Below are 54,061 nucleotides of genomic sequence, written 5' to 3' on the forward strand. Positions count from 1 at the left end.
GCCGCTCCCACAGCGCAAAACCAACCTGTAGTGCCGAGCCATGCTCGGCAAGGGCATTACCGGTAGAGCCCCTGCCGAGCATGGCTCGGCACTACAGGCATCCCTGCATCTGCGCGAGCACGTGCATCGCTCCCTCCCTTTGCCGCAGGCAAGGGGAGGGCTGGGGAGGGGTGCTTTGCGCTGCAGATCTATCGGATTCGCGGCTTACGCCGCTCCCACAGCGCAAAACCAACCTGTAGTGCCGAGCCATGCTCGGCAAGGGCATTACCGGTAGAGCCCCATGCCGAGCATGGCTCGGCACTACCGGGCCATGCTGCTGCATACGCGCCAGTACAGACGGGCGGGCGCTTTCGCGCTTATTATTCCCCGCTTCGATTGATGCAGCAGAAGACCGCGTGACTGACTCCCGACTCGCTTTCGTATTCCCCGGCCAGGGCTCGCAATCCATTGGGATGCTGGCCGAACTGGCTGAACTGCATCCGCAGATCCGTGACACCTTTGCCGAGGCCTCCGAAGGCGCGGGCGTCGATCTGTGGGCGCTGTCGCAAGGCGGCCCGGAAGAGCAGCTCAATCGCACCGAATTCACCCAGCCGGCGCTGCTGGCCGCCAGCATCGCGGTATGGCGCCTGTGGAATGCACAGGGCGGCGCACAGCCTGCCGTACTGGCCGGTCACAGCCTCGGCGAATACACCGCATTGGTCGCTGCCGGCGCCCTGACGCTGCACGACGGCGCACATCTGGTGCGCCTGCGCGGCCAGCTGATGCAGGACGCCGCCCCGACCGGCGTTGGTGCAATGGCCGCCGTGCTCGGCGCCGAGGATGCGCTGGTGCTGGACGTCTGCGCCGAGGCTGCTGGTAGCCAGGTGGTGGTGCCGGCCAATTTCAATTCGCCCGGCCAGATTGTGATCGGCGGCGACGCTGCGGCAGTTGACCGCGCCTTGGCGCTGTTGGCCGAGAAGGGCGTGCGCAAGGCAGTGAAGCTGGCTGTCAGCGTGCCCTCGCACACGCCGCTGATGCGCGAAGCCGCCAATCGTCTGGAAGCCGTGATGAACGGCTTGGCGTGGCAGTCGCCGGCGTTGCCGGTGGTGCAGAACGTCGACGCGCAGGTGCACGACGGTGTGGACGCCATCCGTCAGGCGCTGGTGCAGCAGCTGTACCAGCCGGTGCAGTGGACCGGCTGCGTGCAGGCGCTGGCCGCGCGCGGCGTAAGCCGCGTGGCCGAATGCGGCCCGGGCAAGGTGCTGACCGGCCTGATCAAGCGCATCGACAAGAACATCGAAGGGCGTTCGCTCGCCACCCCGGCAGATTTTGCCGGTGCGCTGGAAGAGTGGGCCAACTAATCCAGCGGGAAGCAGCTGCGGGCGCGTTGCTGCGCCTGTCTCGAACCGGCTGCCGCCATTGCGGCAACGACTGAAAGGAAGACGAATGAGCAAGCCATTGCAGGGTGAAATCGCGCTGGTAACCGGCGCAAGCCGCGGTATCGGTGCCGCCATTGCCGACGAACTGGCCGCGCTGGGCGCGACCGTCATCGGCACCGCGACCACCGAATCCGGCGCTGCCGCCATCGGTAGCCGCCTGGCTGCACAGGGCGGCCACGGCCGCGCACTGAACGTGACCGAGCCGGGCGCGGTTGACGCGTTGATCGACGCGGTGAGCAAGGAATTCGGCGCCATCAGCATCCTGGTCAACAATGCCGGCATCACCCGCGACAACCTGCTGATGCGCATGAAGGACGAGGATTGGCAGGCCATCCTCGACACCAACCTGACCAGCGTCTACCGCACCTCCAAGGCGGTGATGCGCGGCATGATGAAGGCGCGCAAGGGCCGCATCATCAACATCGCCTCGGTCATCGGTGTCACCGGCAATGCCGGCCAGGCCAATTATGCCGCCGCCAAGGCTGGCATCATTGCCTTCTCCAAGTCACTGGCCAAGGAAATCGGCAGCCGCGGCGTGACCGTCAACGTGGTCGCACCGGGCTTCATCGACACCGACATGACCAAGGATCTGCCCGAGGACGCCAAGGCGGCGATGCTCGGCCAGGTCGCGCTGGGTCGCCTCGGCGAGCCGGCAGACATCGCCAAGGCGGTGGCGTTCCTGGCCGGTCCGTCGGCCAGTTACATCACCGGCGAAACCCTTCACGTGAACGGTGGCTTGTACATGCCGTAAGCGTGGCGTGCAGGGAATGCACCCAAGTGGTTGATTGTCGCGGCTTTTTTGTTCAGAAACACCGCCGCGACGGTTTCCACTACACTATCCCACGGCCAGCCCTGGGGGCTGGCGTCTTTTGAACCACTACTCCATCTGGAGCGATATCCTAATGAGCACCATCGAAGAACGCGTCAAGAAGATTGTTGTTGAGCAGCTTGGCGTCAAGGAAGAAGAAGTCACCACCAGCGCATCGTTCGTCGATGACCTGGGTGCAGACTCGCTGGACACCGTCGAGCTGGTGATGGCGCTGGAAGAAGAGTTCGAGTGCGAAATCCCGGACGAAGAAGCCGAGAAGATCGGTACCGTCCAGGCCGCCATCGACTACGTCAAGGCACACGTCAAGGCCTGATCCAGGCCTGACAAGGCGCGGTCGGCAAGCCTGTCTGCCGCGTTGCAAACCCATGGGGCCGCTGATGCGGCCCTGTGCTTTTAAGCTTGAATCTCCCCGCGTGCGGGGCCAGGAGAATCCGCAATGAGTCGTCGCGTAGTTGTTACCGGCATGGGCATGGTGTCGCCGCTGGGCAATGATCTGGCCAGCAGCTGGGAAGGCATCATCAATGGCCGCTCGGGCATTGGCCCGCTGACGAATGTTGCAGATAACTATCTGGAACGTTTCACCACCAAGATTGCAGGTGAGGTCAAGGATTTCGACATCACCGCCGACAACCCCCTGTTCGGCAAGTACCGGGTCAGTGGCAAGGATGCCAAGAAGATGGACCCGTTCATCCATTACGGCCTGGGTGCCGCCTTCATGGCGCTGCACGACTCCGGCCTGGAAATCACCGACGCCAACGCTGAGCGCATTGGCGCCATCGTCGGTGCCGGCATCGGCGGCCTGCTTGGCATCGAAGAGCAGACCATCGAGTTCCACGAAGGCAAGAAGATCTCGCCGTTCTACGTGCCCAAGACCATCATCAACATGTTGCCGGGCCAGCTGAGCATCATCGCCGGGCTGAAGGGCCCGTCGTTCTCGGCAGTGTCGGCCTGCGCCACGTCCAACCATTCCATCGGTACGGCGATGCGCATGATCCAGTACGGCGATGCCGACGTGATGGTTGCCGGCGGTGCCGAGCGTGGCTCCTCGCCGACCGCACTGGGCGGCTTCTGTGCGATGAAGGCCATGTCCACCCGCAACGACGAGCCGACCAAGGCCTCGCGTCCGTGGGACCAGGGCCGTGACGGCTTCGTGCTGGGCGACGGTGCCGGCATCCTGATCCTGGAAGAGTACGAGCACGCCAAGGCGCGCGGCGCCAAGATCTACTGCGAGCTGGCCGGCTTTGGCGCGAGCTCCGACGCATACCACATGACCGCACCGAGCGAGAACGGCGAAGGCGCCGCCCGCTGCATGGTCGCGGCGATGAAGGACGCAGGCGTCACCCCGGAGCAGGTGGGCTACCTCAACGCACACGGCACCTCCACGCCGCTGGGCGACCTGGGCGAGACCATGGCGATGAAGACCGCCTTCGGCGAGCACGCCTACAAGATGCTGGTCAGCTCGACCAAGTCGATGACCGGCCACCTACTGGGTGCAGCGGGCGGCGTGGAAGCGATCTTCTCGGTGATGGCGCTGAACACCGGCATCATCCCGCCGACGATCAACCTGGAAAACCCGAGCGAAGGCTGCGACCTGGACTACGTGCCGAACGTGGCCCGCAAGGCCGACGTCGACGTGGTGATGTCGAACGGCTTCGGCTTCGGTGGCACCAACGGCACGCTGGTGTTCAAGCGGATTTAACGCGGCTTTGGAGCGATGCTTGAAGCTCCTGCCCGTTCTTTTGCTTGAAGCTCCTGTTCGCCGCTTTGCTCGAAGCTGTTGCTTGAAGCTTGTGCTTGTAGCTTGGCTTGAAGCTCCCGCTCGCCGCATTGCTTGAAGCTGCTGCTTGTTGCTTTGCTTGAAGCTTTTGGCTGTAGCTTTGCTCAACGCTTTGCTCAAAGCCCCTCTCCCGCAAGCGGGAGAGGGGTTGGGGTGAGGGCAGCTTTAAAGCTCCAAAGGCTTTAATAGCGTTAAAAGCTCCCCTCATCCGCCCTTCGGGCACCTTCTCCCGCAGACGGGAGAAGGGAACAGCCTGCATTTCTGACATTTCGGGCCCACGATGCACATCCTCCCCCTGCACGCCGATACCGACCTGCTGGCGCTGCATCGGCTCGCACCGCATCGCTATCCGGTCCTGCTTGAATCCACCGCCGCCGGCAAGCTCGGCCAGTGGGACATGCTGCTGATAGCCAACGGCAGCCAACTCCTGCTCAACCCCGATGGCAGCCTGCAGCGCGAAGACGGCAGCCCAGCCGAAGGCGACTTCCTCTCCGCACTCGACCGCGACTGGCAGTCCCTGCGCCAAGCCCGCAACCCGATGGAAGCGGACATCCCGTTCCGTGGCGGCTGGGCATTGCTGCTCGATTACGAACTCGCCCAACAGATCGAACCCATCCTGCAGCTGCCACAGCGCAGTGACGGCCTGCCAACCGCGATCGCACTGCGCTGCCCAGCAGCGGTCCTGCGCGAACGCGACAGCGGCCGCTGCATCGCCATCGCCGAAGACGACGCAGCAGACCTGCTCAGCCAGCTCCAGTACGATCAAAGCGAAGCCGCACAGCTGCCAGCCTTGCCGCAGTGGAACGGCCCAACAACCATCAACGAAGACGCAGGCGAGCGCTTCACCGATGGCGTGCACAAAGTCATCGACTACCTGCATGCCGGCGACGTCTTCCAGGTAAACCTGTCACGCCGCTGGCAGGCCCAGTTCGACGCGCAACTCGCGCCCGAAGCGCTGTACGCGCGCCTGCGCACCGCCAACCCCGCACCCTTCGCTGGCCTGTTCACGGCCGCCGGCCGCGCCGTGGTCAGCTCCTCGCCGGAGCGCTTGGTGTCGGTCAGCGGCGATGTGGTGCAGACCCGTCCGATTGCCGGCACGCGCCCGCGCTTCGCAGGCGACGACGATGCCGCCCGCATCCAGGAGCTGGTCGGCCACCCCAAGGAACGCGCCGAGCACGTGATGCTGATCGACCTGGAGCGCAACGACCTGGGCCGTATCGCTGCGCCAGGCAGTGTCGAGGTCGATGAACTGATGATCGTGGAGAGCTACGCCCACGTGCACCACATCGTCAGCAACGTGCGTGCGCGTCTGCGCCCGGACGTGACCCCGGGCGAAGTGATCGCCGCCACGTTCCCCGGCGGCACCATCACCGGCTGCCCCAAGGTGCGTTGCATGGAAATCATCGCCGAGCTGGAACAGACTGCCCGCGGTGCCTATACCGGTGCCTTCGGCTGGCTGAACCGCGACGGCGACATGGACCTGAACATCCTGATCCGCACCGCGGAAGTGCAGGGCAGCACCGCCAGCTTCCGCACCGGCGCCGGCATCGTGGTGGATTCGCTGGCCGACAAGGAGCTGGACGAAACCCGGGCCAAGGCGCGCGGGCTGTTGCGTGCGCTCGATCCACAATGATGAACGCCGTTTTGGCTGGCGTTGCCGCCAGCGCGGTATCCTGCGCATCCACTATTTGAAGACGGGGTGACCATGGCGGGTGCCAAGCGCGGATGTCTGTTGGTGCTGGCGGTGTTGTTGCTGCTGGTCGCCTTGGCAGGCGCAGGTGCGGCCTGGTTGTGGCAGCGGCAGGGCAGCTTTGCCGATGCGCCGCTGACCCCGTCCGAGCAGAGCGTCAGCATCGCCTCCGGTGATTCGCTCAACAGCGTGCTGCGCAAGCTGCGCGCGGCCGGCGTCGACGAAGGCGACGACCTGCAATGGCAGCTGCTGGCCCGCCAGCTCGACGCCGCCGGCAAGCTGAAGATCGGCGAATACGCCCTCGACCCGACACTCACGCCGCGCCAGCTGCTGTTGAACATGCGCCAGGGCAAGGTGTTGCAATACCGCGTCACCATCGTCGAAGGCTGGAACATCCGCCAGCTGCGTGCCGCCCTGGCGCGCGCACAGCCGCTGCAGCACGAAACCACCGACCTGTCCGACACCGAGCTGATGGCCAAGCTTGGTTTTGCCGACCAGCACCCGGAAGGCCGCTTCCTGCCGGAAACCTATATCTACCAGCGCGGCGACAGCGACGTGGACGTGCTCAAGCGCGCCCATGCCGCGATGGAGAAGGAACTGGCCGCCGCCTGGGCCGAGCGCAGCGACGACCTGCCGCTGAAGTCGCCTTACGAACTGCTGATCCTGGCCTCGATCATCGAGAAGGAAACCGGCCTGGCCAGCGAGCGCCCACAGATTGCCGGGGTGTTCGCACGCCGCCTGAAGATGGGCATGCGCCTGCAGACCGACCCGACCGTGATCTACGGCATCGGTAGCGCCTACGACGGCAATATCCGCAAGGTGCACCTGACCACCGACACGCCGTACAACACCTATACCCGCGCCGGCCTCACGCCGACGCCGATCGCCATGCCTGGCCGCGACGCGCTGCATGCCGCCGCCAAGCCGGCCCCGGGCGATGCGCTGTACTTCGTCGCCGTCGGCGATGGCAGTGGTGCGCATGTGTTCTCCGCCTCCTACACCGATCACAACAGCGCTGTGGCCGAGTACTTGAAGCGGCTGCGTGCGAAGCGCAGCGAGGCCGCGGCGCAATGAGCGGCATGACCCGAATGATGTACAGGATGTCCCGATGAGCGAAGCACTCGCCCCTTGGCAGCAGCGCGTCTATGACCAGACCGTGGCTGCGCTGGACGTGGGCCGGCTCGGCCACGGCCTGTTGCTGTGCGGCCCGGCCGGCATGGGCAAACGCGCAGTGGCGATGCGGCTGGCGGCGCATGTGCTCAACCACGGTGAGGACGCTGCGGCACGCCAGCGCAACGCCCAGTTAATCGCCGCCGGCACCCACCCGGACCTGCAGTTCACCAGCTTCATTCCCAACAAGACCGGCGACAAGCTGCGCACCGAGATCGTCATCGAGCAGGTGCGCGAGATCTCGCAGAAGCTGGCACTGACCCCGCATTACGGTGTGGCCCAGGTGGTCATCGTCGATCCGGCCGACGCCATCAACCGCGCTGCCTGCAATGCCTTGCTGAAGACGCTGGAAGAGCCGTCGCCGGGCCGCTACCTGTGGCTGCTCAGCGCCGACCCGGCGCGCCTGCCGCAGACCATCCGCAGCCGTTGCCAGCGGCTGGAGTTCCGCATGCCGCCGCGTGAAGAAGCCATGGCCTGGCTGCAGTCGCGTGGCTATACCGAAGGCGTGGCGCGTGAAGCACTGGACGCTACCCGCGGCCACCCGGCATTGGCCGACCAGTGGCTGCAAGGCGAGGGCATGGCCCTGCGCCGGCAGGTCGCCAGCGAGCTGGAGCAGCTGCTGGCCGGCAAGCTGGGCAGCGTCGAGCTGGCCCAGCGCTGGACCGGCGACGACAACGCCGACCTGCGCCTGCGCCATGCCGCCGACCTGGCACTGAAGAAAGCGGCCGACGGCTTGACCGATCCGGCCCGATTGAACAAGCTGGCCGCCTGGTTTGATGCCGCCAATCGCACCCGCGACCTGCTGCGCACCACCATCCGCGCCGACCTGGCCGTGGTGGAGTTGCTGCTGGCATGGGGCGCGGCCAACCAAGTGCAATCCAAGGGGACTATTCGATGAGTGCGATGAACGCCCGCCAGGGCATCCTTTCGCTGGCGGTCAAGGACAAGGCAGCGCTGTACGGCGCCTACATGCCGTTCGTGAAGAACGGTGGCGTCTTCGTACCCACGCCCAAGCGCTACTTCCTCGGCGACGAGGTGTTCCTGCTGCTGACCCTGCCGGACTCCAGCGAGCGTCTGCCGGTAGCTGGCAAGGTGGTCTGGGTCACCCCGCTGGGCGCGCAAGGCAACCGCCAGGCCGGCATCGGCGTGCAGCTCGCCGACGGCGTCGACGGCGAAGCAATCCGCAACAAGATCGAGACCCTGCTGGCCGGCACATCCAGCTCGGACAAGCCGACGCAGACGATGTGAAATCGTGTGAAGAAAGATGTTGACGTGCTCGCTCAGCCCCCTATAATAAGCGGCTCGCAACACGGGCGGTTAGCTCAGCGGTAGAGCATTGCCTTCACACGGCAAGGGTCACAGGTTCGATCCCTGTACCGCCCACCATATAAATCAAAGTGTTGCAGAAGAACCGGCGAAAGCCGGTTTTTTCGTGGGTGTAAGGCTGCAAGTGCACGCGGTATGGCAAGCGGGTGGAGCATTCCCCGCCGCGAGATGCAGTGGGGTGAGTCACTTGGCCATGTGCTGGTACACGTCGGCCAAACGCATTGCGCAGCTGCACCACTGGGGCCAATGAGTACTCTTGGGCTTCGAAGTAACAGCCGCTACCGGGAGACGATGGGCGTTTCCAAGTTCTAGACCAAAAGCCGCAAAAAGGCGGTAGTGAAAGATACTAATTCAGCGCTTTTTCTCGAGCAGCAATCCGTTCCACCAAGGTGTCGATCGCTGCTTCCATGGCGTGCGCCGTTTGGTCGCCGCTTTGGTTGGTGATCACGAAAATGCCCAGGTCGTACTTCGGCAGAATGTAGATGTAGCACTGCGAGCGAGGAACGCCGCCATGATGGGCGTAGTAAGTGCCTTTCGAGCGGTCGCCCGCGATGATGTTCCAGAAATAGCCAATGCTGAACTCGGAGTCGAATTCGACAAGCGTGCGATGCGATTCCTGGACCACGGAATCATCCGCCAACTGGAATTCGAGGTATTTCACCATTTCCGGGACGGTCGCCTTCACATTTCCGGATGCGCCCCAAGGTAACTGCGGCATCGGTGTGGTCGGTACCGGGTTGTTGCTGTGATAGCCGATCGCAAGCTGAGGCGCCTCGGCGTCGCTCAGCTTGATTTTCAAGTCCGCCATCGCCGCGGAATCGCGAAAAAATCCCCGTAGCAGAGACTCGTAGTCGCTCTTGTAGACGGTTTCCAGTATGTGCGCCACCAGCTCGGTTCCGGTACTGGAGTAGGCGTAGTCTTTTCCGGGCGCCTGATGAATCTCGACAGCGTGCAGGTCCTTGAAGAAATCAGCCTTGCCGTAGCCCGCGTAGATGCCATTGAGCTCGCCAGGCGTATGTTTATCGGTGAAGTCGGCGAGCACCGTGTTTGCGCGTTCAGGCAGCATGTTCGGTAGGCCACTCGTGTGCGACAGCAGATGTCGGATGCGAATGGGGTCACCCTTGTACTGCAGGTTCGGATAGTCCCCTTGCAGGTACATCCGGACATCGTCGTCCAGACTCAGTCTGCGCTCCAACACGGCGTTGGCCATCAGGGTTCCCGCCAGGGTCTTGCTCAGTGAGCCGATTTCGTAGCGGGTCGCATCGGTCGGAACCCCCGGCCTGCCAGTTTCCATGTTGCCGCGGTGGCGAATGAATTCCTGACCCCGATACACGACTGCGATCGAGGTGGAGTGCAGCAAAGGCTGTTCGATCAGCGTTGCAGCGACCTCATCAATGTCCGCTCCCAGATCCTTCGTCGGCGCATTGTTCTTGCAGCCCGCGGACAAGAGCGCGGTGGACAATACGAAAAATTTGAACCATCGCCTGTTTCGAACAATCCTCGAAATCGCTTGCATGCGTCAGTGCTTGAAGGGCCGTGGAAGTAACTGCATAGACTAGCCGATCGCAGCGGCTCAACACGGTTCCCGTAGAGGCCGCCCCGGCGCCCTTCCAGTTGGTCTCCCGCCGCGGTGTATGGCGAGGAGGGGCCGTTTGCGGGGTCTTCGGTGCCGGATCTGGTTTGCGCTGCACAGCACCCACCAAGCGCGAACGGGGAAATGCGGAGCGCAGGGGGCAGAGTCGATTCCTTGCTGGCAAACGCGTTTGCATTGGGGTCTTATGACGGCTGACTTAATTCAGGGATAGGAACTAGTGAAGACTCCCGGCCAAATGATGGCCACCTCAATCAAGAAGATTCTGCTGCCAGAGATCCGCCGGCTCGGATTCGGCGGTAGCGGTGTAGCCAACTTCGTTCGCGCCAATGAAGTTCACCGCGACTTCCTGTCGATCCAATACTGGACGTATGGCGGCAGCTTCATCCTGGAGTTCAGCCGCGTTCCGGCGACTTGGGTTGACGCCAACTCGGGGGAGGTGCCGAAGCGGGTCTTCGAGACGGATCCGCTGCTTAGAAAACGCTTGATCGATACGGAACAGCACAAGGACTTTCGCGGCTTTTCGTTCAAGGCCTTCGGCAGCGAGCAGAGCCGATACGACCAGTTGGCGGCTTCGGTTGTGGCGTTGTTGCCGCAGGTTGCGGCCTGGCTGGAGAGCGGGATCGTAGGGCCGAACATTCATTGAAGTTCGTTGGCGCCTGGGTGTTGCATGGGCTGTCCGTACTTCCCGAATTGTGGGCTGTTGAACGGAATCGGCTTTCCGGAAAATCTATGCTGGGCCGCCTGAATGATCAGGCCAACAAGGAAAGTGGCATGAAGAAATGGATCAAGCGAGTTGTCGCCTGTGGCTTTCTTTCTATGGCTGTCTTTGGTGGTACGGCCTCGGCGTCCTGGTGTGGGACGCCGTGTTTGAATTCATACAATGCCTGTATTGCGCGTGGTACTGCGCCTGATAGGTGTGAGGCGATTTTTGAATCTTGCCTTGAAACGCTTTGCCCTAATGGTTGAATCTTCTCGGTGAATTCGCCTCCGAGACCGGGCATAGGGCTCGTTGCACCCTCTGTGCTCATTTAAAGAAAAGCCGGCCCTGGGCCGGCTTTTTGCTTCCGATGCCAATCAGTGTCCGAGTCAGAGCATTGGTGTAGCCCGGGTAAGCGGAGCGCACCCGGGAGGTTGGAGTCTGGTGATCTTCAAGGCTGTGCGCGGAAGGCCCCGGGTGCGCTCTGCGCTTACCCGGGCTACGGTGACTATCGGCGGATTGTGGGGCTGGTCTATTTGAGTCACTGGCATCGCGGCTCTGGCGGCTTTTCGATGCTTCCCTATCTGCACGGTCCGCACGGTCCGCGCTGCGCGGCCTTGGCCGCCGGCACCTGTGAACCCTTCCTGCAGCCATGCAGTGGGCGACAACCAAATCGTGGCGGCCGCCCGCTGCTGGCTCAGAGATTGACCGAGCCAGTGTCGCTGAGTGCTTCGTGATTGCCGGTGGTGGCAACCGTGGCGAAAAACACCAGTTTGGTCAGCAGGTTTCCGGGGCCGTCCCAGTAATCGGCATGCTGGGCGTCGATACGAATCAGGCAGACGCGTGGGTCATCCTTGCCCCCCTTGAAGAAGGCATTCATCGGCGCGGACCACAGGCGCGCGATCTGTGCGCGATCCTGGCTGATGCTGCCGCGGCCCGTCACCGAGATGAAGTGATTGTCGCCCTCATGCATGAAGCAGACGTTTGCCTCGGGATTGGCTTGGATGTCGCGCACCGCGGCGTTGTCTATTTCCGTGGCAAACCAGAAGCCGCCATCGAAGTCGTCGCCCAACGGCGTCATTGGCCGGGAATGCATGCTTGCGTCCGCGGAGCGGGTGGTGAGCATTGCGGTACCGAACTTCTTGATGAGCTTGACCAGTGTTTCGTGCTGTTCGGTCTGATTCTTGTCATTCATGCGCTGTCCTCCGTAGTGTGGCACCAGCCTGGAGGCAGCGATGTATCAACGGCGAGAAGGTATGTGCATGCGACGACAACGTCTGCCGGTATCAGCATCACGATCTTGTGTTCAAAGGGTGCTGCCATAAGCGCTGATGCCTGGTCATGGAGCTGAAGCCGGCAGGTGGTGGTTGTCTTCGTCTGCGTATAGCGCTTGGCTCACGGATGGCCAACAAATGGTGTGACAGCCTGAAGTCCCCAATCCGTGGAGAGTCACATGACGACCGGTGCCGAGATCATGGAGCTTGAGGTTGCGTTCTGGCAGGCCATGCTGGACCAGCAACCTGCCAAGGCTGCCGCGCTGCTGACCGACAAGGCGACGATGGTTGCCATGTATGGCGTGCATCACTTCAGTCCGGCCGATTACATGAAGATGGCCGAGGAGGGGCCTGCACGTGTCACAGGTTTTTCGTTCTCCGATGAGCAGGTGTTTTTCCCCGTCGACAATGTGGCCATTGCTACCTACAAGGTCAGCCAGAGCTTCGAGGTTGATGGCAAGCCGCAGGAGATGACCTGTTTTGACAGCACCACCTGGGTCAGGCGGGACGGCAAGTGGCTGGCGGCAGCCCATACCGAGACGCCTGCGCAGCAGGCCTAGCCTGCCTGTTTGCCGGGGCGGGAGGACTTGATCAGATGCCCGGATTGCCGTTCGGTGGGTTGCCTGTGGGAGCGGCGTCAGCCGCGAAGCTGGTGCATTGTCAGCTGGCACGTCGGCCCAGGGTTTCAGCAACATCGGCTTCGCGGCTGACGCCGCTCCCACAAACCGGGAGGTTGGGGCTGGTGGTCGTGCGAGCTCATGTGCCAGCGGCCCCGGGTGCGCTGCGCTTACCCGGGCTACGGGGTTATCTGCTTGTTCGTCTGGCCGGCCGTCTAAATGAACGGCTTTGCGCTTCAGTTGGCTTTTTGATTGTTTCACTCCGCTTTCCACGTCCGGCAGGCTATCTTTGCCGCGGGTCGCTGGCGGCCCATTCAGTTCGCGGTGGTTCCGGCTGGGCGCGATGCGCTTGCGGGGCCGTTGGGTCTTTCAGGAGAGTGAAGTGGTGAATGTAGGGAAGCGGCGTCTGCTCAGTGTGGTGCGTGGCGTCGGTCGGGTCCTGTTGGCGTTGCTGTGCCTGTGCATCGGTATCTGGGGCGGGTTCGCGCTGTGGTACCAGTTCCCCGGCAATGTGGTGGCCAAGGTCGTGGCGATCCTGGTCTGGTGCGTGCCCAGCATCTGGGCGATCCGCGCGGGCTTCGGGCCGGTGCGGCGCTGGCATTCGCTGGCGGTGTTTGGCGCGCTGTTCGCGGTGATGCTGATCTGGTGGGCGACGATCGACCCGCGGCAGGACCGGGCGTGGGCTGATGACGTGGCGCAGCCGCTGCATGCACGCATCGAGGGCGACCGCCTGATCATCGACAACGTGCGCAACTTCCATTGGCGCAGCAAGACCGACTACGACGTGCGCTGGGAGGCGCGCGAATACGATCTGTCGCAGGTGCAATCGGTGGACATGATCCTGTCCTACTGGATGGGGCCGGCCATTGCCCACACCCTGGTGTCCTTCGGCTTTGCCGACGGCCGCCAGCTGGTGTTCTCGCTGGAAATCCGCAAGGAGCAGGGCGAGTCGTTCTCGGCGCTGGGGGGCTTCTTCCGCAAGTTCGAGTCGGTGCTGGTGGCCTCGGATGAGCGCGACATCGTGCTCACGCGCAGCAATGTGCGTGGCGAGGATGTCTATCTGTACCGCCTGCATGGGCTGAGCCCGGACAAGATGCGCGATCTGCTGCGTTTCTACGTGGACCGCGCGCAGCAGCTGGAACAGGCGCCGCGTTTCTACAACACGCTGACCAGCAACTGCACCACGGTGGTGTTCGAGCTGATGCGCCGCATCCAGCCCAAGCTGCCGCTGGATTACCGCTTGCTGGCCTCCGGCTATCTGGCCGAATATGCCGCCGACGTCGGCGGGCTGACCCCGGGCGTGCCGTTGGCGACGCTGCAACAATTGGGGCGTATAACGCAGCGGGCCCGTGACGCAGGCGATGTAGCTGATTTTTCTTCCCGGATACGCGCTGGCGTGCCCGGCATTCCCGCCCCAGGAACTGACCCATGACCCACACCCCGCAGACATGGATACGCCGGCTGGTGCCGGTAGTCGCGGTACTGGCGCTGCTGCTGTCCAGCGGTTGCGCGATGGTGAAGATGAAGTCGGTGAGCAATACCGACTATGTAATGCAGAAACGTGGCGACATCCTCAGCACCGGCAAGCTCAGTGCCTTGTCGCAGGAGTCGCTGTCGGTCATTGGCTTGACTGACAGTGATTGCAGCAAGGACCTGCCCGCTTGCCGGCAGACGGTCACCACCAACGACGGCCTGCAGTCCGAGCAGCGCCTGTCCACGCTGGCCGAGCTGTGGATGCAGGAAGCCTTGGCGCTCACCCCCAAGGCCAAGGGCAATGAGCCCATCGAGTTGCCGGCGGCGGCCTTGAATGCCTGGCTGGAAACCGCGCGCTATTCCTATCTGTACCTGTTCTTCAGCGGTCGCAGCCCGGCGCAACGCGCTCTGGAAGATCGACTGACCCAGGTGCGGGATTACTACAACTACGCCACCGAGCAGGCCGCTTCGGTGGTGTTCCAGCGCACCCGCGCGCGCGCGCTGGAAGGCGAGGACATCAACCTGCCGGTGCAGGTGGATGACTGGACCATCAGTTCGCAGTTCGACGGGCTCAAGCTTGAAGGTGTGCCCAAGCAACTGGTAGCGGCGTCCTCGGTGAGCTTTGCTGGCCTGCGCAGCTCATATCGCCGCGATGGCTTTGGTGCCGAGCTGGTGGCGATGATGGAAGCACCAACGCTGGCGCAGGCGCTGGAAGTGGAGGAGCGCAACCAGCAGCTGCCTGTCTACAGCGAGATGCCGGCGATCAATGCCACCGCTGTGCTGAACTTCAGCGGCGACACCTTGGAGGAAGTACTGGCTACCCGCCATGTGCAGCTGCAGGCTTATTCGCCCGACCTCACCAGCATCCAGATGCATGGCCAGGAAGTGCCGTTGGCGGCCAATTTCACCGCCGCGTATGGTCTGTGGCTTGCCCAGTCCGGGTTTGCCACCGAGTCCCTGCGCACCTTGTTTGGCCGTGGCGAAGGCATCCGCGAGCCGCATATCTACCTGATGCAGCCCTACGATCCAAACAAGCGCATCATCTTCATGTTGCACGGCCTGGCCAGCAGCCCGGAGGCCTGGGTGAACCTGGCCAACGAGATCATGGGCGACGAGGAAATGCGTGAGCATTACCAGGTGTGGTCGGTGTACTACCCGACCAACGCGCCGATCGCCTTGAACCGCTACACCATCAGCAAGGCCTTCAACAGCACGCTGCATCACTTCGATCCCAAGGGCACGGCGCCGGCATCGCATGACATGGTGTTCATTGGCCACAGCATGGGCGGCGTGATCGCGCGCCTGATGCTCAGCGACTCCGGCGAGGTGCTATGGGACAACACCCGCAGGCGCTACAACCTGCAAGGCGAGCGTTTGGCGCGGGTGGAAGCCAAGCTTGGGCCGGTGCTGCACTTCACCCCGCAGCCGAACGTGGAGCGGGCGATCTTCCTGGCCTCACCGCACAAGGGCACGGATGCGGCCGGTAACCGGCTGGGTCGTTTGATCGGCAGACTGGTGCGCTTGCCGCTGACGATTCTGGGTGCCTTTGGTGACGCCTTCATGGCGCTGCAGGACCCGGGCGAAACCGATGGCAAGAAGCCCAAGGAACCGGTGATTACCAACAGCATCGAGAACCTGAAGGCCAGCGATCCCTTCATCGAGGCGTCCTCGGCACTGCCGATCCAGCCGGGCCTGAAATATCACTCCATCATCGCCAAGCGTAAAGCCGAGGTACCGACCGCCGAGTCCGACGACGGGCTGGTGCCGTACTGGAGCGCGCATCTGGATGGCGCGCTGTCGGAGAAGGTGATCGTGTCCGGCCACAGCGTGCAGGAAACACCGGAAGCGGTACTGGAAGTGCGCCGCATCCTGCGCAAGGACCTGCTGGAAGTGGAAGGCGTGGACGCTGCGCACTGAAACATTGCCGGGCTGCAGGGTGCAGCCCGCGCGTGTTCGCGCTTGCCTAGTCCAATACTGCTTGGCCTGCGCCGAGCGGTTGAGGTGGCTCAGCCGATGTCGCTCAGCAGGCGTTGCTCAAGCAATCCGGCGCCCGACCACGGTTGCCAATCCGGCCAACAGCAGCGTCACCACGAAGCACAGCAGGTAGCCGCTGGTTTCATTGCCGCCAACGGTTGCGGCGAACAGCGAGCCGGAGATCGCCAGCGTGGAGGCGACCGCGATGCCTTCGCTCAGCTGCAGGGCCGAGCTGTTGGCACCTTGCTCGTGCGGTGCCGACAGCGACAAGGTCAGCACCGACAGGCTGGGGTAGATCAGGCCCATGCCCAGCCCGGTCAATGCCCAGCCCGCAAGCGCCAGCATCAAGGGCACGTCCGGGTACAGGGTAAGCACGCTCACCAGCAGACCGGCCAGCATCAACCAGGTGCCGGCCTGCAGCATGTGCGTGCGTCGCCAGCCGAAGTGCTGGTGGCCTTGCAGCCACGAGCCGGAGAACCAGCCCAGCGCGCCCAGGCTGAGCGCTGCGCCGGCCCACAGCGGCGACAGGTCGCGCTCGCGTTGCAGCAGCAGTGGCAGGAAGGCTTCGGCGCCAAAGAAGGCCGAGGCGGCAATGCCGCGCAAGGCAATCACGCTGGGCAGGCCGCGGCGCAGCAGCAAGCTGCCGCTGGGCAGCAGATGGCGGGCACAGAAGATCAGTGCGGCCACCGCCGCTGCCATCACCGCCAACGCCTGCATGCCTTGCAGCTGTCCGCCGACATACAGCAACAGCGCGGCCAGCGCCGTGCCTATCGCCCAGCGCACCACCGGCCGCTGCTCGAGATCACGGCGGATGCTGGTGTGGGTGCTGCGCAGTGCCGGCAACAGCAGCCAGGCCGCCGGCAAGGCCAGCACTGGCACGATGAGGAAGACCCAGCGCCAGCTCAGGTGTTGCACGATCAGCCCGCTCAGGCCGGGGCCGATCAGCGAAGGCACCACCCAGCCAGCAGAGAAGGCGGCGAAGACCTTGGGCCGCAGCGCTTCCGGATAAGTGCGCGCGACCAGCACATACAGCGACACCGAAATCGCGCCGATGCCGACGCCCTGCAGCAGGCGGCCGACGATCAATACGTCCATGCGCGGCGCCAGACCGGCCAGCAGCAGACCAACCAGGAAGCTGCCCAGGCCCAGCCACAACGGCCGCGCCGGGCCTTGCTGGTCGCACATGCGGCCGGCCAGGGTCATGCCGATCACGCTGGTGGCCAATGCGCCGCCGAAGGCCAGCGCGTACAGGCGCAGGCCATCCAATGCTTCAGCCACGCTGGGCATCGCGGCCGCCACGGCCAGCGCCTCGAAGGCGATCAGCGAGATCAGCGCGACCATACCGAAGGTGGTGGCGCGGTATTGTGGGGCGAGGATGGAGCTGCTGGCCGGTGCTGCTGGCGCGATGCTTGAAGAACTCATGATGCGACGTTGCTGCTTGAGTTGCGGCTGGGGGGCGTGCAGCATCACACCTCAACCATGGTTCAGGTCAAGTGATGTCCACGCGGGAACTGAGTGTAGGGGAAGTCGCAAGGCGCAGCGGGGTCGCGGTGTCGGCCTTGCACTTCTATGAGCGCAAGGGGCTGATCCAGAGCCAGCGCACCGCTGGCAACCAGCGGCGCTTCCAGAGTGATGTGCTGCGGCGTTTGGCACTGATCCAGGCCGCACAGCGTGTGGGCATGCCGCTGCAGGCAGTGGCCGAGCGTCTGGCGGAATTGCCGGAAGGACGCGCGCCGAGCAAGGCCGATTGAGCGCGGATGTCGGCGCGCTGGCGCAAGGAACTAGACGAGCGCATCGCAACGCTCCAGTTCATGCGTGACCAGCTCAGCGATTGCATCGGCTGTGGCTGCCTGTCGCTGAAGCGCTGTGGCCTGCTGAATCCGCAGGATGTGCTGGGCCAGCAAGGCGAGGGTCCGCAACGCGTGGGCTAGCGTTGCGCGACCGGATCGGCAAGCTGCCGGGTATCGGACGACACGCCAGCAGCGGTTGCTGCCCGGGCCACAGTGCGTGGCCCGGATGGATCAGATTTCCGCTTCGATCAGCGGCATCGCCAGGCGCGAGCGGGTCAGTGCCATGCCGAGGTTGGCGGTGCGGCGGCAGACGAACACCATCACATAGTCGGGGTAGCGCTTGCCGCGCATGAAGATGTGGATCAGGTTCTCGCTGTTGACGATGATTTCCTGGAAGTAGTGCGCGCCTTCCTGCTCTTCCAGGCCGCGTGCACGGCGGAACATCTGCTCGATGCTGCGGATGTTCGGGCCCTGGTACAGGTCGGCAGTGGCGGCGGCGACCAGGTCCAGCACTTCGCGCGGGTGCGAATCCACGGTGCGTACCGACAGCAACATACCGGAGCTGATATCGACGTAGCCGGCGGCCACGCATTCGGGAATGGAGGCAACGGATTGCTGCAGGGTGGTGTCGAGCGACATGGGGGAATCCTTGCGGAAGGGGGAGAAAAGGAAAAGCGATGCCCGCAGGCCGCAATGCGACCCGGCATCACTCAGGGTTTGATCAGTCGCAGGCGCGGATCAGCAGGTTTTCTTCCAGCGCATGCAGCAGGTCTTCCTGCTCCTGCGACTGCACGAAGCCCGGGTCCAGCGTGCGCAGGCGGCGCAGCGCTTCATCGGCGGTGAGCCCTTCGCGGATCAGCCACGCGGCCAGCACCATGCCGGTGCGGCCGAGGCCGGCCAGGCAGTGCACGGCGACGACTTCGCCTTCGCGCAGCATCACCTCGATCTTGGCCAGCAGCAGCTTGGCCCACAACAGCGGCGGTGCACCGCGGTCAACGATGCCCAGGTGATAGCTGCGCAGCCCGTAGGGAGCCAGCCGCTCGGCCGGCATCTCGCGTTCGGTCAGGTTGACCAGCACGGTGACGCCCATGCCACGCAGCAACGCCAGGTCGTGATCGATGGCGAATACCACGCCAGGCATCGGGCAGCCGGCGAGCTTGCCCGGCACCAGCCAGTGGAAGCCATTGGGGCCGCGGCGTGAGGGTGTGGCAGACAGGCTGACCGGTGCGGGTGTCGACATTGGCACAGACGCAGGACGAGGGGCTTCGAGCGCTGGCGTGGAAGGGCGGGGTGGGGACTTTTCAGCGATGAAAACGGGTGCAGGAACGACAACACCTTCAGCCAGTTCCTCGATGCGTGCATCAGGCGCCGGGACATGGCAGCTGCCGGTGCGCAGGAACTGCGCCAGCACCGGGTGTTGGCCACTGTTGGCAAAGAACGCATCCACCGGCGCATCGACCTGTACCTTGCCGCCGGCCAACAGGATCACCCGTGAAGCCAGGCGTCGGGCCTGGCCTTGGTGATGCAGGCTTACCAGGCAGCAGTGTGCAGCGGACAGGCGTTCGATCAGGGTGAGTACCGCTTCGGCCTCGGCCGGCGCCAGCTCGCTGGTGGGTTCGTCGATCAACAGCAGGGCGCTGCCGCTGAAGGCGGCGCGCAGGATAGAGACTTGCCGGGCCAGTCCGCGCGGTAAGTCGATCACTCTGTGCTGCAGATGTGCAGCCACGGCAGTGGTGCCCAAGGCTTGCAGGCGTGCGTCGATTTCTTCGCGCAATGCCTGCGGCTTGTTGCCCGCTTGCGGGCGCAGCGCGGCGCTGAGGTTTTCCTGCACGCTGAAGCCAAGTTCGCGTGCATGCTGCTGCACCAGTACTGGCGGCTGCGTTGCTGCCTCCAACGGTGCGCCCTGGAACAGCAGCGTGCCCCAGCGCTCGCCATGTGCGTTGCTCTGGCCAGACAGTGCCTGCAGCAGTGAAGACTTGCCGGTGCCACCCGGGCCCATCAACACCACGATGCCGGGACCGCTGATGCTCAGATCAATGGAGGCCAACACGGTGCGTTGGCCACGGCTCATGCCCCAGCCTTGCAGCTGCAGCAACGGAGAGGGGGAGTTGTCGGCTGGCAAGGACGTCACTTTGGCCGTCGCTGGCCGCATTTCTGGGGCGCGCGCGGAATTGGAAAGGGCGTCAGTATGGTTTGCGACAGAGCCATGTCAATTTGACTTTAAGACGTGCGCGGGCACGACACAGGCGCACTGCAGGCCGCGAAGTGAACATCACGGCAGTGTCATATCGAATTGATTGGGAAAGGAAATGCGGACTTTTCCCAAGGCGTTTTCTGCCCGGAAATACAGGGCTGAAACTGCAGGCAGGACGATGCTTATTGTTTCAGCGGGATTCAGAAATTTCGTTCGAAGCGAACGTTTCCCGCACCAGCGTCAGCGCTGATCTGCAGGTCCACGCGCAGTTGATCGCGCGGATGCGCGTCGAGTACACCGATCAGATCGGTATAGGGGCCGGTACGCACCGCACGCAGGTCAATCTGTTGGCGCTTGCCGGAGAGATCGGTGGCGATGGCCTGCACCCTGCCATCGGCTGGCAGTTCTTCGCCTTGCGATAGTTGACGCAGGGCAACCACCAGCAGTGCGCGGTCGGCTTCGCGCTGCACCTGGTAGCTGCGGGCGACGGCGTCGTTCATGGCCAGCGTCGGCAGCAGGTTGTAGTGCACGCGCAGCTTGCCGAGGTCTGCATGGCTGGGCTGCGATTGCTGGATGACAGCTGCGCGCGGGGCTTGTTGCGCGGAGCAGGCGGCGAGGGTCAGTAGCAGGGTGGAGGACAGCGTTAGGGCGAGCCGGTGCATGGTGGAGCTCCTGGGCTGCGGTGTTTGTTGATGGGTGGGAGGCTTCAAGATTGCTTGGAAGCTACAAGGCTTCGCCTTGCTCCCCTCTCCCCAACCCCTCTCCCGCAAGGGGGGAGGGGCTATTAGAGGCAGATATCTACGAGGGCTCGATCATGCATGCGCGAAAGAAACCTAGATCAATCGTTCGCAGCAGACAGTTCCTTGCCACGCTTCGCTGCGGCATCGATGGCCTTCGCCGTCAGCGCTTCAAAGCCGCCGGCCTGGAAGGTTTCGATGGCTGCCTGGGTGGTGCCGCCCGGCGAGGTGACACGGCGGCGCAGTTCGGCCGGGGCTTCGCCGGCTTCGGTCAGCATGCGCGCGGCGCCGAGCACGGTTTCCAGCACCAGCGTGCGTGCCGCTTCGGCGGGTAGGCCTTGTTCGAGGGCCGCGGCCTCCATCGCCTCGGCCAGCAGGAAGACATAGGCCGGGCCGCTGCCGGAGACCGCGGTCACCGCGTCCATCCGTGCTTCGTCGTCGATCCAGACGGTGCGGCCGGCGCTGGCCAGAAGCTGTTCGGTCTGCGCGCGCTGCGCGGCGGACACCTGCGGGTTGGCGAACAGGCCGGTGACGCCTGCGCCGAGCAGGGCCGGTGTGTTGGGCATGGCGCGGACGATGGCCTGGTTGCCGCCCAGCCAGCGTTCCAGCTGCGCGGCAGTGATGCCAGCGGCGATCGAGGCAACCACCGGTTGCCGGGCAGCAGCGATGGGGCGTAGGGCCTCGCAGACCGTGCGCATCACCTGCGGCTTGACCGCCATCAACCACAATCCGGCATGGCCTGCGGCGGCCTCGGCGGCGTCGTAGGTGTGGACGCCGAAGTCCTGCGCCAGTGCCTCGCGCAGGGCGGCGACCGGCTCGGCCACATGGATGCGGGTAGCCGCCATGCCGCGTCGCAGCAAGCCGGCGATCAGGCTGCGGGCCATGTTGCCGCCGCCGATGAAGGCGATGTCGGTGTCGGGGAGCTGGGTGTCGGGAAGGTCGGCGTGCGGGCTGGTCATCAATCCAATCTCGGTGCGATCAAGGGGAAGGGCGTTGGCCGAACAAGGCGGTGCCGACCCGGACCATGGTCGAGCCGGCGGCGATGGCCTCGGCAAAATCACTGCTCATGCCCATCGAAAGTGTATCTACCTGCGGGTGCCGCGCGGACAGGCCGGCAAACAAGGCCTGCATCCGTGCGAACGCGGCCTGGCGCTTGGCGGTCTCCGGGAAGGGCGCCGGGATCGCCATCAACCCGCGAAGGCACAGCCGGGGTTCGCTGGCGATGGCCTCAGCCAACGCGGTTACCTGCTCCGGGGCGCAGCCGTGCTTGCTGTCTTCATCGTCGATGTTGACCTGGATCAGCACGTTGAGGGGGGGCAGAGCGGACGGGCGGCCCTTGGCCAGGGCGGTGACCAGCTTGGCCCGGTCCACGGTCTGCACCCAGTCGAAGATCTGGGCGGCCAGTTCGGCCTTGTTGGACTGCAGGTGGCCGATCAGGTGCCATTCCAGGCCCAGTTCGGCCAGCTCGCCTATCTTGGCGGCAGCCTCCTGCACATAGTTTTCACCAAAGGCGCGCTGTCCTTGGGCGGCCAGTGCGGCCACCGCAGCGGCCGGCTGCAGCTTGGAAACGGCCAGCAGGCGGACGGCCCGGGAGGGGCTGGAAGCAGCGTCGATCTGCTGCAGAAGGGTGGCCAAAGACACGGTTTGCAAAACATCAACCTCTTACGTGGGAAGGCTATACTGCCCGCCAGGGGAAACACCTTACAGATACTCGCAACGCAGGGGACAGAGCGCGTATGGATATCGCTGAACTATTGGCGTTCTCGGTCAAGAACAAGGCCTCGGACTTACACCTTTCCGCCGGCCTGCCGCCGATGATCCGCGTGGACGGTGACGTCCGCCGCATCAACATCCCGGCGCTGGACCACAAACAAGTGCACGCGCTGGTGTACGACATCATGTCGGACAAGCAGCGGCGCGATTACGAAGAGTTCCTCGAGGTCGACTTCTCGTTCGAGATTCCCTCGCTGGCACGCTTCCGTGTCAATGCCTTCAACCAGAACCGCGGTGCCGGTGCGGTGTTCCGTACCATTCCCTCGGAAGTGCTGACGCTGGAAGACCTGGCCTGCCCGCCGATCTTCCGTGAGTTGATCGAGCAGCCGCAGGGTCTGATCCTGGTTACCGGTCCGACCGGTTCGGGCAAGTCGACCACGCTGGCGGCGATGATCGACCACATCAACAAGAACGAATACGGCCACATCCTCACCGTCGAGGACCCGATCGAATTCGTGCACACCTCGCAGAAGTGCCTGATCAACCAGCGCGAAGTGCACCGCGACACGCACGGTTTCAACGAAGCCCTGCGCTCGGCCTTGCGTGAAGACCCGGACATCATCCTGGTCGGCGAATTGCGTGACCTTGAGACCATCCGCCTGGCGTTGACCGCGGCGGAAACCGGCCACCTGGTGTTCGGCACCCTGCATACCAGCTCGGCCGCCAAGACCATCGACCGTATCATCGACGTGTTCCCGGCCGGCGAAAAGCCGATGGTGCGCTCGATGCTGTCCGAGTCGCTGCGTGCGGTGATTTCGCAGGCACTGCTCAAGCGCGTGGGCGGTGGCCGTATTGCCTCGCACGAGATCATGGTGGCAACCCCGGCAATCCGTAACCTTATCCGTGAAGACAAGGTGGCGCAGATGTACTCTGCCATCCAGACCGGCCAGCAGGTGGGCATGCAGACCCTGGACCAGAATCTGCAGGATCTGGTCAAGCGCAGCCTGATCACCCGCAACCAGGCCAAGGAATACGCCAAGGACAAGCGTCTGTTCGAGTAATTCCAGGTTTCGGGATTAGAGATTCGGAATTCGGGATTCGCAAAAGCCGGAATCGACGGGGCGCCGTGGAGTCATCCCACGCCCTGTCCCGGCTCTCCATCGGGAGCCAGACATGAGCACTATTGATTTCACCTCGTTCCTCAAGCTGATGGCGCACCAGAAGGCGTCCGACCTGTTCATCACCGCCGGCATGCCGCCGTCGATGAAGGTCAACGGCAAGCTGTCGCCGATCACCCAGACACCACTGACGGCGCAGCAAAGCCGCGACATGGTGCTCAACGTGATGACGCCGGCCCAGCGCGAGGAATTCGAAAAAACCCACGAATGCAACTTCGCCATTGGTGTATCCGGCGTCGGTCGTTTCCGTGTCAGCTGCTTCTACCAGCGCAACCAGGTGGGCATGGTGCTGCGTCGTATCGAGACGCGCATTCCCACCGTGGAAGAGCTGAGCCTGCCGCCGGTGATCAAGACGCTGGCGATGACCAAGCGCGGCATCATCCTGTTCGTCGGCGCCACCGGTACCGGCAAGTCGACCTCGCTGGCAGCGATGATCGGCTATCGCAACCAGAACTCGACCGGTCACATCATCACCATCGAGGACCCGATCGAATTCGTGCACAAGCACGAGGGCTGCATCGTCACCCAGCGTGAAGTGGGCATCGATACCGACAGCTGGGAGGCGGCGCTGAAGAACACCCTGCGCCAGGCCCCGGACGTGATCATGATCGGCGAAATCCGTACCCGCGAGGGCATGGATCACGCGGTGGCATTCGCCGAAACCGGTCACCTGGTGCTGGCCACCCTGCACGCCAACAACGCCAACCAGGCGATGGACCGCATCATCAACTTCTTCCCGGAAGACCGGCGCAACCAGCTGCTGATGGACTTGTCGTTGAACCTGAAGGGCGTGGTCGCGCAGCAGCTGGTGCCGACCCCGGACGGCAAGGGCCGCCGCGTGGCGATGGAAATCCTGCTGGGCACGCCGCTGGTGCAGGACTACATCCGTGACGGTGAAGTGCACAAGCTCAAGGAAGTGATGAAGGATTCGGTGCAGCTGGGCATGAAGACCTTCGACCAGAGCCTGTTCGAGCTGTACCAGGCCGGTGAGATCAGTTACGACGACGCTTTGCGGTATGCCGATTCGCAGAACGAGGTGCGCCTGCGCATCAAGCTGTCGCAGGGCGGTGATGCCAAGACCTTGTCGCAGGGTCTGGATGGCGTGGAGATTGCCGAGGTTCGCTGAGTCTGGCGGATTGGATGATTTGAAAAGCCGCTCCTTCGTGGGCGGCTTTTTTTAAGGGTGGGGCAGGGGCGAGGGTTGGAGCAGGATCAAGGTCAGGATCAAGGTCAGGATCAAGGTCAGGATCAAGGTCAAGGTCAGGATCAAGGTCAGGATCAAGGTCAGGATCAAGGTCAAGGTCAGGATCAAGATCAAGATCAAGATCAAGATCAAGAGCACCCCTCCCGAACCCTCCCCTTCGCTGTGCGAAAGGGAGGGGCCAAGGCCGAGCCAAAGCGAAAGCCAAAGCCAAAGCCAAAGCGAAAGCCGAGGTCTTGGCGGAGGCCGCTCTTCCCCCTCCCTTTCGCGTAGCGAAGGGGAGGGCCGGGGAGGGGTGCTCTGGCTTTGGCTTTGGCTTTGGCTTTGGCTCTGGCCTTGGCCCTCAGCCCAAGCTCCCGCATACCTCGAAGCTTTACCGCCCCATCCAAGCCGGCCCAATCGCTGCAATCTTCACCATTACCGGGCAATCCTCCCGGTGCGCGCCAGGCAGATAGCCCAGGCTCATCAGGAATTCACCGGTGATCTCGCCGCCGGTAAACCGGAAGGTCTTCTTGAACAGCTTCACCCAGTCGGCCTTGCTCAAGGGGTGATGCGCGTCCAGCCATTGCGCAAAGCCGCCATGCGAGGCGCGCAGCCCCTGGATCACCTGCGCGTTGTGGATCGCCGCAGCCACCTTGAGCCGGTTGCGGATGATGCTGGCATCGGCCAGCAGGCGGGCGATATCCGCCTCGCCATAGGCAGCCACCGCGTCCACATCAAAGCCACTGTAGGCGCTGCGGAAGCCTTCGCGCTTGCGCAGGATGGTTTCCCAACTCAATCCGGCCTGGTTGATTTCCAGCAGCAGGCGCTCGAAAAGCTCGCGTTCATCCCGCTGCGGGAAACCATACTCGTGCTCGTGGTACGGCCCATGTACGGGGTGGCCCGGGGCGAAATCACAGTAGTAGGTCATCGGCATCTCCGCATCAGGGAAGCCTGGATTATCGCCGCTGCGCAGCGGTGGGCGGCCGCAGCCGTTAGAATGCAGACATGTCTGCGCTGTCACCCCCTCTGTCCAACCACCTGCTGGTGGCATTGCCATCACTTGTCGACCCATTGTTCGCCCGCAGTGTGGCCTTGATCTGCCAGCACGATGGCAACGGTGCCATGGGCGTGCTGGTCAACCAGGCCTCCGATTTCACCTTGGGCGACGTGTTCGCACAGATGGAGATCGATACCGACGATGGCGACCTGCGCGCCGTACCGGTGCTCAACGGTGGTCCTGTGCACACCGAGCGCGGTTTCGTCATCCATGACGATGCCAGGGCATGGGATTCCAGCCTGAAAGTGGCTGATGGTCTGTATCTCACGACCTCCCGCGACATCCTCGAGGCCATGGCCCGTGGCGACGGTCCGCGCAATGCGCTGGTCACGCTCGGTTGCGCCGGTTGGGGCGAAGGGCAACTGGAGCAGGAGCTGGCGGACAACAGCTGGCTGACCGTGCCGGCCGATGCCACCGTATTGTTTGAAACCCCCTTGGACGAGCGCTGGCAGCTTGCCGGCTCGCGCATCGGTGTCGATCTGTTCCTGGTCACCGGATACAGCGGTCGTGCCTGAGGCCAGCATGCTTTCCACCAGCAGCACGGTGCTGGGCTTCGATGTCGGCTCGCGCCGCATCGGCGTGGCCATCGGCAGTTCGCTGGGTGTCGGCGCGCGCGCCATTGCGGTAGTCGATGTGCACGGCAATGGTCCGGACTGGAACGCGCTGGACCGCCTGCACAAGGAATGGCGGCCACAAGGCATGATCGTCGGCGATCCGCTCACGCTGGAAGGCGAAGACCAGCCCAACCGCAAGCGCGCGCACGCCTTCGCCAGGCAGTTGCAGCAGCGCTACAAGGTGCCGGTACTGCTGGTGGATGAGCGCTCCAGCTCGGTCGAGGCCGCGCAGCGCTTTGCGGTGGAGCGTGCCGAAGGCCGCAAGCGCCGCCGCGATGCCGCCAACCTCGACGCGGTTGCTGCTGCCGTCATCATCGAGCGCTGGTTGTCGGCGCCGCACGAAGCCACCCCTATTTCCTGACTGTCGAAGACCCTGCCATGACCGCTTCGCAACTTGATGCCCAAGGACGCCTGCGCCACCTGCTGACCCTGGATGGGTTGCCGCGTGAGACCCTGCTGCAGCTGCTCGACCGCGCCGGCCAGATCCGCGATGCCGCGGTCGGTCGTATCAACAACAAGCGCGCGGTGCTCGCCGGCACCGGCGTCTGCACGCTGTTCTTCGAACCCTCCACCCGCACCCGCAGCTCGTTCCAGCTGGCGGCGCAGCGGCTGGGGGCGGATGTATTGAATTTCGATGCGTCCACCTCTTCCACGCGCAAGGGCGAAACCGCCTGCGACACGCTGAAGAACCTGGAAGCGATGGGCGTGCGCGGTTTCATCGTGCGCCACCCGGACGATGGCGCGGTGGCTGAACTGGCAGGCGCTGCCGGTGAAGATACGGCCCTGATCAATGCCGGTGATGGCCGCAGCGCGCACCCGACCCAAGGGCTGCTCGACATGCTGACCCTGCGCCAGGCCAAGGGCAGTGATTTCTCCAAGCTCAAAGTGGTGATCGTTGGCGACGTGAAGCATTCGCGCGTGGCCCGTACCGATCTGCAGGCGATGCGCACGCTGGGCGTGGGCGAGATCCGGGTCTGTGGCCCGCAGTCGCTGTTGCCGGAGGATGGAATCCTGGATGGCTGCGTGGTCGGGCAGGATTTCGATGCGATGCTGGAAGGTGTCGACGCGCTGATGATGCTGCGCCTGCAGCGCGAGCGCATGGAAGAAGGTCTGGTGCCGTCGCTGGAGCAGTACCACGCGCAGTATGGTCTCAACAACGAGCGCCTGAAGCGCGCGGCCAAGGACGCAGCGGTGCTGCACCCGGGCCCGATCAACCGCGGCGTGGAAGTCACTGACGAAGTGGCTGATGGCCCGCAGTCGTGGGTGTTGCGCCAGGTTGCCAATGGCGTGGCCGTGCGCATGGCGGTGCTGGAAACCCTGCTGGGTTGAGATTGGTGAGGCTGCCGCTGCCTGCCTGCCTCCCTCCCTTGCGCCGAAGGCGTAGGGGAGGGCTGGGGAGGGGTAGCTCTATGGCTTTCAAGCAGTATCAACTTCGCGGCTTACGGCGCTCCCACAAGGCGATTGGGATTGCGTGATGCCCCACTGTAGAGCCGAGCCATGCTCGGCTGGGGCATTGCCGGTAGAGCCCCTGCCGAGCATGGCTCGGCACTACGTTGCTGCGTTGGGGCGTTACCGGGAAAGCCTCTGCCGAGCATGGCTCGGCACTACGTTGCGGTGCTGGGGCCTTACCGGGAAAGCCTCTGCCGAGCATGGCTCGGCACTACGTTGCTGCGCTGGGGCATTACCGGTAGAGCCCCTGCCGAGCATGGCTCGGCACTACGGTGTGGTGGCGTGTGTTTAGTTGCGCGGCGCCATCGCCAGGATTGCCAGCTGCTGCTGCGCTTCTTCATTGCCGGCTGCGGCGGCGGCCTGCACCTGGGCCAGGTCCGGGTGTTGCACTACCAGTAGCGGGTACTCGCATTCGGGGCAGGCGTATTCGGTCTGCTCGTCGTGCAGCTCCATTTCCATCTGCCGTGAGCTGCCTCTCCATTCGCAGGCGGGGCAGTTGTGCACGTCCTCGCGCCAGCCGGTCTGGTAGTAGTCGTTGACGGTGATGGTCATGGGCAGGGCCTGAAACAAGGGCGGGGAAGTGTAGCCCGGGTAAGCGTGAGCGCACCCGGGAGTTCTTCGCGGAAAGCTTCGGGTGCGCTGGCGCTTACCCGGGCCACGGTGCCGCGATCAGTGCAGCAGCACCAGCGTGGCAAGTCCGAGGAAGGTGAAAAAGCCCATCGAATCTGTCACTGCGGTCAGGAAGATGCCGCTGGCCAGGGCCGGGTCGAAACCCAGCCGCTTCAGCGTCAGCGGCACCAGCACGCCGGCCGATGCGGCAAACAGCAGGTTGAAGGTCAGTGCGATGGCGATCACCAGCGACAGTCCCGGCATATGGAACCACGCCAATACGATCAGGCCGAGCACGGTGCCCAGCACCACGCCATTGAGCAGGGCCACACGCAGTTCTTTCCACAGCAGGGTGCGCGCATTGGAGGCACCCACCTGACCAAGTGCGAGACCGCGGATCATCAGCGCCAGCACCTGGGTGCCGGCATTGCCGCCGAGGCCGGCGACGATCGGCATCAACACGGCCAGCGCCACCAGCTTGTCGATGGTGCCTTCGAAATGACCGACCACGCTGGAGGCGAGGAAGGCCGTGCACAGGTTCACGGACAACCACATCAGGCGCCGGCGCATGGCGCGCCAGACCGGGCTGAACAGGTCTTCGTCCTCGTCCAGACCGGCCGCGCCCAGGGCCTGGTGATCGGCCTGGCCGCGGATGATGTCGACCACGTCATCGATGGTGATGCGGCCGATCAGGATGTTGTTGTCATCCACCACCGGTGCCGAGACCCAGTCATGGTCGGAGAATTGGCGGGCCACTTCGTCGGCGCTTTCGCCGACATCGATGGCCGGCTGTTCGTCGTCGATCAGGCGGTTGATCGGGGTGGTGTCTTCGTGGGTGACCAGCGAGGCCAGTGACAACCGGCCTAGGTACTGGTGGCGACGGCTGACCACGAACAGGTGATCGGTGTGGTCGGGAAGCTCGCCACGCAGGCGCAGGTAGCGCAGCACCACGTCGACGTTGACGTCGGCGCGCACGGTGACCACGTCCGGGTTCATCAGGCGGCCGGCGGTGTCCTCCGGATAGGACAGTACCTGCTCGAGCCGCTCGCGGTTCTCGCGGTCCATCGACTTGAGCACTTCGTCGATGACGGTGTCGGGCAGGTCCTCGACCAGGTCAGCAAGGTCGTCGATGTCCAGGTCTTCGACCGCGGCGATGATTTCGTCCGCGTCCATGTCGGCCAGCAGGCTTTCGCGCACGTCTTCGCCGACATGCACCAGCACCTCGCCGTCGTCCTCGGCATCGACCAGGCCCCACACCACTTCGCGCTTGCCCGGTGGCAGCGATTCGAGCAGGTTGCCGATCTCGGCCGGCGACAAGGTGTTGACCAGGCGGCGCACCGGCCCCAGGCGGCCGCTGTCCAGTGCATCGGAAAGCAGGCGCAGCTGGCGTGCAGTCTTGTCGTGGCGTACGGCTTCGGCCATGCGCAGCTCCCGGTATGGTGATGGCCGCTGTCCGTGGCGGCAGGCGCCATCGGCGTGTTTAGCCCGCCATTATCACGTGCGATGCGCGGGCTTGCATATAACCGGTGTTACCGGAATCAGTTTCCGGCGACGCCGGCGATCCAGCGTTCAATGCCGCGGCGGTCGCGTGCAGCCAACAACTGCGGGGCCTGCAGGCGCAATGCGCTCAGGTCCACCTCACGGATGGCGCGTCGCACCTCCAGCAAGGTGGCCGGGTGCAGGCTGAACTCGGTCAGGCCCAAGGCTAGCAGCAAGGCTGTCATATGCGCGTCACCGGCCATTTCACCGCAGACCGCGACCGGCGTGGCATGCCGCTGCGCGGTGTCGATCACCTGCCACAGCAACCGCAGCACCGCCGGATGCAGCGGCGAGTACAACTCGGCCACGGCGTCGTTGTTGCGATCGGCGGCCAGCAGGTACTGGACCAGGTCATTGGTGCCTATCGACAGGAAGTCGACCTGGTCGATGAAGGTCTCCAGCGCGATCGCCGCTGCAGGAACCTCGATCATCGCCCCGACCGGGATGTTCTCGGCCACTTCGTGGCCGTCATTGCGCAGGGTCGCGGCCAGCCGCGACAGTCGCCGACGCACTGCCATGATTTCCTCACGGGTGGTCAGCATCGGTACCAGGATGCGCAGCGGGCCGTAGCCGGAGGCGCGCAGGATCGCCCGCAGCTGGGTGTCGGAGACCTTGGGCCGGGCCAGCGACAGGCGTACGCCACGCAGGCCCAGCGCCGGGTTTTCTTCGCTGCTGAGTACCAGACCGGTGCGGTCGGCCTTGTCCGCGCCCAGGTCCAGGGTGCGGATGGTGACAGGGCGCCCGCTCATGCCCAGCACGGTGTCGCGGTAGACGCGGAACTGTTCTTCTTCGTCCGGCAGCTGGTTGCGCTGCATGAACAGGAATTCGGTGCGGTACAGGCCCAGGCCGCGGGCACCCAGTGCATGTGCCTGGGCGACGTCGTCATGCGACTCGGCATTGGCCAGCAAGGTGATTTCCACGCCATCCAGGGTGCGCGTGGGCTTTGCCCGTAGGCGGCCGAGTTCGCGTTGTTCGCGGGCCAGCTCGCGTTGGCGCTCGCGGTACTGGCGCAGCTCGCTCGGGCCCGGGTCGACCACGATCTCGCCGCTGCCGCCATCCAGGATCAGCACGTCGCCATCGCTGACTTTCTGCAATACCGCGCTGGCGGCCACCACCAACGGCATGTGCAGGCTGCGGGCGAGGATGGCGCTGTGCGAGAGCACGCTGCCAGCGCTGCTGACGATGCCGACCACGCCTTGCGATTGCAGCTGCGCCAGTTCCGAGGGAGCAACGTTCTCGCAGACCAGGATTTCGCCGGCCAGCCCCTTCATGGTGGTGTTGCGCTTGTGCAGGAAGGACTGGATGCGGCCGATCACGTGGTCCAGGTCGTCCATCCGGCTCTTCAGGTAGGCATCTTCCATGCCTTCGAATACCTGCGCCAGGCGGTCGCGCTGGATGCGCAGGGCATGGCTGGCGCTGTAACGCTTGCTGCGCACCAGCTCGTCCAAGGCGGTCAGCAGTTCGGGGTCGTCCAGCAACATGGCGTGCAGGTCGAGGAACTCGCCCACTTCCGCCGGCAAGGCGCCCTGCAGGCGGGTACGCAGTTCACGCATTTCCTGGCGCGCGGCATCGGTGGCGCGGTGCAGGCGTTCCAGTTCGTGCTCGACCGCGGCGGCGGCGACACGCTTTTCACCAATATCCTGCACGTGCGGCAGGCGGACGCGGGCACGGCCCAGCGCGGTGCCACGGGAAGCAGGCAGGCCCAGTAAACGGGTCACCGCTGCCGGCTCCACGCAAGGGCTGCACCAGCGGGCGCGGCCTGCGCCATCAGTTGTCCTCGTCGAAACGGCGCTCGAACAGGGCGGTGACGGCCTCCAGCGCGGCAGCCTCGTCCTCGCCATCCACGCGTACCGTGACCGGCGTGCCTTGTGCGGCAGCCAGCAACATCACGCCCATGATGCTCTTGGCGTTGACCTCGCGGCCCTTGGCCACCAGCGTGGCATTGGCGCGGAAGGCCGACAGCACCTGCACCAGTTTGGCGGTGGCGCGGGCATGCAGGCCCAGCCGGTTGGAAACAATGAGTTCTTTTTCAAGCATCGTCGGTGATGACTCCGTTGCGAGCGCCCGCCGCCGCAGTGGCGGGCAGTTGGTCCAATCCCTGTTCCGGATAGTTCATTACCCGCAGCAACATCGCCAGACTCAATCCCGATACACGCCGGGTCGGGGTGCCCAGGCGGGCCAGCTTGCCGGCGAGATTGCTCGGGCTGGCGCCATACAGATCGGTCAGTATCAACACGCCGCCTTCGCCTTCCACCCGCCGCATCGCCGCCGAGGCGGCGGGCAGCAGGGCATCCAGGTCGGCGTCGAAAGGCACTTCGAACGCTTCTGTCTTCAGCGGCAGTTGCCGCAACAAGGCGGTCGTCACTTCCAGCAGGGAAGTGCCGACACCGGTATGAGTTACTAGGAGAATGCCGCAGGTCATCCCTGAACGTTAACAGGTCAGGCCAAGTCCGCGATAGCGCTTAAATCTGTCTTCTGTGTGCCATTCAGGGCATGCGCGGTGATTGCGCAGGCGCGTGTTCAATCCTGCTCGCGATGGAAGGTGGCCACGTCCTGCCAGCCCTGCTCGCGGGCATGCCGGGCCAGTCGTTCGGCCAGATAGACCGAACGGTGCTTGCCGCCGGTGCAACCGAAGGCCACGGTGACATAGCTGCGGGTTTCGCTGCCCAGTTTGGGCAGCCAGGTGTCGAGCAGGTCCTGCAACTGGCTGACGTAGCGCACCACCTCGGGCTGGGCGTCCAGGTATTCGCGGACTTCGCGGTCGCGCCCGGTCAGTGAGCGCAGTTCCGGGTCCCAATGCGGATTGGGCAGCACCCGTGCATCGAAGACGAAATCGGCTTCGGCGGGCACGCCGCGTTTGTAGGCGAAGGATTCGAACAGCAGCGACAACTTGCTCTCGTGGCTGAGTGCGAAATCGGTGATGACACGGCGCCGCAGCTGGTGCACGTTGAGGCGGGTGGTGTCGATGATGGCATCGGCCTCGCGGCGCAGCGGCGCGGTCAGTTCGCGCTCGCGGCTGATGGCTTCGGGCAGGGACAGGCCCAGATGGCTGAGCGGATGGCGGCGGCGGGTATCGGCATAGCGCGCCAGCAGGGTGTCGTCATCGGCTTCGAAGAACAGCAGACGCGCTTCAATGCCGTAGTCCAGCGCAGTCTTGCGCCAGGCCGCCAGTTGGCTCAGGTCGCTGCGGCCGCGTACGTCGATGCCGACAACCAGTCGCTGCGGTCGGTTTTCCTCGCGTTCGCCGAGCACGCCGCGCACGAACTCCGGCAGCAGGTTGACCGGGATGTTGTCCGAACAGTAGTAGTCCAGGTCTTCAAAGGTCTTCAACGCCACCGATTTGCCCGAACCGGACAGGCCGCTGACGATGATCAATACCGATGCAGGGTGTGAACTCATGGACTACGTTGCTCCAGCAGGTTGCTATGGCGGGCGATGAACATCGCCGCCGGATCGATGCCCTTGGTGCGCAGGATGTGCAGGCGGGTGGCGGCCTCGGTCAGCACCGCGAGGTTGCGACCAGGCATCACCGGCAGGGTGATCAGCGGCACGTCCAGGTCCAGTACGTGGCGTTTGCCCGAATCGCCGGTCAGGCGCTCATAGCCATAACTGCTGGGTTCGGTCATCGGCTTGGTCAGGTGGACGATGAGGCGAAGGTACTTGTTCTTCTTTACAGACGTGTCACCGAACATCTGGCGCACGTTCAGCACGCCCAGCCCGCGCACCTCCAGCAGATCCTGCAGCAGTTCGGGGCAGGTGCCATCGAGCACGTCGGGGGCGATCTGGGTGAATTCGGGGGCGTCGTCGGCGACCAGCCGATGACCGCGAGAGAGCAGCTCCAAGGCCAGTTCGCTCTTGCCTGAGCCGGCCTCGCCGGTGATCAGTACGCCAATGGAGTAGATCTCCATGAATACGCCATGCAGGATGACCCGTGGCGCCAGCGTGCGGGCCAGGTGGTAGCTGAGGTGGTTGAGCAGTTCGTGGCCGCGGCGCGGCGATACCCACAACGGGGTCTGCGATTCGTCCGCGGCCGAGCGCAGGTCCTCCGGGCAGCCATGGCTTTTGGTGATGACCAGCGCCAGCGGTCGCGCCTGGATGATGCGCTCGATCACTTCCCAGCGCTGGCGTGCGTCCAGTGAATCCAGCCAGGTCAGTTCCTCGGTGCCGAGGATCTGCACTTTGTTCGGGTAGATGGTGTTGAGGTAGCCGGCCAGCGAGGGCCGCCGCGAGACGGTATTGCCCGCCTCCAGTTCGCGTTGCGCACCGGCATGGCCGGCAACCCAGCGCAGGTCGAGTTTCTCGCGCTGCTGGTCGAAGAGTTCCTGGGCGGTGATGCTGGTATTCATCCGCTGCGCGCCTGTTGCGGGTTGATGATGATGTTCCTGAGGGTCTGTGCGTCGGGGGCCACGCGCAGCGCCTGGCGGATGTCGGCGTCGGAAAAGATCTCCGCCAGCTCGGACAGCAGCATCAGGTGTTGATGGGTGTAATGGGCGGGCACGGCCATCGCGAAGACCAGGTCCACCGGTTCATCACCGCCGAAATCGACGGGCTCCTGCAGACGGAGCAGGGCGCCGCGGGGTTCCTGCAAGGTGTCCGAGCGTCCGTGGGGAATGGCGATGCCATGGCCGATGGCGGTGCTGCCGACGCTCTCGCGTTCGCGCAGGCTCAGGAACAGGCTGTCCGCGCCGGCCTCGCGGCAGGCAAGCAGGCGGGAGGCGGCAATCAGGGTGCTGTCACGATCAGCGGCCGCAAGTACCTGGGTACTCACGGCCGCCATCAGGTCGGTCAACGGCATGTTGGCTTACGGCTGGGTATAAAGATCAGCCATTGTCGCGCAGAGCATGCGATGCGTGGGGAAGATGCTTTTCCTTGTGCTTTATGACCAGTCGGTCGAGCTTGTCGGCCAAGACGTCGATGGCTGCGTACATGGTGGTTGCAGCGGCATCGGCGTGCAGGGTGCGCCCGGGTAGATTCACCGTGGCGACGACGAGGTAGTCAGGCTTGCGGGTGGACAACTGGACGCGGACTTCGCAGTGCTGGTCGAAGTGCCGACCCAGCCGTTCCAGCTTTGTTTCCACGTATTCCTTCAGGGCAGGCGTGACTTCAACTTGCTGGCCATACGTCTCGATACGCATCGGATTCCTCCTGTGGTTCGGGGTTGCCTAGATGAACCCTGCGCTGCCCAACGAATGCTTCAGACGATGCGGACGCGTTCGTGAGAGGCACAGATGTTCATGGCCTCACGATACTTCGCAACGGTGCGGCGCGCTACCGGTATGCCACTGGTTTTGAGCATTTCAGCCAGCTTGGCGTCAGAAAGCGGTTTGCGCGGGTTTTCCGCATCGATCAGGTTGCGGATCATCGACTGGATGGCGGTGCTGGAAGCCTCGCCGCCGCCTTCGGTATCAATGCCGGAGGCGAAGAAGGCGCGCAGCGGCAGGGTACCGCGCGGGGTACGCACGTACTTGCGGGCGATGGCGCGCGAAATGGTGGATTCGTGCAGTTCCAGCTCGGCGGCGATTTCACGCAGCGTTAGCGGACGCAGGGCCTGTTCGCCGAATTCCAGGAAGCCGGCCTGGTGGTGCAGCAGGCTGTTGACCACGCGCAGCAGGGTTTCACCACGGGCTTCCAGGCTTTTCAGCAGCCAGCGCGCTTCCTGCAGCTGTGCACGCAGATAGCTGGCGTCGGCGTCACCGCAGCGACGGATCAATTGTTCGTAACCGCGATTGATGACGACCCTGGGGCCGGCATGACCGGCCAGCGCGCAGCGCCAGATGCCGCGCTGGCGCCAGACCACGCAATCGGGCACGACATAGGTGTCCGAGGTCATCTGTCCCAGTTGCTTGCCAGGGCGCGGGTCCAGCGAGCGCAGCAACTGCACGGCTTCTTCCACGTCGGCGGCAGGCTGCTTGAGTTCCTGGGCGATGCCGGCAATGCCGGCGCGCGGCAGGCGCTCCAGTGGGCCATCGGCGATGCGGCGGGCCAAGGCCAGGGCAGGGGTTTGGCAGGGCAGCACGTCCAGCTGCAGGCGCAGGCATTCGCCCAGGCTGCGCGCGCCAACGCCCGCTGGATCGAAGCGCTGGATCTGGCGCAGCACCGCCATGATCTCGTCTTCGTCGGCGTGGATTTCCGGCAGCAGGGTCTGCGAGATTGTCGACAGCGGCTCGCGCAGGTAGCCGTCTTCATCCAGGGCATCGATCAAGGCCACGCCGATGGCGCGATCGACGGGGCCAAGATGGGTCAGGTGCAGTTGCCACAGCAGATGATCGGCGAGGGTGTCGCCATCTTCGGCCTGCTCGCGCTCGCCGTTGTCACCCTCATCGTCGAATGAACCGGAGCGCGCGCTGCTCCAGTCTTCATCGCCGCCGTCCCAGTCTTCGCCCTCGGCATTGATGTCGCCTTGTGCGGGATCAATCGGGGCATCGTCGTTGGCGCTGCTCGTCGGCGCATCATCGCCGTCGTTGGTTTCGGTGTTTTCCGCCCATTCCAGCAGTGGATTGGTTTCCACTGCTTCGGTGAGTTCCAGCTCCAGCTCGGTGCTGGACATCTGCAGCAGCCGTATGGCCTGACGCAACTGCGGCGTCATCACCAGGCTCTGTCCCATCGATGTCTGCAGCCGAGCTTTCATGCCTGTTCCGTTCGGGTAGGGGCACGACGTGGCGCTGCGACTCAGAGGGTGAAGGCGTCCCCGAGGTAGACACGGCGCACATCGGTATTGGCCAGCAATTCTTCCGGTGCCCCCTGCGCCAGTACGCTGCCCTCAGCGAGGATATACGCACGGTCGCAGATTCCCAAGGTTTCGCGCACATTGTGATCGGTGATCAGGACACCGATGCCGCGTTGCTTGAGGTGGGTCACGATGCGCTGGATCTCGCCGACCGAGATCGGGTCGACGCCGGCAAACGGTTCGTCGAGCAGGATCAGGCGTGGCTTGGCTGCCAGCGCGCGGGCGATTTCGCAGCGACGGCGTTCGCCGCCGGACAGGCTTGCACCGGTCTGATCGGCCACATGGCTGATCTGCAGTTCTTCCAGCAGCGAGGACAGTTCGCGTTCGCGGCCGGCATTGTCCAGGTCCTCGCGCAGTTCCAGCACCAGGCGGATGTTGTCGGCCACGCTGAGCTTGCGGAACACCGACGGCTCCTGCGGCAGGTAACCCACGCCCAGCTTGGCGCGCTCGTACATCGGCTCGGAGGTGATGTCCTTGCCGTCCAGCACGATGCTGCCGGCATCGGCGGCGACCAGGCCGACGATCATGTAGAAACAGGTGGTCTTGCCGGCACCGTTGGGGCCGAGCACGCCGACCACTTCGCCGGCATCCAGGGTCAGCCCGAAGTTCTTGACGACTTCGCGGCTCTTGTAGCGCTTGCGCAGGCCTTGGGCAACGAGCATTACTTGTTGTCTCCCGACGCCGCTGCTGCCGGCGCCTTGTTCTTGGGCTGGATCACGGTGCGCACGCGGGTGCCGTCGCCACCGCTCTGCATCGCGCCGCTGCGGGTGTTGTAGACCATGCGCTGGCCGGCGTTGGTGCCGCGCTCGGATTCAACCTTGTAGTTGCCGGTGAGCACGATGACTTCGGTGGCGACGTTGTAATCCAGGTTGTCGGCGCGGGCATTCATCCAGGTGTTGTCGTCCATCTGCTGCTTCAGCGTGGCCTGCTTGCCGGTCAGTACGACGCGCTCGGTTTCGCCGTTCTTCTGGATGACGTCGGCGGTATCGGCATGGATTTCCAGCGTGCCTTGGGTGATGACCACATTGCCGCTGAAACGGCACTTGCCATTGTCACCGACCATGTTGCAGTCGCTGTTGGTCGAATCGATGGTCATCGCCTGGTTGCGATCGGACGACTTGGCCCACGCCATGCCGGGTGCGAGCAGGGCGGCGAGCAGGGTGATCGACGCGAGCTTAGCGGGCAGCATTGGGTTCATAGCGGGTCTTGACCTGGGAAAGGAGAGAATACTGCTGGGATTTGAGGTTGGCACGGAAGCCGACACCGGTCTGGGTGAGGCCCGGCCGGGTCACCGTGACGCGGCCATCGGTGCGCGCCAGATTCTGCTCGGTCAGCACGTCCAGCGCATCGGTGCGGAAAGTAGTGGGAGGCGTCCTGCCATCATTGGGGCTGTCGCCGGCAACACTGCCGCGCAGGCGCAATTCCTCGCCCTTGGGGCTGACCCAGCCGGTATCGGCGCGCAGTTCCCAGTGCTGTCCGGCGGCATCGGGCAACAGGAACAGGGGCTTGCTGATGGTCGAGGTCTGGTCGGCGCGGTTGCGCGCCATCGAGGGCGCGCGCAGGGTCACCGACTCGTGGCCTTCCTTGTCCAGGGTGACGATTTCAAAATCGGTCAGGGTGAAGTCGGTGCTGCCTTCTTCGATCGCGGTGGGGGCGGTGCTGGCGCGGTTGCGCCATGCCGACCAGCCGGTGAGGAGTGCTGCCAGCAACAGGCCAATACCAAGAAGCGAGCGCCAGCTCATCAGGAAAACCTCGCCAGTACAGCGTCCAGCTTGCCTTGCGCGGCCAGCAGTACGTCACACAGCTCGCGCGCCGCGCCACGCCCGCCCTGGGCACGGGTCTGCCAGTGCACGCGTTCGGCGATCCAGGGATGGGCATCGGCCGGTGCCACCGCCAGGCCGACCGCACACAGCGGTGCCAGGTCGGGCAGGTCATCGCCCATGAAGGCAACCTGGTCCAGGCCGATGCCGTGCTGTTCGCACAGCGCGCGTACGCTGGCCAGCTTGTCGCCCACCGCGATCTGGGTGTCGATGCCCAGGTCGGCGCCGCGGCGCTGCGCCGACAGGCTGTTGCGGGCGGTGATCAGCACCGGGTGGATGCCATGCTGCTGCAGCAGTTTCAGGCCCAGGCCGTCCTGCACGTAATACGCCTTGCTCTCGTTGCCGGCGTGGTCGTAGAACAGGCGACCGTCGGTCAGGGTGCCGTCCACGTCAAAGCAGGCCAGGCGGATGCTGCCGGCGGTGGCGTGCAGGTTGGCGGGGAAAAGCGCGAGCGGCGAGTAGGGCATGGGCAGGCAGTATCCGTTGCGGCAGGTCGGGCGTTGGCCCGAGGCCGTTGATTGTGCGGGGTTCAGACGACTTTTGCCCGCAACAGGTCATGAATGTTCAGGGCGCCGACGGGGTGATTGTCGCCGTCGACCACGATCAAGCCATTGATCTTGTGGGTTTCCAGCAGGCGCGCGGCTTCGGCCGCAAGCTGGTCGGCACCGATGGTGCGCGGGTTGCGGGTCATCACCTGGGCGATGCTGGCGGTGCGCACGTCCAGGTCGGTGTCCAGGGCGCGGCGCAGGTCGCCATCGGTGAACAGGCCAACCAGCTTGCCCTGCGCATCGACCACGGCAGTCATGCCCAGACGCTTGCGGCTCATTTCCATCAGCGCCTGGCTGAGGCTGGCGTCGTCACTGACGCAGGGCAGGTCGTCGCCGGCATGCATCACATCGGTGATGTGCAGCAGCAGGCGCCGGCCCAGGCTGCCGGCCGGGTGCGAGCGGGCGAAATCGTCGGCGGTGAAGCCGCGCGCGTCCAGCAAGGCCACGGCCAGCGCATCGCCCATCGCCAGCGAGGCGGTGGTGCTGGAGGTCGGGGCCAGCGCGAGCGGGCAGGCCTCGTGGTCGACGTTCACGTCCAGATGCACGTCGGCGGCCAGCGCCAGGCTGGACTGGGGCCTGCCAGTCATGGAAATCAGTGGGTTGCCCTGGCGCTTGAAGACGGGCAGCAGGGTCAGTACTTCATCCGATTCGCCGGAATAGGAGAGCGCCAATACCACGTCATCTTCGGTGATCATGCCCAGATCGCCGTGCCCGGCTTCGCCCGGGTGCACATAGAACGATGGGGTGCCGGTCGAGGCCAGGGTTGCGGCGATCTTGCGCGCGATATGCCCGGATTTGCCCATGCCGGTGGTGACCACGCGGCCGCGCGAGGCCAGTACCAGGCGGCAGGCGGCGGCGAATTCGGTACCGATGCGGCCGCCCACCCGGTCCAGTTCGTCGCGCTCGATCTCGAATACACGGTGACCACTGGCCACCAGGTCGGCGTCGCGCAATGTAGCCAGGGAAAGCGGGGAAGCAGCCATACGGATGCCACTCGGATAGTAGAATGGGGGTTCATTTTATTAGGAAAGCGCTTTGGACGCCGAGACCATCCGAAATCTGATCGAAGCCGGCCTGCCGGGCGCCCGCGCCGACGTGCAGGGCGACGACGGGGTGCACTTCGAGGCCACGGTGATCTGCGAGGCATTCGCCGGCAAGATGCCATTGGCGCGCCACCGCATGGTGTATGCGACGCTGGGCGACCTGATGGGCGGCGCCATCCACGCGCTGGCGCTGAAAACCCTTACTCCGGGTGAAGCCGGCTGAGCCGGCGCACTCTCTTTTCCCTATACCGGCCTTAAATCCATGGCAAAAATCGTAGTCACCGGCGGCAAAGCGCTGAACGGTGAGGTTCATATCTCCGGCGCCAAGAACGCCGTCCTGCCGATCCTGTGCGCCACCTTGCTGGCCGATGCGCCGGTGGAAATCACCAACGTGCCGCATCTGCACGACGTGATCACCACCGTGAAGCTGCTCGGTGAGCTGGGCGCCAAGGTCACCATCGACCAGGGCACGTTGTCGCGCGGCAGCGCGGTGGTGGTGGATCCGCGCACCGTCGATCAGCACGTCGCGCCATATGAACTGGTCAAGACCATGCGCGCCTCGATCCTGGTGCTGGGTCCGTTGCTGGCCAAGTTCGGCAAGGCCGAAGTGTCGCTGCCGGGCGGTTGCGCCATCGGCTCGCGTCCGGTCGACCAGCACATCAAGGGCCTGCAGGCCTTGGGTGCGGAGATCAGCGTGGAGAACGGCTTCATCAAGGCCCACGTCGATGGACGCCTGAAGGGCGGCCGTTACACCTTCGACATGGTCAGCGTCACCGGCACCGAGAACGTACTGATGGCTGCCGTGCTGGCCGAAGGCACCACGGTGCTGGAGAACGCCGCGATGGAGCCGGAAGTGGCCGACCTGGCGCATTGTCTGATCGCACTCGGCGCGAAGATCGAAGGCATCGGCACCGCACGGCTGGTCGTGGAGGGCGTGGAGCGCCTGCATGGCGGCCGTCACGCAGTGCTGCCTGATCGCATCGAAACCGGCACCTTCCTGGTGGCGGCGGCGATGAGTGGCGGGCGCGTCACGGTGCGCAATGCGCGTCCGGATACGATGGATGCGGTGCTGCACAAGCTGACCGAAGCCGGTGCCGAGATCAGCACCACCGAGGACAGCATCACCCTGGACATGCACGGCAAGCGGCCCAAGGCGGTGAACATCACCACCGCGCCGCACCCTGCTTTCCCGACCGACATGCAGGCCCAGTTCATGGCGATGAACTGCGTGGCCGATGGCGTTGGCGTGATCAAGGAAACCATCTTCGAGAACCGCTTCATGCACGTCAACGAGCTGTTGCGGCTGGGCGCGGATATCCAGATCGAAGGCCATACCGCCATCATCCGCGGTGTTGAGAAGCTCAGCGGCGCGCCGGTGATGGCGACCGATCTGCGTGCGTCGGCCTGCCTGATCCTGGCCGGTCTGGTGGCAGCTGATGAAACCAGCATCGACCGCATCTACCACCTTGATCGTGGCTACGAGAACATTGAGGAAAAGCTCAGTGGGCTGGGTGCCAACGTGCGGCGGATCGCATGATCCTCAGGGGCCGGTTCACCCCGCGTCGCAAGGCACTGCTGGCCCTGGTGCTGCTGGCCCTGGCCTGGTTGGGCTGGGGCTGGTACAGCGGTGTGGCCATCACCCAGGGCGTGGAGAAGGAGCAGATGGACTGGAATGGCGATGGCCAGGTCAGTCGCGACGAGTTCCTGCAGGCCTTCTATGCGGTGCAGGTGAAGGACAGCGAGGAAGGCGATCGCCAGTGCCGCAGCTTCATCTGGCGCAAGAGCGGCGAAGAGTTTCGCCGCGATTGCCGCACGGTGTTCAAGAAGCCGGCGGCGGAGTAAGTGCAACGCCGTAGTGCCGAGACATGCTCGGCAGAAGCATTACCGAGGCGCCCTCAAACGGGCGCCTCTTTTTTTGTAGGAGCGGCGTAAGCCGCGAAGCTGATGATCCATCAGATCGCAGATGTGCTGGTGTCTTGATAGTGCCGGCTTCGCGGCTGACGCCGCTCCCACAAAAGAATCTGGGCCGACGGCTCCCTCCCTTTCGCGCAGCGAAGGGGAGGGCTGGGGAGGGGGGCTTTGCTGCTTCTGACAAGGCCCCTGCCGAGCATGGCTCGGCACTACCTGCTCCCTCCCTCTCGCGCAGCGAAGGGGAGGGTTTGGGAGGGGTAAGCTCTATTGCTTCGGGCAAGGGCTTTGCCGAGCATGGCTCGGCACTACAGCTTGGCTTACTGGATCGACTTGATGGTCAGGTCCAATGCGTCCTGGCCGTTTTCACGCTGCAGCAGGCGCGCCGGTACCGGCATGCCGGGGACGATCCAGGCGATCTGTTCCTTGTTGCCATCCACGCGCGACACCTTGGTGGCTTCCTGCTGCTTGCCGCCGATGGTCATGTTCTCCTTGCCGATCACCCGGTAGGTCATCGGCTTGATGCGACCGTCATCCACCATGCGGTAGTTCAGTGGCTTGCCGGCGTTGACGTCGCGGGCAATGGCCAGGTTGATCAGCAGGGCATCCATGTCGCCGTTCTGCAGGCGGATCGGACCGCTGCGCTCGGGCTTTACGTCGCCGGTCCAGGTGGCCTGGTTGCTGTTCCAGTCGTAGCGTGCATCCACCTGCTTGCGCTTGATCAGCACGACCGACCGATCGTGGCTGCTGAGCGGGCGCAGCCTGCCACCCTGCTCGTCGAACACGGTGGCCTGGCTCAGGTCGGCCATCGGGTTCTTGATCTGCAGGCTGTAGCGCCATTGATTGTTGCCCGCGGGAGCGACCGTCATCACGCCATTGGCCTGCATGCCCATGTAGCTGGCCTGGTAATTGGCAGTGAACGGCTCAATTGCCAGGGCCGGCACGCTGGCGACGACCAGCGCGGCGGCTGCGAGGTAACGCAGGGGGCGGTGGGAAAGCTTCATGCTCAGGCTCCTTGGTATTCGATCAGGCGCAGGTCGATTTCGTCCTGCCCGTCTTTGCGTTGCAGGATGCGCACCGGCGTTGGCACGCCGTTGGCAATCCACAGGATGGTTTCATCATTGCCGCCATTGGTGCGATACACCCGCAAGGCGTCATAGCTGAGATCACCCACCTGCACGTTCTCGGTGGTATCGGCGGCGCGGTACTCGTACTGACGCACCCGGCCGACATCGACATAGCGGTACTGCAGGGCCTGGCCCGGCCGCGCGTCGCGCATCAGGGACAGGTTCAACAGCAGTGCGCTCTGGTCGCCGCGCTGCAGTGGAATGGGGCGCTGCCGTTCTTCCTTCAGGTCACCCTGCCACTGGGCTGTACCGGCCTGCCAGTTATAGACGCCGGTGACCTTCTTGCTCATGAACAGGGCCTTCTTGACCGTGCTCTGGCTCAACGGCGTGTAAACACCGCCTTCGTTGTTGAAGACATTGCTCTGCTCGATGTTCAGGCCGAGCACGCTGGCAAAGCCGCGCTTGCCGCGTACCGCCATGTCCACCCGCCATTGGCTGTCGTTGTTGTGGGTCACGCGCATGGTTGCATCACCGGCTTCCTTGCCCTTGTAGAAGGCCTGGTAGGTGGCGACGAAAGGCTCCAGCGCCGGAGGCGTCCACTCCAGCGCGGGCAATGCCGGCGCAACCGGGGCCGGTGTCGGCGCGGCGGCTGGCGTTTCCTGGGCGTGACTGACCGCCGATACCAGCAGGGCGGTCAGAACCAGTGGTTTGAAAAGCGCTATGGCCATGCGGAGAAGAGGGCAGGAAGAAGGGAGATCATGCCAAACCACACAGCAGCAGCCTGTGTGGATCAGCGGCGGAGGGTTCCGGCGGAATCTAGGCGCAATGGGCTAAACAGGGACTGACCGTCAAACAGCACCACGCCATCCCGTTCAGCCAGGTGATTGGCGACCAGCAGTTGAACGCTGGCCAGCAGCAAGGGGTGTTCGACCGCCAGTACGCGCTGGGCCAGGGATTCCGCGGTATCGGCGGGCAGCACCGGGACGCGGGCCTGGGCGATCACCGCCCCGGCATCCAGTTCCGGCACCACGAAATGCACGCTGGCGCCGTGCTCGGCATGACCGGCCTCGATGGCCCGGGCATGGGTGTGCAGACCCTTGTGCAGGGGCAGCAGAGAGGGGTGGATGTTGATCAGGCGGCCGCTGAAACGCTGGACGAAGGCAGCGCCGAGGATGCGCATGTAACCGGCGCAGATGATCCAGTCCGGCTGGCTCGCCGCCACTGCTTCGGCCAATGCGTCGTCAAAGGCCTCGCGGTTGGCGAAATCCCGGGGCGCGCGCGCCCAACGCTGCGCGGGCGCCACTTTCTCCAGCGCCGCCGCACTGGGCTTGTCGGAGAACACGCCGACAATCTGCGCATTCAGTTGGCGTGCGGCAATCGCGTCGAGCAGGCTTTGCAGGTTGCTGCCACGCCCGGAGGCAAGTACGGCAAGGCGTGGCGCGGTACTCATGCGCGGGCGTTCCGCAGCAGTGGCCAGAGCACCAGGCTGCCCAGGGTGGCCAACAGCATGTCGGCGTGGGCGTCCCAGATGTCGCCCTGCTGGCCGTTATAGGCCTCGGCGGCTTCCGGTGACAGGGCCAGGGCGATACCCCACTCCAGCCATTCGTAGGCCAGGCTGGTGCACATGATGGTCATCACCGCCAGGGTGAACGCCTGGCCAACACGCAGGGCCGGCCAGGTGCGGCGGGCCAGCTGGGTCAGCGCGGGGGTGAAGCAGATGCCATACAGCAGGTGGATCAGGCGATCGAAATGATTGCGCTCCCAGCCGAAGGCGGCATCCGGCGACCAGCCGAACAGCGCCTGCGCCCACTGGTCATAGGGGATGTTGGAGTACAGCCAGCGCGCACCTATGCAGTGCAGCACGATGAAGCCGCAGATGGCGATGAAGGCACCATTGCCCAACGGCCAGCGGCGGTCCACCCACCACAGCGCCAGCAGGCCGAGCACGGTCAGCGAGCTGTGCAGGGCCTGTTCAACAGGCCATAGCGGTTTGATCCAGGTAAGCGCGAATACAACAAGCACGCCGATGAAGGCGGCCTTCTTGGCGGCTGTCATGTAGGCGTTGGCTCAGCCGATGTGGACGCGTTCAGCGCCGTTTTCAGCCACCACTTCACCAATCTGCCAATGCGCCAGCTCCAGCGTATCCAGGGTGGCGTTGATGGCGGTGACCTGGTCGGCCGGCACCAACAGGACGAAGCCGATGCCGCAGTTGAAGGTGCGCCACATCTCGCTGTCGGCCACGTTGCCTTCGCGCTGCAGCCACTGGAACACCGGCGGCAGCGTCCAGCTGCTGGCGTCGATGCGCAGGCCCAGGCCTTCCGGCACCACGCGGATGATGTTTTCGGTCAGGCCGCCGCCGGTGACGTGTGCCATGCCGTGCACGGCGGCGCCGTGGGTCTTGAGCAGCGACAGGATCGGCTTGACATACAGGCGGGTCGGCGCCATCAGCGCGTCGACCAGCTTGACGCCGTCTTCCAGCACCAGCTCGGCCGGGCTGCCGGCGCGTTCATAGATGCGGCGCACCAGCGAATAACCGTTGGAGTGCGGGCCCGACGAGGCGATGCCGATCAGGACATCGCCCTGGGCAACGGCCGAACCGTCCTTCAGCTCGCTCTTTTCGACGCCGGCGACGGTGAAGCCGGCCAGGTCGTATTCGCCCGGGGCATACATGTCGGGCATTTCAGCGGTTTCGCCGCCGATCAACGCGCAACCGGCTTCGGTGCAGCCATTGGCGATGCCGCCAACCACGGCCGCAGCGGTGTCGATGTCGAGCTTGCCGGTGGCAAAGTAATCCAGGAAGAACAAGGGCTCGGCGCCTTGCACCAGCACGTCGTTGACGCACATGGCGACCAGATCGATGCCGATGGTGTCGTGGCGTCCCAGCTGTTGTGCCAGCTTCAGCTTGGTGCCGACGCCGTCGGTACCGGAGACCAGTACCGGCTCACGGTACTTGCTGGAGAGGTCGAACAGGGCGCCGAAGCCGCCCAGTCCGCCCATCACCTCCGGGCGGAAGCTGCGCTTTACCAGCGGCTTGATACGCTCGACCAGTTCATTGCCTGCGTCGATGTCGACACCGGCGTCACGGTAGGTCAGGGGGGAGTTGGCAGAGATCGAGGGGCTGGTCACGGGCGGCTGCACTGGCGGGGTGAACGGGCGATTTTAACAGGCCACGTTGGCGTGAAGGCCCCATTCGGGCAACAATTCCCTCCGGAATCGTCGAGCAATGGAAATTTCAATGCGTCGCAGCCTGGTCACAATCCTGTTTCTGGCGCTCTGCCTGCCCATTTCACTGGTGCAGGCGCAGTCGTCCGGCATGCGTACCGAAGGGGACGTAGCCGGCGCCCGTAGTGCCTATGAGGCCGAAGTGCCGGTCAACAGCCAGAGTGAGGCCGACCGCAACGGCGGGCTGGCGCGCGCGCTGGGCGCGGTGCTGGCCAAGTTGTCCGGGGACCGCAGCGCCCTGGCCCGGCCAGGTGTGGCGCAGGCCCTGCGCAGCGCCAAGGACATGGTCGAGAGCTACGACTACCGGCAGGACCAGAGTGTGAGCGCCAGTGGTGCGCCCAGCTTCCGTACCATGCTGGTGGCGCGTTTCCGCCAGGACGATGTTGATGGGCTGGTAGCGGCGTTGGGGCTGCCGGTATGGCCGCAACCCCGGCCCAAGCCGGTGGTTTGGCTGGCCATTGACGATGGTAGTGGCCCGCGCCTGGTCGGTGTGCCGCAGTCCAACGCGGCGCGGCCGTTGCTGGACCGCGCGGTGGAACGTGGCTTCAAGCTTGGCTTGCCGGCTGGTGGAGCCGCTGAGCAGGCCTTGGTCGGTGCGATCTGGCGGCAGGACACCGCCGCCGTGGCGCGCGCTTCGGCACGCTATGCGCCGCCGATGCAACTGGTGGGCAAGCTGTACCGCGGCAAGGGCGGTGGTTGGGTTGCCGACTGGGTATTTGTCGACAATGGTCGCGAGCTGTCCAAGTGGACGACGACTGACGGCGATGCACGGCGGGCGATGATGGGCGGTGCCGATGGTGCGGCCGACGCGCTGGTGCGGCGTTATGCCAAGGCGCCGGTGGGCGGAGCCGCTGGCGTGTACCGGATCGTGGTCAGCGGTATCCGTAGTGCCGACGACTATCTGCGTCTTGCCGCGACCCTGCAGAGTGTGGCGGTGGTCAAGTCGATCATGCCGATCCAGGCGTCCGGCGACCGGCTGGAACTGGATGTCGAGCTGATGAGTGGCCTGCCTGGCTTCAACCGCATGCTGGGCCGCGATGCCGCCCTGCAACCGGTGGGTGCGGTGGACGACGGTGATGCGGATGCCTCCACCGAAAATGACAACAGCAGTCGCCGTGCGGAGTACCGTATTCGATGAGCACTGATACAGCGGAAATGGAAATCGCGCTGTTCCTGCGCCGCCTCAAGTGGGTGGTGCTGGTGGCCTTCGGGCTGTGGGTGACATGGTTGCTGGCACCGGTGCTGACCCCGTTCGTGGTCGCCTTGATGCTGGCCTGGCTGGGCGATCCGCTGGTGGATCGGCTGGAAGCCAGTGGGCGTTCGCGCAATACCGCCGTGGTGCTGGTATTCGTGCTGATGATCCTGCTGTTGGCCTTGGCGCTGTTGATCCTGGTGCCGTTGATCCAACGCCAGATCGTCACCCTGGTGGCTGCCTTGCCGCAGGGGCAGGATTGGTTGATGAACACCGCGATTCCGTGGATCGAGCAGAAAACCGGTCTGGAAATCATGGCCTGGCTGGACCCGGGCCGGCTGTTCGAGTGGGTGCGCAGCCATTGGCAGCAGGCAGGTGGTGTTGCCACCACGTTCTTCGGCTACGTGTCGCGCTCGGGCTTCGCGATGGTGGCCTGGGTGATCAACCTGGCCTTGTTGCCGATCCTGGCCTATTACTTCCTGCGTGACTGGGACAAGCTGGTCGAGCGGGTTGCGTCGATGATCCCGCGCAACCATATCGAGGTGGTGTCGCGGCTGGCGCGGGAGTCCAATGACGTGTTGGGCGCCTTCATCCGCGGCCAGATCGCGGTGATGATCGCGTTGGGCGTGGTGTATGCGGCAGGCCTGACCCTGGTCGGTTTGAACCTGGGCCTGTTGATCGGGTTGGTTGCTGGCCTGATCAGCTTCATCCCCTACCTCGGGGCGACTACCGGCGTGGTGCTGGCGGTGCTGGCTGCGCTGGTGCAGTCGCAGGGCTTCGACCTGCAGTTGCTGGTACTGGTGGGTGTGGTCTTCACCGTCGGCCAGTTGCTGGAAAGCTATGTGCTGACGCCGCGCATCGTCGGTGACAAAATTGGCCTGCATCCGGTTGCGGTGATTTTCGCGGTGATGGCCGGGGGCCAGCTGTTTGGCTTCCTGGGAATGCTGCTGGCCTTGCCAGCGGCGGCGGTGATCAACGTGTTGTTGCGCTATGCGCACCAGCGTTATCGCCAAAGTGAGTTGTATGCCGGCCACGGGCCGACGATTGTGTTGGATCCGCGCAGCGTTGATGTGCCGGCGGATCTGAGCATCGTGTCGAAGGATGTAGAACCTAAGTGAGTGTGCCGCAGTTACCGCTGGCCTTGCGTTACCCGCCAGACCAGCGCTTTGAAACCTTCATCGGTGCGCCGGACGGCGCGCTGGCGCAGTTGCGCGCGGTTGCCAATGGCGACAGCCAGGACTGGATCTATCTGGTGGGTGCCGGTGCTACCGGCAAGACGCACCTGGCCCTGGCCACCTGCGCGGCCGCGCTGCAGGCTGGGCGGCGACCCGCGTACCTGCCGTTGCAGGCGGCTGGCACGCGTCTGCAGGACGCATTGGAAGCGCTGGAAGGCCATGACGTGCTGGCACTGGACGGGCTGGAATATGTTGCGGGCCGGCGCGACCAGGAAGTGACCCTGTTCGAATTCCATAACCGCGCGCGCGCCGCCGATGTGACCGTGATCTATACCTCGCGGTTGCCACCCGATGGTCTGGGACTGGTGCTGCCGGACCTGCGTTCGCGCCTGTCACAGTGCAGCCGCATTACCCTGGAACCGCTGGATGCCGAGGGCCGCGGTGCCGTGCTGCGCGAGCGCTCGGTGCGGCGTGGGCTGGTGATGGATGAGGCGACGCTGGACTGGTTGCTGACCCGCACCGGCCGTGACCTGAGCGGACTGGTGACCTTGCTGGAGCGACTGGACCGTGAATCGCTGGCGGCCAAGCGCCGCATCACCGTGCCGTTCCTGAAGCGGGTACTGGAGAACGGGCAGGGCTGATAGCAGGATTCGGGCTCTCAGCTCTTGTGGGAGCGGCGTGAGCCGCGAAGCCGCTAACGCATCTTAAAAAAAATGCCTGCAATCGCAGGCATTTTGTATCTGAAGCTCAGTTGCTTCGTGGTTCACACCGATCCCACAAACAATGCATCGGTTCGGCATTTGTGGGAGCGGCGTCAGCCGCGAAGCTGGTGCCGTATCTGCAGACAAAGATGCACGCAATTGCAGGTATTTCTGGGCTCGGAATCTTCAGTTGCTTCGCGGCTCATGCCGCTCCCACAAGCTGCTTGTCCAATTGCTGCAGGCGCTCGGGGGTGCCCACGTCGGTCCAGCGGCCTTGGTGGTGCTGGCCGCTGATGCTGTTGTTGGCCATGGCCGCGCGCAGCAAGGGTGCCAGTTTGAAGCGTGGTGGTGTTTCTGCGGCGCCGTCTGCATTGCCAATCACTGCCTGCCAGTCCTGCAGCAGCTGTGGCCGGTACACGCCGATGCCGGCAAAGGTCAGGCGTGCTTGTTCGCCCTCGTCATGCACCTGGCCATCGGCATCCAAAATGAAATCACCGCGGGGGTGCTGCAGTGGGTTGTCGACCATGACCAGGTGGGCGCTGCCCTTCGGTTGCCGCGGAAGCGTGGCGAAATCGAAATCGCTCCAGATATCGCCATTGACCGCCAGGAACGGTGCATCGCCGAGCAGCGGCAGCGCGTTGTGCATGCCGCCGCCGGTTTCCAGCGGCACCGGTCCTTCGTACAGATAGTGCAGGCGCAGGTGCCAGCGACTGCCATCGCCCAACTGCTCGGGGAACTGCGCGGCCAACCAGCTGGTATTGATCACCACATCGGTGATCCCCAGCGTAGCCAGACGCCGCAGATGCCATTCGATCAGGGGCACGCCGGCCACGGCCAGCAGCGGCTTGGGTGTGTGATCGGTAAGCGGACGCATGCGCTCACCCAGCCCGGCGGCAAAGATCAGCGCCTTCATGCTGCGGCCTTGGCAGCCATCGCCGGCTTGAAGCGGCGTTCGAACAGCGCCTGCAGCGGCCCCAGTTCCGGGTAGCGCGGCAGCACCTCATCCAGATAGCGGATGAAGCGGGGTGCATCCTCGAAATAGTGGCCCTTGCCGTCGCGGTCGCGCAGGCGCACGAAGATGCCGAGGATCTTCAGATGGCGCTGCACGCCCATCCAGTCTGCATCGCGCAGGAATTGTGGCCAAGGGCGTACCGGCAGGCCTGCGGCCAGTGCCTGCGCGTGATAGCGGGCGAGCCAGGCGTCGACCTTTTCCAACGGCCAACTCAGGAACGCATCCTTGAACAGGCTGGCCGGGTCGTAGGCAATTGGTCCGCTGACCAGATCCTGGAAGTCCAGCACCGCCGGGCCGCCTTCGACCGGCATCAGGTTGCGCGGCATGAAGTCACGATGCGTCAGTACTTGTGGCTGGTTCAATGCGTTGTCCATCAGGCGCCGCTGCACCAGTTGCAACTGCTCGCTCTCGCCGCAGTCCAAGGTCAGGCCGAGGTGGCGCTGCACGAACCATTCTTCAAACAGGCCAGCATCACGCTGCAGCAGCGCCTCGCCGAACGCGCCCATGCCCGCGGGCACCGGAATCGATTGCAGGCGGATCAGCTGGGTGAAGCTTGCATCGAACCACGCGTCGGCATTGTCATCGTTGATGAAACGCGCGAGCGTCGGCCCGCCCAGGTCCTCCAACAGCAGGAAGCCGTGTTCGACATCGCGCGCCAGTACCTGCGGCACGCGTACGCTGTTGGTCTCGAGCAGGTCGTGCATGCGCAGCCACGGCCGCACATCTTCCAGCCCCGGCGGTGAATCCATCACGATGTGGCTGCCACGCGTGCTGGTTGCGCGCCAGTAGCTACGGAAGCCTGCATCGACCGATGCGCGCTGCAGGGAGGTGGCAGGGTCGCCGAGTGCGGCGATGGTCCACTGCAGGCGTTGCTCGGCGCGCAGCGGATCGGAAGCGGGATCGTTCATGGGCACTACGAATGAAGCGGCGCCCGCAGGCGCCGTTGGGAGAGGAATCAGCGCTTGCCGCCACTGATCAGGCGCAGGAGTGCGAGCAGCGCGATCGCGCCGATGATGGCGCCGACGAAGCCGGCCGGCTGACCTGCCGAATACCAGCCCATCTCACGGCCGAACCAACCGGCGAATACCGCACCAGCGACGCCGAGCACGATGGTCAGCAGGCAGCCCATGCGGTTGTTGCCGGGCATGAAGAAGCGCCCCAGCAGGCCCACGAAGAAACCGATCAGGATGATGTACAGCCAGCTGTCGCTGCCAAACAGTCCGCTCATGTTCTTGTCCGTGCCAAAGAAAAACGCAGCCTAGCAAGGCCAGGCTGCGTTCGTCATCAAACCATCGAGCGGTGGGCGATCAGCAGCAGCCGTGGCCACCGTGACGGGTGCCGCTGTCGGCGGCCACCGGCGAACCGCTGGTCTCGCCACGCAGGCTGGCGGCGTGGTGGTCGAACAGCACCTTGGACACGCAGGAGGTGACGCGCTTGCCCATCGGGATGTGCAGGAACTCGTTCGGGCCGTGCGCATTGGAATGCGGGCCAAGCACGCCGGTGATCATGAACTGCGCACCCGGGAATTTCTCGCCCAGCATGCCCATGAACGGGATCGAGCCGCCTTCGCCCATGTACATGGCCGGCTTACCGAAGAAGGCCTGGCTGGCGTCGTCGATGGACTTCTCCAGCCACGCGGCCATCGCCGGTGCGTTCCAGCCGGTGGAGGCCTTTTCCAGGTCCAGGCTGACGTGGGCGCCGTTCGGCGGATCCCGCAGCAGGGCTTCCTTCAGCAGCTCGCCGCAGGCCTTGCCATTGGCGGTCGGCGGCAGGCGCAGCGACAGCTTCACCGAGGTTTCCGGGCGCAGCACGTTGCCGGCCGATTCCAACGGCGGCATGCCGCCGATGCCGGTGACCGACAGCGCCGGGCGCCAGGTGCGGTTGAGCACCAGTTCGGTCAGTTCATCGCTCATCGGCTTGAGGCCGTCGACCAGCGGGAACTTGTCGAAGATGGCGGTATCGACCACGTCGGCAGCGCGCTTCGCCTGTTCCAGGCGCTCGGCCGGCACTTCCACGTGCAGGCCGTCGAGCAGGATGCGGCCGGTCTTCTCGTCCTCGATGCGCGACAGCAGCTGGCGCAGCAGGCGGAAGCTGGACGGCACCACGCCGGAGGCGTCACCGGAGTGCACGCCCTCGTTGAGCACCTTGACGGTGAAGTTGCCGCCGGTCAGGCCGCGCAGCGAGGTGGTGCACCACAGCTGGTCGTAGTTGGCGCAGCCCGAATCCAGGCACACCACCAGCGACGGCTGGCCGATGCGCTCGGCCAGATGGTCGACATAGGCCGGCAGGTCGTAGGAGCCGGACTCTTCGCAGGCCTCGATCAGGATCACGCAGCGGGCGTGCGGCAGGCCCTGTTCCTGCAGTGCCAGCACCGCGGCCAGCGAGCCGAAGATGGCGTAGCCGTCATCGGCGCCGCCGCGGCCGTACAGCTTGTCGCCGCGCAGCACCGGCTTCCACGGGCCCAGGTCGTCGTCCCAGCCGGTCATTTCCGGCTGCTTGTCCAGGTGGCCGTAGAGCAGCACGGTGTCGTCGCCGGTTTCCGGGCCGGTGGCTGGGATTTCCAGGAAGATCAACGGGGTACGGCCTTCCAGACGAACCACCTCGACCTGCAGGCCGGGGATGTTCTGCGCCTTGGCCCAGCTCTCCATCAGGTTGACGGCCTGATCCATGTAGCCGTTGGCGACCCAGTTGGCGTCGAACATCGGCGACTTGTTGGGGATGCGGATGTAATCGACCAGTTGCGGGACGATGTCGTTGTCCCACTTGTCGCTGAGAAATTGGCCGATCTTGGCGCTGTCCATCTGGATCTCCGGTAGCAATGTCAGGTGTAACCATTCTACGCCGCTCGTTTGTTCATCGGGCTTGCGGCGGTTTCATCAATGAATTTTGTAGGACTTTTCCTACAGAGGCTCGGGGTGTTGGCTGGCTGTTTGCTTAACCCGCGCCGGATATTCTGGGTTCATGTGGCGCGGGACACTGATCCGACCGGCGGGATAGCCAGCCGATCAACGACCAAGCCACAAGGAGTACAGCGATGAAGCTTTTAACCGTAACGCTGCAGTCTCTGATTTTCGCATTGTTGTTGACCCTGACGGCGCAAGCCAAGGACAAGGTCGATATCAATACCGCCTCAGCGGCGGAGCTGAATCAGGTGTTGGTGAATGTCGGCCCTTCCAAGGCGCAGGCGATCATCGAGCACAGACAGGCCAACGGACCTTTCAAGAGTGTCGAGGAACTGGCGCTTGTGAAGGGAATCGGACTGAAGACGGTCGAAAGGAATCGAGACCTGATCGAAGCGAGGGCCGGAGCTGCCCCCGCCAAGAAAGCTACCGGGACGGTAGCTGCACAGCCGGTTGAGAGGCGCTGAGCGGAAGGAATCGAATAGTGACCCGCCAGGACGGCGGATCACCAGGAACCCGAAAAGGGCAGGACGCTGGGGGCTGGCAGGATGCCAACAAGGATGTGAGGTCGTCCGGTGTTGCACAGTGACGTGCAGCCGGGCGATTTTTCTGTCTGTGCTCCAAAGGAACAAGGCCCGGGTCTTCCCGGGCCTTGTTCGTTTCTGGGGACTCGTGGGCTGGAATGCGAAGCTTGGATGTGCGCTGGCGTCGTCGACATTCCAATCATGAAGCCCGGCAAACATGTAGCCCGGGTAAGCGCAGCGCACCGGGGCTTTTCGCGAGGGGCTACCGGCCAGTCGTAGCCCGGGTAAGCGCAGCGCACCCGGGGCTTTTCGCGAGGGGT

At 64.4% G+C, this 54,061-nt stretch carries 59 protein-coding genes, 1 tRNA gene and 2 pseudogenes; 27 read left to right on the forward strand and 35 right to left on the reverse strand.

The features are described 5' to 3' along the window. The first annotated feature begins 395 nt into the window (after positions 1–395). The 4 genes from fabD (at position 396) to fabF (ending at position 3,946) form a co-directional block, all read left to right on the forward strand. Complete coding sequence (gene fabD, locus RT131_RS03400) at positions 396–1,340, forward strand: ACP S-malonyltransferase (RefSeq protein WP_313170283.1); 945 nt, start codon at positions 396–398, stop codon at positions 1,338–1,340. A gap of 85 nt (positions 1,341–1,425) precedes the next feature. Then, positions 1,426–2,169 (forward strand): 3-oxoacyl-ACP reductase FabG, encoded by a 744-nt coding sequence (fabG, locus tag RT131_RS03405; RefSeq protein ID WP_313170285.1) that lies wholly within the window; start codon positions 1,426–1,428, stop codon positions 2,167–2,169. A 151-nt stretch (positions 2,170–2,320) separates the two neighbouring features. Then, entirely contained in the window at positions 2,321–2,560 is a 240-nt protein-coding gene (acpP, locus tag RT131_RS03410) for an acyl carrier protein (protein WP_054659808.1), read from the forward strand. A 123-nt stretch (positions 2,561–2,683) separates the two neighbouring features. Continuing rightward, a complete protein-coding gene (gene fabF, locus RT131_RS03415; protein ID WP_313170287.1) occupies positions 2,684–3,946 on the forward strand; it encodes a beta-ketoacyl-ACP synthase II in 1,263 nt (420 codons plus the stop codon). On the opposite strand, the gene RT131_RS03420 is transcribed toward fabF, so the two are convergent. Next, on the reverse strand, positions 3,933–4,283 hold the full coding sequence (locus RT131_RS03420; RefSeq protein WP_313170289.1) for a hypothetical protein: 351 nt from the start codon (positions 4,281–4,283) through the stop codon (positions 3,933–3,935). The genes fabF and RT131_RS03420 overlap by 14 nt on opposite strands. A gap of 21 nt (positions 4,284–4,304) precedes the next feature. Here RT131_RS03420 and RT131_RS03425 point away from each other — a divergent pair, with 21 nt between their 5' ends. The 5 genes from RT131_RS03425 to RT131_RS03445 all read left to right on the forward strand — a co-directional run bounded on the left by RT131_RS03425 (position 4,305) and on the right by RT131_RS03445 (position 8,270). After that, positions 4,305–5,657, forward strand: a complete 1,353-nt coding sequence (locus RT131_RS03425; protein ID WP_313170291.1) for an aminodeoxychorismate synthase component I — start codon at positions 4,305–4,307, stop codon at positions 5,655–5,657. Between the two features lie 72 nt (positions 5,658–5,729). Then, a complete protein-coding gene (gene mltG, locus RT131_RS03430; RefSeq protein ID WP_313170293.1) occupies positions 5,730–6,788 on the forward strand; it encodes an endolytic transglycosylase MltG in 1,059 nt (352 codons plus the stop codon). 34 nt (positions 6,789–6,822) lie between these two features. Next, positions 6,823–7,782, forward strand: a complete 960-nt coding sequence (locus RT131_RS03435; protein ID WP_303749122.1) for a DNA polymerase III subunit delta' — start codon at positions 6,823–6,825, stop codon at positions 7,780–7,782. After that, positions 7,779–8,132 carry a PilZ domain-containing protein gene (locus tag RT131_RS03440; RefSeq protein ID WP_313170296.1) on the forward strand — a complete coding sequence of 118 codons (354 nt, stop codon included), beginning with the start codon at positions 7,779–7,781 and terminating at the stop codon, positions 8,130–8,132. Before RT131_RS03435 ends, RT131_RS03440 begins: the two co-directional genes overlap by 4 nt. Before the next feature lie 63 nt (positions 8,133–8,195). Then, positions 8,196–8,270 (forward strand) — tRNA-Val (locus tag RT131_RS03445). 286 nt (positions 8,271–8,556) lie between these two features. Here RT131_RS03445 and RT131_RS03450 read toward each other — a convergent pair. Beyond that, the gene (locus RT131_RS03450) at positions 8,557–9,672 is read right to left on the reverse strand and encodes a serine hydrolase domain-containing protein (RefSeq protein WP_313170298.1); all 1,116 of its coding nucleotides are present in this window, start codon (positions 9,670–9,672) and stop codon (positions 8,557–8,559) included. Positions 9,673–10,042: 370 nt separating this feature from the next. Between RT131_RS03450 and RT131_RS03455 the strand changes: the two genes are divergently transcribed. Continuing rightward, a complete protein-coding gene (locus RT131_RS03455) occupies positions 10,043–10,447 on the forward strand; it encodes a hypothetical protein (protein WP_313170300.1) in 405 nt (134 codons plus the stop codon). A 128-nt stretch (positions 10,448–10,575) separates the two neighbouring features. Next, a complete protein-coding gene (locus RT131_RS03460; protein WP_313170302.1) occupies positions 10,576–10,770 on the forward strand; it encodes a hypothetical protein in 195 nt (64 codons plus the stop codon). A gap of 428 nt (positions 10,771–11,198) precedes the next feature. Here RT131_RS03460 and RT131_RS03465 read toward each other — a convergent pair whose 3' ends face one another. Then, on the reverse strand, positions 11,199–11,696 hold the full coding sequence (locus tag RT131_RS03465) for a pyridoxamine 5'-phosphate oxidase family protein (protein WP_313170304.1): 498 nt from the start codon (positions 11,694–11,696) through the stop codon (positions 11,199–11,201). Positions 11,697–11,954: 258 nt separating this feature from the next. On the opposite strand from RT131_RS03465, the gene RT131_RS03470 reads away from it, so the two are divergent. The 3 genes from RT131_RS03470 to RT131_RS03480 all read left to right on the forward strand — a co-directional run bounded on the left by RT131_RS03470 (position 11,955) and on the right by RT131_RS03480 (position 15,782). Continuing rightward, positions 11,955–12,335, forward strand: a complete 381-nt coding sequence (locus tag RT131_RS03470; RefSeq protein ID WP_313170306.1) for a nuclear transport factor 2 family protein — start codon at positions 11,955–11,957, stop codon at positions 12,333–12,335. Between the two features lie 514 nt (positions 12,336–12,849). Next, positions 12,850–13,824 carry a DUF4105 domain-containing protein gene (locus RT131_RS03475; RefSeq protein WP_313170761.1) on the forward strand — a complete coding sequence of 325 codons (975 nt, stop codon included), beginning with the start codon at positions 12,850–12,852 and terminating at the stop codon, positions 13,822–13,824. Next, positions 13,821–15,782, forward strand: coding sequence for an alpha/beta hydrolase (locus RT131_RS03480; RefSeq protein ID WP_313170308.1), 1,962 nt, complete (start codon positions 13,821–13,823; stop codon positions 15,780–15,782). Before RT131_RS03475 ends, RT131_RS03480 begins: the two co-directional genes overlap by 4 nt. 117 nt (positions 15,783–15,899) lie before the next feature. On the opposite strand, the gene RT131_RS03485 is transcribed toward RT131_RS03480, so the two are convergent. After that, complete coding sequence (locus tag RT131_RS03485; protein WP_313170310.1) at positions 15,900–17,261, reverse strand: MFS transporter; 1,362 nt, start codon at positions 17,259–17,261, stop codon at positions 15,900–15,902. Positions 17,262–17,335: 74 nt separating this feature from the next. Here RT131_RS03485 and soxR point away from each other — a divergent pair. Then, positions 17,336–17,770, forward strand: a pseudogene (gene soxR, locus RT131_RS03490) (redox-sensitive transcriptional activator SoxR). Positions 17,771–17,860: 90 nt separating this feature from the next. Here the strand turns inward: soxR and RT131_RS03495 are convergent. The 5 genes from RT131_RS03495 to RT131_RS03515 all read right to left on the reverse strand — a co-directional run bounded on the left by RT131_RS03495 (position 17,861) and on the right by RT131_RS03515 (position 22,210). Then, the gene (locus tag RT131_RS03495; RefSeq protein WP_313170312.1) at positions 17,861–18,268 is read right to left on the reverse strand and encodes a hypothetical protein; all 408 of its coding nucleotides are present in this window, start codon (positions 18,266–18,268) and stop codon (positions 17,861–17,863) included. Positions 18,269–18,350: 82 nt separating this feature from the next. Beyond that, positions 18,351–19,760, reverse strand: coding sequence for an ATP-binding cassette domain-containing protein (locus RT131_RS03500; protein ID WP_313170314.1), 1,410 nt, complete (start codon positions 19,758–19,760; stop codon positions 18,351–18,353). A gap of 263 nt (positions 19,761–20,023) precedes the next feature. Further along, positions 20,024–20,485, reverse strand: coding sequence for a DUF4426 domain-containing protein (locus RT131_RS03505; protein WP_313170316.1), 462 nt, complete (start codon positions 20,483–20,485; stop codon positions 20,024–20,026). 176 nt (positions 20,486–20,661) lie between these two features. Next, a complete protein-coding gene (proC, locus tag RT131_RS03510; RefSeq protein ID WP_313170318.1) occupies positions 20,662–21,519 on the reverse strand; it encodes a pyrroline-5-carboxylate reductase in 858 nt (285 codons plus the stop codon). Positions 21,520–21,538: 19 nt separating this feature from the next. Continuing rightward, positions 21,539–22,210: a YggS family pyridoxal phosphate-dependent enzyme gene (locus tag RT131_RS03515; protein ID WP_313170319.1), complete on the reverse strand. Its 672-nt coding sequence runs from the start codon at positions 22,208–22,210 to the stop codon at positions 21,539–21,541. An 86-nt stretch (positions 22,211–22,296) separates the two neighbouring features. Here RT131_RS03515 and RT131_RS03520 point away from each other — a divergent pair, with 86 nt between their 5' ends. Together RT131_RS03520 and RT131_RS03525 are read left to right on the forward strand one after the other, a co-directional pair. Continuing rightward, complete coding sequence (locus tag RT131_RS03520) at positions 22,297–23,334, forward strand: type IV pilus twitching motility protein PilT (RefSeq protein ID WP_313170321.1); 1,038 nt, start codon at positions 22,297–22,299, stop codon at positions 23,332–23,334. A 112-nt stretch (positions 23,335–23,446) separates the two neighbouring features. Beyond that, positions 23,447–24,577 carry a PilT/PilU family type 4a pilus ATPase gene (locus RT131_RS03525; protein ID WP_313170323.1) on the forward strand — a complete coding sequence of 377 codons (1,131 nt, stop codon included), beginning with the start codon at positions 23,447–23,449 and terminating at the stop codon, positions 24,575–24,577. A 51-nt stretch (positions 24,578–24,628) separates the two neighbouring features. Here the strand turns inward: RT131_RS03525 and RT131_RS03530 are convergent, their stop codons facing one another. Both RT131_RS03530 and RT131_RS03535 read right to left on the reverse strand, forming a co-directional pair. Continuing rightward, positions 24,629–24,775, reverse strand: a complete 147-nt coding sequence (locus RT131_RS03530; protein ID WP_313170325.1) for a hypothetical protein — start codon at positions 24,773–24,775, stop codon at positions 24,629–24,631. Between the two features lie 250 nt (positions 24,776–25,025). Further along, positions 25,026–25,562, reverse strand: a complete 537-nt coding sequence (locus RT131_RS03535) for a DNA-3-methyladenine glycosylase I (RefSeq protein ID WP_313170327.1) — start codon at positions 25,560–25,562, stop codon at positions 25,026–25,028. A gap of 77 nt (positions 25,563–25,639) precedes the next feature. Between RT131_RS03535 and RT131_RS03540 the strand changes: the two genes are divergently transcribed. Genes RT131_RS03540 through RT131_RS03550 form a run of 3 tightly spaced genes read left to right on the forward strand, consistent with a single transcriptional unit; the run spans position 25,640 to position 27,634 of the window. Continuing rightward, entirely contained in the window at positions 25,640–26,206 is a 567-nt protein-coding gene (locus RT131_RS03540) for a YqgE/AlgH family protein (RefSeq protein WP_313170329.1), read from the forward strand. A 7-nt stretch (positions 26,207–26,213) separates the two neighbouring features. After that, a complete protein-coding gene (gene ruvX, locus RT131_RS03545; RefSeq protein ID WP_313170331.1) occupies positions 26,214–26,666 on the forward strand; it encodes a Holliday junction resolvase RuvX in 453 nt (150 codons plus the stop codon). A gap of 17 nt (positions 26,667–26,683) precedes the next feature. After that, positions 26,684–27,634 carry an aspartate carbamoyltransferase catalytic subunit gene (locus tag RT131_RS03550; protein ID WP_313170333.1) on the forward strand — a complete coding sequence of 317 codons (951 nt, stop codon included), beginning with the start codon at positions 26,684–26,686 and terminating at the stop codon, positions 27,632–27,634. Between the two features lie 408 nt (positions 27,635–28,042). On the opposite strand, the gene RT131_RS03555 is transcribed toward RT131_RS03550, so the two are convergent. From RT131_RS03555 to RT131_RS03625, 15 genes are all read right to left on the reverse strand, one after another. Continuing rightward, positions 28,043–28,306, reverse strand: coding sequence for a hypothetical protein (locus RT131_RS03555; protein WP_313170335.1), 264 nt, complete (start codon positions 28,304–28,306; stop codon positions 28,043–28,045). A 117-nt stretch (positions 28,307–28,423) separates the two neighbouring features. Continuing rightward, a complete protein-coding gene (mgtE, locus tag RT131_RS03560) occupies positions 28,424–29,785 on the reverse strand; it encodes a magnesium transporter (RefSeq protein ID WP_303749141.1) in 1,362 nt (453 codons plus the stop codon). A 116-nt stretch (positions 29,786–29,901) separates the two neighbouring features. Beyond that, a complete protein-coding gene (gene ptsP / locus RT131_RS03565; protein ID WP_313170338.1) occupies positions 29,902–31,620 on the reverse strand; it encodes a phosphoenolpyruvate--protein phosphotransferase in 1,719 nt (572 codons plus the stop codon). A gap of 49 nt (positions 31,621–31,669) precedes the next feature. Next, on the reverse strand, positions 31,670–31,939 hold the full coding sequence (locus tag RT131_RS03570) for an HPr family phosphocarrier protein (RefSeq protein ID WP_313170340.1): 270 nt from the start codon (positions 31,937–31,939) through the stop codon (positions 31,670–31,672). Continuing rightward, entirely contained in the window at positions 31,932–32,324 is a 393-nt protein-coding gene (locus RT131_RS03575) for a PTS fructose IIA subunit family protein (RefSeq protein WP_313170341.1), read from the reverse strand. Before RT131_RS03575 ends, RT131_RS03570 begins: the two co-directional genes overlap by 8 nt. 98 nt (positions 32,325–32,422) lie before the next feature. Further along, positions 32,423–33,301, reverse strand: coding sequence for an RNase adapter RapZ (gene rapZ, locus RT131_RS03580; protein ID WP_313170343.1), 879 nt, complete (start codon positions 33,299–33,301; stop codon positions 32,423–32,425). Continuing rightward, positions 33,298–34,248: an HPr(Ser) kinase/phosphatase gene (gene hprK / locus RT131_RS03585; protein ID WP_313170345.1), complete on the reverse strand. Its 951-nt coding sequence runs from the start codon at positions 34,246–34,248 to the stop codon at positions 33,298–33,300. Before hprK ends, rapZ begins: the two co-directional genes overlap by 4 nt. Further along, complete coding sequence (locus RT131_RS03590) at positions 34,245–34,697, reverse strand: PTS sugar transporter subunit IIA (RefSeq protein ID WP_313170347.1); 453 nt, start codon at positions 34,695–34,697, stop codon at positions 34,245–34,247. The genes hprK and RT131_RS03590 overlap by 4 nt, the downstream gene beginning before the upstream one ends. 25 nt (positions 34,698–34,722) lie before the next feature. Next, positions 34,723–35,037 carry a ribosome-associated translation inhibitor RaiA gene (gene raiA / locus RT131_RS03595; protein WP_057628895.1) on the reverse strand — a complete coding sequence of 105 codons (315 nt, stop codon included), beginning with the start codon at positions 35,035–35,037 and terminating at the stop codon, positions 34,723–34,725. Positions 35,038–35,096: 59 nt separating this feature from the next. Continuing rightward, entirely contained in the window at positions 35,097–36,530 is a 1,434-nt protein-coding gene (locus RT131_RS03600; RefSeq protein WP_313170350.1) for an RNA polymerase factor sigma-54, read from the reverse strand. 41 nt (positions 36,531–36,571) lie between these two features. Next, positions 36,572–37,291 (reverse strand): LPS export ABC transporter ATP-binding protein, encoded by a 720-nt coding sequence (gene lptB, locus RT131_RS03605; RefSeq protein WP_313170352.1) that lies wholly within the window; start codon positions 37,289–37,291, stop codon positions 36,572–36,574. Beyond that, positions 37,291–37,827, reverse strand: a complete 537-nt coding sequence (gene lptA, locus RT131_RS03610) for a lipopolysaccharide transport periplasmic protein LptA (protein WP_313170354.1) — start codon at positions 37,825–37,827, stop codon at positions 37,291–37,293. Before lptA ends, lptB begins: the two co-directional genes overlap by 1 nt. After that, positions 37,805–38,371 (reverse strand): LPS export ABC transporter periplasmic protein LptC, encoded by a 567-nt coding sequence (gene lptC, locus RT131_RS03615; protein ID WP_313170355.1) that lies wholly within the window; start codon positions 38,369–38,371, stop codon positions 37,805–37,807. The genes lptA and lptC overlap by 23 nt, the downstream gene beginning before the upstream one ends. After that, entirely contained in the window at positions 38,371–38,916 is a 546-nt protein-coding gene (locus RT131_RS03620) for an HAD hydrolase family protein (RefSeq protein WP_313170356.1), read from the reverse strand. The genes lptC and RT131_RS03620 overlap by 1 nt, the downstream gene beginning before the upstream one ends. A gap of 62 nt (positions 38,917–38,978) precedes the next feature. Continuing rightward, positions 38,979–39,980 carry a KpsF/GutQ family sugar-phosphate isomerase gene (locus RT131_RS03625; protein ID WP_313170358.1) on the reverse strand — a complete coding sequence of 334 codons (1,002 nt, stop codon included), beginning with the start codon at positions 39,978–39,980 and terminating at the stop codon, positions 38,979–38,981. A 52-nt stretch (positions 39,981–40,032) separates the two neighbouring features. On the opposite strand from RT131_RS03625, the gene RT131_RS03630 reads away from it, so the two are divergent. From RT131_RS03630 to RT131_RS03640, 3 genes are read left to right on the forward strand one after another with little or no spacing between them, the layout of a single operon-like run. Next, positions 40,033–40,263, forward strand: coding sequence for a BolA family protein (locus RT131_RS03630; protein WP_313170360.1), 231 nt, complete (start codon positions 40,033–40,035; stop codon positions 40,261–40,263). Positions 40,264–40,302: 39 nt separating this feature from the next. Next, positions 40,303–41,577 (forward strand): UDP-N-acetylglucosamine 1-carboxyvinyltransferase, encoded by a 1,275-nt coding sequence (gene murA, locus RT131_RS03635; protein WP_313170361.1) that lies wholly within the window; start codon positions 40,303–40,305, stop codon positions 41,575–41,577. Beyond that, entirely contained in the window at positions 41,574–41,882 is a 309-nt protein-coding gene (locus RT131_RS03640; protein WP_313170363.1) for an EF-hand domain-containing protein, read from the forward strand. Before murA ends, RT131_RS03640 begins: the two co-directional genes overlap by 4 nt. Before the next feature lie 386 nt (positions 41,883–42,268). Here RT131_RS03640 and RT131_RS03645 read toward each other — a convergent pair whose 3' ends face one another. The 5 genes from RT131_RS03645 to purM form a co-directional block, all read right to left on the reverse strand. After that, entirely contained in the window at positions 42,269–42,952 is a 684-nt protein-coding gene (locus RT131_RS03645) for a DUF3108 domain-containing protein (RefSeq protein ID WP_313170366.1), read from the reverse strand. Between the two features lie 2 nt (positions 42,953–42,954). Next, a complete protein-coding gene (locus RT131_RS03650) occupies positions 42,955–43,743 on the reverse strand; it encodes a DUF3108 domain-containing protein (protein ID WP_313170368.1) in 789 nt (262 codons plus the stop codon). A gap of 62 nt (positions 43,744–43,805) precedes the next feature. Next, entirely contained in the window at positions 43,806–44,465 is a 660-nt protein-coding gene (gene purN / locus RT131_RS03655) for a phosphoribosylglycinamide formyltransferase (RefSeq protein WP_313170370.1), read from the reverse strand. Next, on the reverse strand, positions 44,462–45,070 hold the full coding sequence (locus RT131_RS03660; RefSeq protein ID WP_313170372.1) for a DUF2238 domain-containing protein: 609 nt from the start codon (positions 45,068–45,070) through the stop codon (positions 44,462–44,464). Before RT131_RS03660 ends, purN begins: the two co-directional genes overlap by 4 nt. 12 nt (positions 45,071–45,082) lie before the next feature. Then, entirely contained in the window at positions 45,083–46,141 is a 1,059-nt protein-coding gene (gene purM, locus RT131_RS03665) for a phosphoribosylformylglycinamidine cyclo-ligase (protein WP_313170374.1), read from the reverse strand. Between the two features lie 97 nt (positions 46,142–46,238). Between purM and RT131_RS03670 the strand changes: the two genes are divergently transcribed. The 3 genes and pseudogenes from RT131_RS03670 to hda all read left to right on the forward strand — a co-directional run bounded on the left by RT131_RS03670 (position 46,239) and on the right by hda (position 49,245). Beyond that, positions 46,239–47,375 (forward strand): DUF2066 domain-containing protein, encoded by a 1,137-nt coding sequence (locus RT131_RS03670; RefSeq protein ID WP_313170376.1) that lies wholly within the window; start codon positions 46,239–46,241, stop codon positions 47,373–47,375. Next, positions 47,372–48,460: pseudogene (locus RT131_RS03675) on the forward strand (AI-2E family transporter); the annotation flags it as partial. The gene RT131_RS03670 and the pseudogene RT131_RS03675, both read left to right, overlap by 4 nt. 83 nt (positions 48,461–48,543) lie before the next feature. Further along, positions 48,544–49,245, forward strand: coding sequence for a DnaA regulatory inactivator Hda (gene hda, locus RT131_RS03680; protein WP_313170378.1), 702 nt, complete (start codon positions 48,544–48,546; stop codon positions 49,243–49,245). A 262-nt stretch (positions 49,246–49,507) separates the two neighbouring features. Here the strand turns inward: hda and murU are convergent, their stop codons facing one another. The 4 genes from murU to RT131_RS03700 form a co-directional block, all read right to left on the reverse strand. After that, complete coding sequence (gene murU, locus RT131_RS03685) at positions 49,508–50,218, reverse strand: N-acetylmuramate alpha-1-phosphate uridylyltransferase MurU (RefSeq protein WP_313170380.1); 711 nt, start codon at positions 50,216–50,218, stop codon at positions 49,508–49,510. Further along, positions 50,215–51,225, reverse strand: coding sequence for a phosphotransferase (locus RT131_RS03690; protein ID WP_313170382.1), 1,011 nt, complete (start codon positions 51,223–51,225; stop codon positions 50,215–50,217). Before RT131_RS03690 ends, murU begins: the two co-directional genes overlap by 4 nt. Before the next feature lie 47 nt (positions 51,226–51,272). Next, complete coding sequence (locus tag RT131_RS03695; RefSeq protein WP_313170384.1) at positions 51,273–51,545, reverse strand: GlsB/YeaQ/YmgE family stress response membrane protein; 273 nt, start codon at positions 51,543–51,545, stop codon at positions 51,273–51,275. A 79-nt stretch (positions 51,546–51,624) separates the two neighbouring features. After that, positions 51,625–53,118, reverse strand: coding sequence for a M20 family metallopeptidase (locus tag RT131_RS03700; protein ID WP_313170386.1), 1,494 nt, complete (start codon positions 53,116–53,118; stop codon positions 51,625–51,627). Positions 53,119–53,351: 233 nt separating this feature from the next. Between RT131_RS03700 and RT131_RS03705 the strand changes: the two genes are divergently transcribed. Continuing rightward, entirely contained in the window at positions 53,352–53,684 is a 333-nt protein-coding gene (locus tag RT131_RS03705) for a helix-hairpin-helix domain-containing protein (protein ID WP_313170388.1), read from the forward strand. Positions 53,685–54,061: the final 377 nt, after the last annotated feature.

It is taken from the genome of Stenotrophomonas sp., from assembly GCF_032066555.1.
Taxonomy (GTDB): Bacteria; Pseudomonadota; Gammaproteobacteria; order Xanthomonadales; family Xanthomonadaceae; genus Stenotrophomonas.

What these genes read in the sequence shown, in the direction of transcription:
- RT131_RS03470 (WP_313170306.1), top strand. Translation starts at nt 11,955, where the DNA reads ATGACGACCGGTGCCGAGATCATGGAGCTTGAGGTTGCGTTCTGGCAG.
- RT131_RS03535 (WP_313170327.1), bottom strand. Translation starts at nt 25,562, where the DNA reads ATGACCTACTACTGTGATTTCGCCCCGGGCCACCCCGTACATGGGCCG.
- RT131_RS03625 (WP_313170358.1), bottom strand. Translation starts at nt 39,980, where the DNA reads ATGGCTGCTTCCCCGCTTTCCCTGGCTACATTGCGCGACGCCGACCTG.
- RT131_RS03550 (WP_313170333.1), top strand. Translation starts at nt 26,684, where the DNA reads ATGACCGCTTCGCAACTTGATGCCCAAGGACGCCTGCGCCACCTGCTG.
- RT131_RS03440 (WP_313170296.1), top strand. Translation starts at nt 7,779, where the DNA reads ATGAGTGCGATGAACGCCCGCCAGGGCATCCTTTCGCTGGCGGTCAAG.
- hprK (WP_313170345.1), bottom strand. Translation starts at nt 34,248, where the DNA reads ATGAATACCAGCATCACCGCCCAGGAACTCTTCGACCAGCAGCGCGAG.
- murU (WP_313170380.1), bottom strand. Translation starts at nt 50,218, where the DNA reads ATGAAGGCGCTGATCTTTGCCGCCGGGCTGGGTGAGCGCATGCGTCCG.
- RT131_RS03700 (WP_313170386.1), bottom strand. Translation starts at nt 53,118, where the DNA reads ATGGACAGCGCCAAGATCGGCCAATTTCTCAGCGACAAGTGGGACAAC.
- RT131_RS03455 (WP_313170300.1), top strand. Translation starts at nt 10,043, where the DNA reads ATGGCCACCTCAATCAAGAAGATTCTGCTGCCAGAGATCCGCCGGCTC.
- fabG (WP_313170285.1), top strand. Translation starts at nt 1,426, where the DNA reads ATGAGCAAGCCATTGCAGGGTGAAATCGCGCTGGTAACCGGCGCAAGC.
- RT131_RS03570 (WP_313170340.1), bottom strand. Translation starts at nt 31,939, where the DNA reads ATGCTTGAAAAAGAACTCATTGTTTCCAACCGGCTGGGCCTGCATGCC.
- lptB (WP_313170352.1), bottom strand. Translation starts at nt 37,291, where the DNA reads ATGCTCGTTGCCCAAGGCCTGCGCAAGCGCTACAAGAGCCGCGAAGTC.
- RT131_RS03695 (WP_313170384.1), bottom strand. Translation starts at nt 51,545, where the DNA reads ATGAGCGGACTGTTTGGCAGCGACAGCTGGCTGTACATCATCCTGATC.
- lptC (WP_313170355.1), bottom strand. Translation starts at nt 38,371, where the DNA reads ATGAGCTGGCGCTCGCTTCTTGGTATTGGCCTGTTGCTGGCAGCACTC.
- RT131_RS03520 (WP_313170321.1), top strand. Translation starts at nt 22,297, where the DNA reads ATGGATATCGCTGAACTATTGGCGTTCTCGGTCAAGAACAAGGCCTCG.
- purN (WP_313170370.1), bottom strand. Translation starts at nt 44,465, where the DNA reads ATGAGTACCGCGCCACGCCTTGCCGTACTTGCCTCCGGGCGTGGCAGC.
- RT131_RS03465 (WP_313170304.1), bottom strand. Translation starts at nt 11,696, where the DNA reads ATGAATGACAAGAATCAGACCGAACAGCACGAAACACTGGTCAAGCTC.
- mltG (WP_313170293.1), top strand. Translation starts at nt 5,730, where the DNA reads ATGGCGGGTGCCAAGCGCGGATGTCTGTTGGTGCTGGCGGTGTTGTTG.
- RT131_RS03485 (WP_313170310.1), bottom strand. Translation starts at nt 17,261, where the DNA reads ATGAGTTCTTCAAGCATCGCGCCAGCAGCACCGGCCAGCAGCTCCATC.
- RT131_RS03435 (WP_303749122.1), top strand. Translation starts at nt 6,823, where the DNA reads ATGAGCGAAGCACTCGCCCCTTGGCAGCAGCGCGTCTATGACCAGACC.
- RT131_RS03505 (WP_313170316.1), bottom strand. Translation starts at nt 20,485, where the DNA reads ATGCACCGGCTCGCCCTAACGCTGTCCTCCACCCTGCTACTGACCCTC.
- murA (WP_313170361.1), top strand. Translation starts at nt 40,303, where the DNA reads ATGGCAAAAATCGTAGTCACCGGCGGCAAAGCGCTGAACGGTGAGGTT.
- ruvX (WP_313170331.1), top strand. Translation starts at nt 26,214, where the DNA reads ATGCTTTCCACCAGCAGCACGGTGCTGGGCTTCGATGTCGGCTCGCGC.
- RT131_RS03525 (WP_313170323.1), top strand. Translation starts at nt 23,447, where the DNA reads ATGAGCACTATTGATTTCACCTCGTTCCTCAAGCTGATGGCGCACCAG.
- RT131_RS03690 (WP_313170382.1), bottom strand. Translation starts at nt 51,225, where the DNA reads ATGAACGATCCCGCTTCCGATCCGCTGCGCGCCGAGCAACGCCTGCAG.
- proC (WP_313170318.1), bottom strand. Translation starts at nt 21,519, where the DNA reads ATGACCAGCCCGCACGCCGACCTTCCCGACACCCAGCTCCCCGACACC.
- lptA (WP_313170354.1), bottom strand. Translation starts at nt 37,827, where the DNA reads ATGAACCCAATGCTGCCCGCTAAGCTCGCGTCGATCACCCTGCTCGCC.
- RT131_RS03425 (WP_313170291.1), top strand. Translation starts at nt 4,305, where the DNA reads ATGCACATCCTCCCCCTGCACGCCGATACCGACCTGCTGGCGCTGCAT.
- RT131_RS03575 (WP_313170341.1), bottom strand. Translation starts at nt 32,324, where the DNA reads ATGACCTGCGGCATTCTCCTAGTAACTCATACCGGTGTCGGCACTTCC.
- mgtE (WP_303749141.1), bottom strand. Translation starts at nt 29,785, where the DNA reads ATGGCCGAAGCCGTACGCCACGACAAGACTGCACGCCAGCTGCGCCTG.
- RT131_RS03645 (WP_313170366.1), bottom strand. Translation starts at nt 42,952, where the DNA reads ATGAAGCTTTCCCACCGCCCCCTGCGTTACCTCGCAGCCGCCGCGCTG.
- acpP (WP_054659808.1), top strand. Translation starts at nt 2,321, where the DNA reads ATGAGCACCATCGAAGAACGCGTCAAGAAGATTGTTGTTGAGCAGCTT.
- RT131_RS03620 (WP_313170356.1), bottom strand. Translation starts at nt 38,916, where the DNA reads ATGCCCTACTCGCCGCTCGCGCTTTTCCCCGCCAACCTGCACGCCACC.
- RT131_RS03640 (WP_313170363.1), top strand. Translation starts at nt 41,574, where the DNA reads ATGATCCTCAGGGGCCGGTTCACCCCGCGTCGCAAGGCACTGCTGGCC.
- RT131_RS03600 (WP_313170350.1), bottom strand. Translation starts at nt 36,530, where the DNA reads ATGAAAGCTCGGCTGCAGACATCGATGGGACAGAGCCTGGTGATGACG.
- RT131_RS03650 (WP_313170368.1), bottom strand. Translation starts at nt 43,743, where the DNA reads ATGGCCATAGCGCTTTTCAAACCACTGGTTCTGACCGCCCTGCTGGTA.
- RT131_RS03670 (WP_313170376.1), top strand. Translation starts at nt 46,239, where the DNA reads ATGGAAATTTCAATGCGTCGCAGCCTGGTCACAATCCTGTTTCTGGCG.
- RT131_RS03590 (WP_313170347.1), bottom strand. Translation starts at nt 34,697, where the DNA reads ATGCCGTTGACCGACCTGATGGCGGCCGTGAGTACCCAGGTACTTGCG.
- raiA (WP_057628895.1), bottom strand. Translation starts at nt 35,037, where the DNA reads ATGCGTATCGAGACGTATGGCCAGCAAGTTGAAGTCACGCCTGCCCTG.
- RT131_RS03495 (WP_313170312.1), bottom strand. Translation starts at nt 18,268, where the DNA reads ATGTCGCTCGACACCACCCTGCAGCAATCCGTTGCCTCCATTCCCGAA.
- RT131_RS03460 (WP_313170302.1), top strand. Translation starts at nt 10,576, where the DNA reads ATGAAGAAATGGATCAAGCGAGTTGTCGCCTGTGGCTTTCTTTCTATG.
- RT131_RS03540 (WP_313170329.1), top strand. Translation starts at nt 25,640, where the DNA reads ATGTCTGCGCTGTCACCCCCTCTGTCCAACCACCTGCTGGTGGCATTG.
- RT131_RS03480 (WP_313170308.1), top strand. Translation starts at nt 13,821, where the DNA reads ATGACCCACACCCCGCAGACATGGATACGCCGGCTGGTGCCGGTAGTC.
- RT131_RS03705 (WP_313170388.1), top strand. Translation starts at nt 53,352, where the DNA reads ATGAAGCTTTTAACCGTAACGCTGCAGTCTCTGATTTTCGCATTGTTG.
- rapZ (WP_313170343.1), bottom strand. Translation starts at nt 33,301, where the DNA reads ATGAGTTCACACCCTGCATCGGTATTGATCATCGTCAGCGGCCTGTCC.
- RT131_RS03420 (WP_313170289.1), bottom strand. Translation starts at nt 4,283, where the DNA reads ATGCAGGCTGTTCCCTTCTCCCGTCTGCGGGAGAAGGTGCCCGAAGGG.
- RT131_RS03660 (WP_313170372.1), bottom strand. Translation starts at nt 45,070, where the DNA reads ATGACAGCCGCCAAGAAGGCCGCCTTCATCGGCGTGCTTGTTGTATTC.
- fabF (WP_313170287.1), top strand. Translation starts at nt 2,684, where the DNA reads ATGAGTCGTCGCGTAGTTGTTACCGGCATGGGCATGGTGTCGCCGCTG.
- RT131_RS03555 (WP_313170335.1), bottom strand. Translation starts at nt 28,306, where the DNA reads ATGACCATCACCGTCAACGACTACTACCAGACCGGCTGGCGCGAGGAC.